This is a genomic window from Pseudomonas sp. MBLB4136, from assembly GCF_051904765.1.
Classification (GTDB): Bacteria; Pseudomonadota; Gammaproteobacteria; order Pseudomonadales; family Pseudomonadaceae; genus Aquipseudomonas.
Window position 1 is genome coordinate 388,059 of the sequence record NZ_CP196713.1, and the last position, 55,804, is coordinate 443,862.

Consider the following 55,804-nt stretch of genomic DNA (forward strand, 5'->3'; position numbering starts at 1 on the left):
CTGGCCGAGTTGGCGCGCGCCGGCAGGACGCCCGCACTGCCCTTGCAGCTGGAGCTGGAAGATGCCGCCGGGCCGGCCGTGCTGACCCTGAGCAGCCTGCTTCGCGTGCTGCCGGGCCAGCGCTACGTCGGCTTGGCCGAATGGCGCGGGCGCAAGGTGCTGGCCAAGCTGCTGGTCGGCGCCAGGGCGGCGCGACACTTCCGCCGCGAGCTGGACGGTGCGCGTCTGCTCGCCGGGCAGGGGCTGGCGACGCCGCTGCTGCTGGCCGACGGCCTGCGCGAGGGTGAGGGCGGCTGGCTGCTGTTCGACTACCTGGAGGGCGCCGAAAGCCTGTGGGACGCCTGGCGTCGGGTCGAGCCGCAGCCATTGCTCAGCGCCGCTCAGCAGGCGGTGCTGGGCGCGGCCCTGGCGACGGTGGCGCAGCTGCATGCCAAGGGGCTGTGGCAGGCCGACCTGCACCTGGACAATCTGCTGCGCCATCAGGGGCGGCTGCTGGTCATCGATGGCGGCGGGGTGCAGGCGCAGGTCCCGGGGCAACCCCTGTCGCGGGAGTTGGTGCTGGAGAATCTCGGGATACTGTTCGCCCAGCTTCCGGTCGAGCTGGAACCCTTTATCGAAGAGTTGCTGGTGCACTATCTGCTGGTCAACGGCGAGCATGCCCTGCCGCTGGAGGCGCTGCTCGAGGAGACCGCCAAGGTGCGCCGCTGGCGCCTGCGCGACTACCTGCGCAAGGTCGCCCGCGACTGCAGTCTGTTCAGTGCCAAGGTCGGCGCCTTCGGTCTGTGCGTGGTGCGCCGGGAGCAGGAAGCGGCGCTGCAGCCGCTGCTGGCCGACCTCGACCGCCTCACCGAGCAGGGCCATGTCTACAAGACCGGCGGCGCCGCCACCGTGGCGCGGGTCGAGCTGGACGGCCGTGCGCTGGTGGTCAAGCGCTACAACATCAAGCACTTCGGCCACTGGCTGAAGCGCTTCTGGCGGCCGAGCCGGGCCTGGCACAGCTGGGTCGAGGGCAATCGCCTGGAGCTGCTCGGCATCGCCACGCCGCGCCCGCTGGCGGTGCTGGAGCGGCGCTGGTGCTGGTTGCGCGGTCGTGCCTACCTGATTACCGAATACTGCGGCGGGCAGGATATAATCGCGCGTTTTCGGCCGTACTTGGATACAGAAGGGCGCAGTTCGCCCCCTGAGCACGAACTCCTGGCGCTGGATCGCTTGTTCGCCGCCTTGGTGCGCGAGCGCATCAGCCACGGCGATTTCAAGGGGCACAATCTGTTCTGGGATGGCCATGAGCAGGGTGGCAGATGGGCCTTGATCGACCTCGATGCCATGCGCCAGCACCACAGCATGCGCAGTTTCGCCCGGGCCTATGCCCGCGATCGCGCGCGATTCCTGCGCAACTGGCCGGCCGACTCGGCACTTCACCAGTTGCTCGACCAACGTTTACCGCAGGTGCCCGGCACCTGCCCTGAATAGAGGCAAAACCAGTGGCACTGACCATTCTCGGCCTTTCCGGCGCCCTCAGTCATGACCCGTCGGCGGCCCTGTATATCGACGGCGAGCTGATCGCGGCCGCCGAAGAAGAGCGTTTCGTGCGCGACAAGCACGCCAAGAACCGCATGCCCTACGAGTCGGCCAAGTTCTGCCTGGAGCAGGCCGGGGTCAAGCCCGCGGATGTCGACGTGGTGGCGATTCCCTTCGCCCCCATCAGCCTGTTCGGCGAGGCCCGCTGGCATTACGCCAAGCGCTACTGGTACGCCCCGGACCGCGCCCTCGACGCGATCCTGATGGGTAACCGGCGCTACAAGCGCTACCGCAAGAAGATCGTCTGGTGCCTGGAGCAGCTGGGCTTCGATGCGAAGAAGATCAAGATCGAGCCGGTCGAGCACCACCTGGCCCATGCTTCCAGCGCCTACCACTGCTCGGGTTTCAAGGAGAAGACGGCGATCCTCGGCATCGACGGCAAGGGCGAGTACGCCACCACCTTCTTCGGCTATGGCGAGAACGGCAGGATCCACAAGATCAAGGAGTTCTACGATCCGGATTCGCTCGGCGGCCTGTACGGCGCGATCACCGAGTTCCTCGGCTTCGAGATGCTCGACGGCGAGTTTAAGGTCATGGGCATGGCGCCCTACGGTGATGCCAGCAAGTACGATTTCTCCCGTCTGGCGACCTTCGAGAACGGCCAGCTGGTGATCAACACCGACTACGCCAACGTCATCGGCCTACGCCGCTACAAGGAGAAGGGCAAGGGCTTCTACTTCTCCAAGAAGCTGATCGAGTGGCTGGGGCCCAAGCGCGAAGGCGATATCGCCGACGACCCCTACATCCACTACGCCGCCAGCATGCAGGCGCTGTTCGAGAAGCTGGCGCTGCAGATGATGGACCACTACCTCGGCGACATCATCAAGGAGACCGGCAAGATCGCCTTCGCCGGCGGCTGCGCGCTGAACGTCAAGCTCAATCAGAAGATCATCGCGCGCCCCGAGGTCAAGGAGCTGTTCGTCCAGCCGGCCTCCGGCGACGCCGGTACCGCGGTCGGCGCCGCCGCCTATGTGTCGCACCAGCGCGGCGTCCCGGTGGAGAAGATGGAGCACGTCTACCTCGGCCCGTCCTACTCCAACGAAGACGTCATCGCCGCCTGCGCGCGCCACCCGAGCAAGCCCAAGTTCAAGCAGATCGCCGACATGCCCCAGCGCATCGCCAGGATCATGGTCGACGGCAACCCGGTGGCCTGGTTCCAGGGGCGCATGGAGTTCGGCCCGCGGGCCCTCGGCGGCCGCTCGATCATCGGTTGCCCGAGCATTCCGGGTGTGGCCGACCGGATCAACGAACAGATCAAGTTCCGCGAGCGCTGGCGCCCCTTCTGCCCGTCGATGCTCGACACCGTCGGCCCGCAGATGCTCAAGGTCGACCACCCGAGCCCGTTCATGACTTTCACCTTCGAGGTCAACGAGGAGTGGAAGGCCCGCGTCGGCGAAGTGGTGCACGAGGACGGTACCTCCCGTGCCCAGGTGCTCAAGCGCGAGTACAACCCGCGCTACTACGACATGATGCTGGAGCTGGAGAAGCTCACCGGCAACGGCGTGTCGCTCAACACCTCGCTGAACCGCCGCGGCGAACCGATGATCTGCTCGCCGACCGACGCTCTGAACATGTTCCACGGCTCCGACCTGCAGTACCTGATCATGGAGGACATCCTCGTGGTCAAGGACGGCAAGGATTGGTATGAGCAGGCCTGAGCCGCGCATCCTGCAGTTCTGTCACGGTTATGACGGGCCGTTCCTCGACTGTGCCCGTCAGTACGCTGCGCTGTTTGCCGGTACCCGTTACAAGGTCACCACGGTGTACCTGACCGGCAAGCCCAGTGCCGAGGTGGAGGCCGGCTCGGCCTCCGACGAGGTGATCTTCCTCGATTACTCGAGCCGCGAGGTGCGTGGCCTCAAGCTCAAGGCGATTCGCGATATCCGGCGGATCGCCGCCAGCGGCGACTTCAAGCTGTGCATTGCCCATCGCTTCAAGCCGGTGTATGTCGCCCTGCTCGGTACAAGGCTGCCGGTGATCGGTGTGCACCACGCCTTCGGCGACTACCGGCGGCTGTCGCGCCGGCTGTTCGCCGGCCTGTTCAGACGGCGCCTGTCGCTGCTCGGGGTGTCCAACGCGGTACGTGACGACATGCGCGAGAGCTTGCCGGCCTGGCCGGCCGAGCGTATCGAGACCCTGTACAACCGCATCGATATCCAGGCCCTGCAGGCCGAGCTGCTCGATCGTGATGCCGCGCGTGAGGCCCTGGGCTTGCCGCGTGACGCCTGGGTGGTCGGCAACGTCGGTCGCCTGCACCCGGACAAGGACCAGGCCACGCTGATTCGCGGCTTCGCCCAGGCCCTGCCGCAGCTACCGGCCGGCAGCAGGCTGGCGATCATGGGCAGCGGGCGCCTGGAGGCGTCCCTGAAGAACCTGGCGCGCGAGCTGAACGTCGCCGAGTCGGTGCTGTTCCTCGGCCAGGTGCCCGGCGGTCGGCGTTATTTCCGCGCCTTCGACGTGTTCGCCCTGACCTCCGATCACGAGCCGTTCGGCATGGTCCTGCTGGAGGCGATGGCGGCGGGGGTGCCGGTAGTCGGCAGCGACTGTGGCGGAGGGCGCGAGGTGCTGGAGGGCGTCGGCGTGCTGTTCCCGCTGGCCGATGCGGCTGCGCTGGCGGCCGCCCTGCGTCACATGGCCGAACTCGACGACGAGCAGCGCGCGCTCTGCGCCAGCCTCATGTTGCAGCGGCTCGAGACACACTTCTCCGACCGCGCCGTACGCGAAGCCTTCTGGGGGCTCGACGCGATCACCGCCGAGCGAGCACTCAGATGAATCGTCGGATTCAGCAGATGGTAGGTGCGCCATGACCACTCAGCCGAGTATCTGTTTTGTCATCCCGTATTTCGGGCGCTGGCCGTTCTGGATGCCGTTCTTTCTGGAAAGCTGCCGGCGCAATCCCGATGTCGATTGGCTGCTGTTCAGCGATTGCGGGGTTCCGGCGGACCTGCCGGAGAACGTGCGAATCGAGAGCATCAGTTATGCCGACTACTGCGCCCTGGTCGCGCGCCGCCTGAACATTCCGTTTGCGCCGGAAAACGCCTACAAGCTTTGCGACATCAAACCGGCTCTGGGCTTTATTCATGCCGACCGCCTGGCGGGCTACGACTTCTGGGCGTTCGGCGATATCGATCTGGTGTTCGGCAGGCTGCGTGACTACTTCACTGCCGAACGTCTGGCGCGTCGCGACCTGTTCTCCACCCACGAGCGGCGCGTGTCCGGCCATCTGTGCCTGGTGCGCAATACGCAGCGGATGCGCGAGGCCTTCATGCGCATGCCGAACTGGCAGGCGCGCTTTTGCGATCAGCAGCATCATGCCTTGGACGAGGGGGCGTTCAGCCGGATATTTCTCTGGCGCAAGAACTTCCCTCGGCCGCTGTTCAAGCTGGTCGGGCTGTTCAATCCCTGGCGCCGCCGCAGCGAATTCGTCGAGGCCTTCAGCACCCCAAGCGGCTGTATTCCCTGGATCGACGGCAGCTTCGTATTCCCCACCCGCTGGTTCTGGCGTGAAGGCCGCCTGAGCAACGATCTGGACACGGGGCGGGAGTTTCCCTACTTCCATTTCGTGGTGTGGAAGCGCGACGCCTGGCCGAAGCTCGAGCAGCCCTCTGCCGAGGTTCTCGAGCACCTGGCGCGCGAGCCGCAATGGCAAATCAGTGCCGAGGGATTTCAGCAGGGGACGCAATGAGCGGTCGAATCAAGGTGCTGCAGTTGCAGCCGGACTACAACGTCAAGGCCCATGACTTCGCCGACCTGGCCGAGCAGATCGTCAAGGCATTGCCCAAGGCGCGTTATGAAGTGGTAGCCGCGTTCCTGCGCGGCGAACCGGCACCTGGGGAGCCGGTGAGTCGGGCCGATCGCTCGGTGTACTTCAAATTCTCCGACAAGCAGCTCAAGGGTTTGCGCCTGCGCGCCATGTGGCAGCTCTATCGCTTCTGCAAGCAAGAGCGCTTCGATGTGGTGATCTGCAACCGCTTCAAGCCGGTCAACATGCTGCTGCAGCTGAATCGCTGGCTGAAGGTGCCGCTGTGCATCGGCATTTCCCATGGCTTTGGCGAATACGATCGATTCTACCGGCGGCGCCAGGCCCGCGGTTTGATCAGTGCGGCCTGGCGCTTCGTCGGGGTTTCGCCTGCGGTGAAGCAATACCTACTGGATTGCAATTGCGGCTTCACGGCCGAAAACACGGTGGCGATCACCAATGCCATCGATATCGAGCAGGCCGAAGCCTTGCAGCTGCCTCGCGAAGAGGCGCGGCGCCAGCTGGGGCTCGACCCCGATGCCAGGCTGGTTGGCGCCTTGGGCCGACTGGTGCCCGTCAAGGGGCACATCTACCTGTTGCGTGCCTTCGCGCGAATCAAGGACAAGTACCCCCAGGTGCAGCTCGCCATCATCGGCAAGGGCCGCGAGGAGGCGCGGCTCAAGGCCGAGGCCGACAAGCTCGGGCTCGAGGGGCGCGTCCATCTCCTGGGTTTCCGTGAGAACGCCTTGCAATACGTGCGCGCCTTCGACCTCTGGACCATGCCGTCGCTGGCCGAAGGCTTGGGCTTGGCCCTGCTAGAGGGCATGAGCGGGCATCTGCCGGTCATTGCCTCGAACGTGCCAGCCATGTTGCCGCTGATCGAAGGGGCTGGTGGCCTGGCTGTGCCGCCCGCCGATGTCGACAGTCTGAGCGCGGCGCTGGACAATTATCTGGCACTGGATGATGAGCAGTTGCAGGCCAAGGGCGAGCAGGCTTATCAGTATCTGCAGTCCCATCACGATATCGATTCCTTCCGTCAGCAGTACTTGCGTCTCATCGACGAGTCGCTGAATCAGGTGAGACCAGCATCATGAGTGAAAATCAGCCGTTGGTTACGGTCATCATTGCCTCCTACAACCATGCGCCCTATATCGAGGCCTGCATCCAGAGCGTGCTGCGCCAGACCTATCCGAATGTCGAGCTGCTGGTCATCGACGATGGCTCCAAGGATGACAGCGTCGAGCGCATCCGCCGCCTGCAGGCCGAGCACGACTTCGATTTCCAGGTGCAGCAGAATCAGGGCCTGACCCATACGCTCAACGCGGCGATCAAGCGCGCCAAGGGCAGCCTGATCGTGCCGTTCGGCTCCGACGACATCATGCTCGAGGAGCGCCTGGCTAAGCAGGTCTCCTACATGGAGGGCAAGCCGGAGGTCGGCATCTGTGCGGGCAATATCGAGTTGATCGATGCCCAGGGCGAGCTCTTTCCCGAGAAGCGCCAGCGCCGCGATGTGCCCTTTCGCCGCCTGGATTTCGACGACGTGTTCATGGAGCGCAAGCCCTATCCACCGGCACCGACCCTGATGTTTCGCAAGGAGGCATTGGAGAAGGTCGGTGGCTTCGATCCGGAGATACGTCTGGAAGACCTGCTGATCGAACTGAAGATCACCCATGCCGGTTACTACATCGACTGCCTGGGCGAGGTCCTGGCGCGCTATCGCAAGCATGCCAGCAACTCCTACAAGAACCACCGTTTCATGATCGACAGCATCCTGCGCACCTACGCGCTGTTCAGCGATCATCCACAGTATGAGTTCGTGCGCACGCGCTTTCTCAGCTCGATGTTCCTCAAGTGCTCGAACCGCGATCGTGCCCTGGCCCGTGAGCTGCTAGCGCAGATTCCCTTCAAGAACTGGTCGAAGAAGACCTGGCGCGGCCTGATGCGCCTGTACTTCTCGCCCCTGGAAAAGAGCTGATTCGCCGTGGGTTTCTGGGCTCGTTACCGGGAGAAGCGTGCCAAGAAGCGGATCCGCGCCTTGCCTAAGCTGCACCAGGGGCAGGCCAAGTTCTTGCGCCGCTATCCGCAGTACCAGATGGGGGTGGGCAGCTACGGCCTGCCCATCGTGCATGACTGGCAGGAGGGCGCGACCCTGAGGATTGGCAGCTACTGCTCCATAGCCGAGCAGGTGGAGATCTTCCTCGGGGGGCATCATCGGGCCGACTGGGTCAGCACCTATCCGTTTCCGGCGATGATCGCCGAAGCTGCGCATATCCCGGATTATGCGGTCAGTCGTGGGGATGTCGTCATTGGCAGCGATGTCTGGCTCTGTACCCACTCGATCATCCTTTCGGGGGTCACGGTGGGGCACGGCGCGGTGGTCGCGGCGGGGGCGGTGGTGAGTCGGGATGTGGCGCCCTATTCGGTGGTCGCCGGTAATCCGGCCAGGCACATCCGCTGGCGCTTCCCCGAGGATACCCGTGCCGCCCTGCTGGCAAGCGCTTGGTGGGAGTGGCCGGAGCAGGAGGTGCGCGGTGTGGCCGGGCTGCTGTGCAGCGATCGGCTCGATGAGTTCCTCGAATACGCCCGGCAGCGAGAGGCGGGGGCGGCGCCCGGCCGGCAGCCAGGAAGAGCCTAGTCAGTCGGGGAAGAGTTGCTGCGCCTTCTTGGCGGCCAGTCTGGCGTATCCGTCGCGCAATGCGCCGCGGTGTTCCTCGAACAGCCAGTGACTGTCCTCGGCATAGCGGCGCATGTGTTTCAGGTTACGCCGTCGCTTGCCCAGGCTGAGGGCGAAACGACCGATGCGCATGTCCGCCAGGTCGATCAAGCCGAGTTGGCCGTCGGGCAGCACCAGCACGTTGCCCAGGTGCACCGAGCGGAAATAGACCCCGGTTTCGTGCAGCTTCGCCAGCAGTTCGCCGAACTGCTTGACCAGCGCGCGGCGTTGCTCGGTTGAGCCCTCGCCGAGCGTCTGGCGCAGGGTTTCGCCGGGCAGCGGTCGATAGTGCACGGCCGTCGCATTGACCGGGCCGGGCAGGGCATAGACCCGAATGATCTCCGGGCTGATGAAGCCGAGGTGCTTCAGGGTGCTGGCATTATCGGCGAAGCGCCTGGCATAGGGGCGCAGGGTCTCGCTGGAGAGACGCGGGCGCTTGCGAAAGAGCTTGAGAAAGCTGCCGTCAGCCAGCTTCAGGACCTTTGGGCCCAGCCCGTCACTTTCCAGCACCGTGGCGTTTGCTGAGAGCCCTTCGAGCTCGCGCTGCGACAGTCGCTGCATCAGGTCCGCGCCTCAGAGGTTCGTTGCGTGAAACTGAGGGCGGCGATCAGCGCCAGCGGTATCCAGGTCAGGAACCAGTGTTCCTTGGGCCTGGCCAGGATACCGCCACCTTCGGTCAGTCCGCCGCCTATGCCATAGACCATGAGAGCCCCAGCAACAATGAACAGGTAGTTGCCCCTGTTTACCCAGCATTGCCGCAGCGCCGCCAGGTGCATGGCGAGCCACAGGCACAACCCGACTATTCCGGTGTAATAGAGCACGCTGATGGCGAAGCCGTGGGGCTCGCTGAGTGGCACGGAAAGTCCGGGAAGCTGAATCTCCAGAGATGCATCGAGGCCGAATCCCAGCCAGGGACGCTGGCTGATTTTGCCGAATGCATCCTGCCAGAGCTCGAGTCGGTAGGAGGTGCCTCGGCTGAGCAGGGCCTCGGGATAAAGCAGCAGCAATGCCAGTAGGGCCACAAGGCCGAACAGGGTCAGCGCGATAGAACGCTTGTTCCAGTAGGCCAGGACCAGCCAGGCACCAGCCAGCGTGGCCGCCAGGATGGGCGTGCGCGAGCCAGTGGCCAAGAGCATCGCCGCCAGTACCAGCACTGGAAGCACCGCGAGCCAGCCCTGCTGACGCGGCAGGCTCATGGCAAGACCTAGCCACAGAGTGCAGAAAAAGCCGAACAGATGGGAGCTCAGCAGCGGATTGTCCAAGGCTCCTGTTCCAACCAGTCTTGCGCCTGGCCCCCAGTCGGTGACGAAGTCACCAAGGGAGTAGAGGCTGATGGGCAGGATCACCACGGCGGCGATGAGTATGCTGCGGGCGAAGCGCTGTTGGCTCTGCTGGGCGAGCATGCAACAGCCCGCCAGCAGCATGAGGATATAAAGCGGGCGTTTGAGCAGGCTGCCAATAGAGGCGTCGGTATCGGACCAGGCGATGCTCAGTAGGGCCCAGGCCGCGTAGGCGAGGAACACACCGATTATGGGCTCTCGCAGCAATTGCCCCAGCTCCCTAGGCCTGACGCACAAAGCCACCAGGGTCGGTGCCGCAATCAGTGCGTAGAACAGCTTGTGATAGACGCTGCGGTCGGGCAGCAGTGGCAGGCCAATCAGCAGGCTCAGCAGCCCCACCGGCAGAAGCCAGTTGCAGATGAACATGAAAGTGCGTTGGGACCAATGGTGTTCGCCTGAAGACATCTGCCTCTGTTTCCGAGCGGGCTACGAGGCGGCGATTCTACTGGATCAGGCGGCGAATTTCTTGCGAATTGGGGCACTTGCCGACTGAATCACAGGCTTTGGGGCTGTGATAATATCTCGCCTTTATTCGAAGCAAGGCCCCGCCCGATGAGCGAAAAAGCTGCAAGCCAGGACTCCGCATCGAGTCTGAAGATCTATCTGCGCTTGCTCTCGTATGTCCGCCCTTATGTCGGGCTGTTCATGCTGAGTATCCTCGGTTTCCTGATTTTCGCCTCCACCCAGCCGATGTTCGGCTATGTGCTCAAGTACTTCGTCGATGGCCTGTCCAATCCCGACGCCAGCCTGTTTCCCAATGTGCCTTACCTGCAGGACTTGCAACTGGTCGAGGCGGTGCCGCTGCTGATCGTGCTGATCGCGCTGTGGCAGGGCATTGGGTCCTATCTGGGCAACTACTTTCTCGCCAAGGTTTCCCTGGGCCTGGTGCACGACCTGCGGGTGGCCCTGTTCAACAACCTGCTGGTGCTGCCCAACCGCTACTTCGACAACCACAACTCGGGACATCTGATCTCGCGCATCACCTTTAACGTGACCATGGTCACCGGGGCGGCAACCGACGCGATCAAGGTGGTCATCCGCGAAGGCATGACGGTGATCTTCCTGTTCGCCACCCTGCTGTGGATGAACTGGAAGCTGACCCTGGTAATGGTCGCCATCCTGCCGCTGATCGGCGTGATGGTGTCCAGCGCGAGCAAGAAATTTCGCAAGCAGAGCAAGAAGATCCAGGTGGCCATGGGCGATGTCACCCATGTCGCCTCCGAGACCATCCAGGGCTACCGGGTGGTGCGCAGCTTCGGCGGCGAGACCTACGAGCAGGAGCGCTTCCTCAACTCCAGCCTGAGCAACACGGAAAAGCAGCTGCGCATGACCAAGACTGGCGCGGTGTATACGCCCATGCTGCAGCTGGTGATCTACAGCGCCATGGCGGTGCTGATGTTCCTGGTGCTGTTCATGCGCGGCGATGCCTCGGCGGGGGACCTTGTGGCCTACATCACCCTGGCCGGTCTGTTGCCCAAGCCGATCCGCCAGCTGTCGGAAGTGAGCTCGACCATCCAGAAAGGCGTGGCCGGCGCGGAAAGCATCTTCGAGCAACTGGACGAGGCGCCGGAGGTCGATCACGGCACCCAGGAGCGCGAGCGCGTCAGTGGTCGCCTCGAGGTGCGTGACCTGAGCTTCGTCTACCCGGGGGCGGAGAAGCCGGTGCTGAACGACATCTCCTTCAGCGTCGAGCCGGGGCAGATGGTCGCCCTGGTCGGGCGTTCCGGCAGCGGCAAGTCGACCCTGGCCAGCCTGATTCCGCGCTTCTACCACCACGATCAGGGGCAGATCCTGCTCGATGGCGTGGATGTCGAGGAGTACACCCTGCGCAACCTGCGCCGGCACATCGCCCTGGTCACCCAGCACGTCACCCTGTTCAACGACAGCGTGGCCAACAACATCGCCTATGGCGACGTCGCTGGCGCGCCGCTGGAGCAGATTCGCCAGGCGGCCGAGGCGGCCTATGCCGACGAGTTCATCAGCGCCATGCCCGAGGGCTACGACACCCTGGTGGGCGAGAACGGCGTGCTGCTGTCCGGCGGTCAGCGCCAGCGTCTGGCGATCGCCCGGGCGTTGCTCAAGGACTCGCCGCTGCTGGTGCTCGACGAAGCCACCTCGGCGCTGGACACCGAGTCCGAGCGGCATATCCAGGCCGCCCTGGACGAGGTGATGAAGGGCCGCACCACCCTGGTCATCGCCCATCGCCTGAGCACCATCGAGAAGGCCGACCTGATCCTGGTGATGGACCAGGGGCGCATCGTCGAGCGCGGCACCCACCGCGAGTTGCTGGAGCAGAACGGTTATTACGCGCGCCTGCATGCAAAGCAGTTCGAGGTCGGTGGCGAGACCGTGGTGGAGCAGGACGTTTGATGCTGAGTCATCTGCGCCTCTGGCGCGAGCAGGGCTGGACCCCGATCGAGGCCGCCACCTATGCCGGGCTCTGGCAGCGCTTCGGTGGCAGCGTGGCCACCCATCCGCTGGTGATCGAGCGCCTGGCCGACCTGGCCGGCATTGCGGTGCGCTATCTGGGCTGGCCGCAGCAGGGCGAATTGAAGGCGGCTGTGGCGACCTGGGGCCGCCATCTGGCGTTGTCCAAGGACGTGCTGAAACAGCGAGGGCGGCGTGGGCTGTTCGACCTGGGCAATGCCGAGATCATCCTGCCGCTGGCCCCTGATGCACGGGTGCAGTTGCGGCACAAGGCGCGCTACGTCTCCGATCTGCACGGCGAGCGCATCACTTCGCTGCGCGAGCAGGCCGAGGGCCTGGCCCTGGCGCGTGAGCCGGAGCAGTACAGCAAGAAGTTCCGCTACAACCAGCGCCGCGAGCAGCGTCTGCTGGAAGAGGCGGGCGGGGTGATCCGGCCGATGCTGGAGCTCAGCGCCGCCGAGCAGGCGGCGATCTACGCCGATCTGTTCCAGCGCCGCTGGGGCTTCGAGGCCACCGGCAAGGCGCACCTGGCAGAGGTCTTCGCGCTGATGCGCGAGTTCATGACCGGTTCACTGATCTACCTCAACGACGAACCGGTGGCCATCCAGGTGCTCTACCGGGTCGAGGCCCCGCAGTGGGTCAGCCTGGAGTACATCAACGGCGGGGTCGACCCGCAGAACCGCGACTTCAGCCCCGGCAGCGTGCTCAGCTTCGTCAATACCCAGACCGCCTGGACCGAGGCCCGCGCCCTGGGCAAGCCGCTGCGCTACTCCTTCGGTCGCGCCGACCGCGAATACAAGGACCGCTGGTGCAATCGCGTGCCGGTCTATCAGGTGTGAGCATGGCCGGTCGCAAGCAGCAGCTCCTCAAGCGTCACCGTCGCCACAAGCGCATCGCCGTGCTGGTGTCCCTGCTGTTGCTGGCGCTGTTCGGCGTGCTGCTGGCCTGGTGGCTGGTGCCGCTGCTGCTGGTGCTGGGTTGGATCGGCCACGAGGCCTGGTTCGCCGATCACCTGTTCTACTCGCCAGCCGATGACTACCGCTACGATTTCCCGCCGGGTACGCGGCAGCTGCCGGGGCGCGTGGCCGATGGGGTGCTCGAGGTGGAGGGAGACTTCGCCGGCGCCGACACCCTGATCCTGCAACTGGAACTCCGGGCCGGCTGGCTGGGGCGCTGGCTCGACCCCCATGTGCTGGTCGGCGAGGATCGCCAGGATTTCGAGCGTGGCGTCAGTGGGCGGCGCTACCTCAACCTGTCCGGCCAGGGCGAGGTGCTGGCCGCCGGCGGCCTGCCGATCCGTGGGCGCTTCTGTCGCCTGGGCGCCAGTGCCACGCTTTATGCCCTGAGTAATCCGGACTACGCCCGCCAGCGGCTGATGGTCATCGCCCCCCACGCCGACGATGCCGAGCTGGCCGCATTCGGCCTGTACAGCCGCGCCGCCGAGGCGAGCATCGTCACCCTGACCCAGGGCGAGATCGAGGCCGATGCCTACCGGCGCCTGGGGCTGGACCAGGCCGCGGCGGCGCGCCTCAAGGGCCGCCTGCGCAGCTGGGACAGCCTGGCGGTGCCGCTGTGGGGCGGCGTCACCCCGGAGCGTTGCGTGCAGCTCGGCTACTACTGCCTGCAGCTGCCAGCCATGGCCGAGCAGCCCTCCCAGGCCTTCGGCTCCCGCGAATCCGGGGAAAACGACATCCGCAGCGCCCGTCGCCACAACCCGCTGCAATTGCCCGGGGATGCCGATGGTGTGCCCAGCTGGCACAACCTGGTGGCGGACCTGGCGGCGCTGCTGGAGCATTTCCGTCCCGAGGTGCTGGTCACCCCGCATCCGGAGCTGGACCCGCACAGCGACCATGTCGCCGCGACCCGCGCCCTGCAGGAGGCAATCCAGCGCAGCAGCTGGAAGCCCGCGACCCTGCTGCTCTACGCCAACCACCTGCACGACAACGATCGCTGGCCCATGGGCCCTGCCGGCCAGGGCATCGCCCTGCCGCCGGCCATCGAGCCCTTGCCGGCCGATGGCCTGTGGAGCCCGGGCCTGAGCGCCGAGGTGCAGGTGGACAAGGCCATGGCCCTGGCCATGCAGCACGACCTGCAAGGGCCGCTGCCGACCAAGAAACGCCTGCGCCGGCTGATCCAGCGCCTGCTGGCCGGGCGCCGCTGGCCGGCCAGTGGCGAGGACGAGTTTTTCCGCAAGGCGGTGCGCCGCCACGAGCTGTTCTGGGTGCGTCCTCTATAGGAGGGCACCGCACCTGGCGCGCGCCTGGCCGGCATCGGCCGATATTCCCGACATGCTATGATCTGCGGCGATTTTGCCGCCCCGGAGTCCCCATGAAGTTGTCCATGCCCCGTTTCGACCAAGCCCCCGTTCTGGTGGTGGGCGATGTCATGCTCGACCGCTACTGGCATGGCGGCACCTCGCGGATCTCCCCGGAGGCGCCGGTGCCGGTGGTCAAGGTCGAGCAGATCGAGGACCGCCCCGGTGGCGCCGCCAACGTCGCGCTGAACATCGCCGCGCTGGGGGCTCCGGCCGTGCTGGTCGGGGTCACCGGCGCCGACGAGGCCGCCGACAGCCTGAGTAACAGCCTGCAGGCGGTGGGGGTCAAGACCCGCTTCCAGCGCATCGCCGACCAGCCGACCATCGTCAAGCTGCGGGTGCTGAGCCGTCACCAGCAGCTGCTGCGCATGGACTTCGAGGAGGCCTTCAGCACCGATGCGGGCGCCATCGCCCGGGAAGTCGAGGGGCTGCTCGAGGGGGTCAAGGTGCTGGTGCTGTCCGACTACGGCAAGGGCGCGCTGAAGAATCACCAGGTGCTGGTGCAGGCCGCGCGCGCCCGCGGCATCCCGGTGCTGGCCGACCCCAAGGGCAAGGACTTCTCCATCTACCGCGGCGCCAGCCTGATCACCCCCAACCTCAGCGAGTTCGAGACCATAGTCGGTCGCTGCGCCGACGAGGCCGAGCTGGTGGCCAAGGGCGCGGCGCTGATGCGCGAGCTGGACCTCGGCGCGCTGCTGGTGACCCGCGGCGAGCACGGCATGACCCTGCTGCGCCCTGAACATGCACCGCTGCACCTGCCGGCCCGTGCCCGCGAGGTGTTCGATGTCACCGGTGCCGGCGACACGGTTATCTCCACCCTGGCCGCCAGCCTGGCCGCCGGCGAGGAGTTGCCGCAGGCGGTGGCCCTGGCCAACCTAGCCGCCGGTATCGTGGTCGGCAAGCTCGGCACCGCGGCGATCAGCGCCCCCGAGTTGCGCCGCGCGGTGCAGCGCGAGCAGGGCTCCGAGCGCGGCGTGCTGAGCCTGGACCAGCTGCTGCTGGCCATCGAGGACGCCCGCGCCCATGGCGAGAAGATCGTCTTCACCAACGGTTGTTTCGACATCCTCCACGCCGGTCACGTGACCTACCTGGAACAGGCCCGTGCCCAGGGCGACCGCCTGGTCCTGGCGGTCAACGACGACGCCTCGGTCAGCCGCCTGAAGGGGCCAGGCCGGCCGATCAACTCGGTGGACCGGCGCATGGCCGTGCTCGCCGGACTCGGCGCGGTGGACTGGGTGGTGAGCTTCGCCGAGGACACCCCCGAGCGCCTGCTCGAGCAGGTGCGGCCGGACGTGCTGGTCAAGGGTGGTGACTACGGCATCGACCAGGTGGTCGGTGCCGAGATCGTCACGGCCTATGGCGGTGAAGTGCGGGTGCTCGGCCTGGTGGAGAACAGCTCGACCACCGCCATCGTCGAGAAGATCCGCAGCAAGTAGTCGCCGCGGCGATCCGATCAGCCCCTCAGCGGCGTCGCTGCGCCCGTCGCGCCGCCGGGGCTGGACGGTTTCAGCCCGTGCAGGCTCAGCCAATCCTTCCAGCGAATGCGTTCGTCGCGCACCAGCCAGCCGTCCTGGGGCGCGAAACTTTCCGCCAGCCACAGGCCGCGCGTGCTGGCCGGGGTCAGCAGGCCGTTTTCCAGGGTCAGCAGTTCGGCGGTCGGCTTGCCGCCCTGTAGCGGGATCAGGTACAGGTCGGGGCGCGAGCGGTCGAGGCGGGCGACCAGCTGGTCGTCCTCCAGGTGCTCGTCGACGTGGAACAGGCTGGGCTGCCTGGCCTCCTTCGGCAGCTCCAGGCACAGGTCGTAGACCAGCTGAAGCGAGGCCGTCGGCAGGTGCACGTAGGCGCGCGGGCGCTCCAGCAGGGTCAGGTTGCCGCACTGCACCGGCCGCGCCGCGCCGGACAGCGGACTCAGGCGAAAGTGCGCGGCCTCGCGGTAATGCAGCGCGCCCTGGTAGGGCGCCGGCAGCCAGGTGTCGCCGAAGCGGCCGTACAGCCAGCCTTCCGGGGTCTCCACCAGGCACTCCTCGGCGACCTCCTGGATCGCCGTGTGCAGCGGCAGGTTCAGTTCATGGGTGGGGACGTAGCCAGAGATCAGCTTGAGCACCACGTCGCCGCGATCCAGGCGCCGCTGGCGCACCAGCAGCCAGTATTCGCGGCCCTGCCAGCTCAGGGTCAGGCGTACCGAGACCCCGAGGTTGGCCAGTTCCACGGCGAAGTGCTGGCTGTCGCCGATGGCGATCGCCTGGCGTCGCGCCAGCACCTGGCTGAAATTCAATGGCTGGCCGATGCCCTGGTAGCTCAGGCGGTCCGCGCCCGCCTCGACGAACAGCGGCAGGGTCTTGAAGACGCTGGGATTCTTGCGGATCAGCGCGCGCGCCATCTCGGCTCCTTTCGCGGGGTGGCCTGGCCGCGAGCGCGGGCTCAGGCGATGTCCTGGATCACCGCCGCGGCTGTCGCCACGTTGTCGGCCAGGTGCTGCGGGTTGATGGTGCCGATGATCGCACTGCTCACCGCGGGGTGGCCGAAGATCAGCTCGAAGCTGGCGCGCAGCGGGTCTTCGCCCGGTTGCAGGCAGGCATGGCCGCTGGCCAGGGCCTTCTTCACCAGGATGCCTTTGCCGTGCAGCTCGGCGTAGTCCAGCACCGGCACCTCGCCCTGCTCGTTGAGATTGTAGGTGACCATCGCGCAGTCACCTTGCTCGAGGGCCAGCAGGCCGCCGGCGACGGTCTTGCCGGACAAGCCGAAGGCGCGGATCTTGCCTTCGCGCTTGAGCTCGGCGAGGGTCTCGTAGAGGCCGCTGTCCTGCAGGATGGTCACATCGTTGCCGTCCGAGTGCACCAGCAGCAGGTCGATGACATCGGTCTCCAGGCGCTTGAGGCTGCGCTCCACGGAGAGGCGCGCGTGGGCCGGGGAAAAGTCGAAGCGCGACTGGCCGTTCTCGAACTCCTCGCCGACCTTGCTGACGATCACCCACCGCTCGCGCTGGCCGCGCAGCAGCGGGCCGAGGCGCGCCTCGCTGGTGCCGTAGGCGGGGGCCGTGTCGATCAGGTTGATGCCCAGCTCATGGGCCTGGGCCAGCAGCGCGCGCGCCGCCGCGTCATCCGGGATGCGGAAGCCGCTGGGGTACTTCACCCCCTGGTCGCGGCCCAGTTTGACGGTGCCCAGGCCCAACGGGGAGACCAGCAGCCCGGTCGCGCCGAGCGGGCGATGGAGGTTGTGCAGGGTGTGCATCAGAACAGTTCCTCCCAGGCGGGATGGGCGATGGCCGGGCGCGGCAGCTCGGGCAGCGGCGGATGGCCGGCGGGCCGGATGCCGTCGCGCGCCAGCGTCTGTAGGACGCGGTCGGCGAAGTCCGGGGCCAGGGCAAGTTTAGTCGGCCAGCCGACCAGCAGGCGGCCCTGTTCGGCGAGAAAGGCGTTGTCGGGGCGCACCAGGCCGGATTGCGCCGGTTCGGCGCGCTCGACCCGCAGGGTGGCCCATTGCGCGCTGCCGAAATCGACCCAGGGCAGCAGCTCGCCCAGCTCCTTCTGCGCCGCCCTGACCTGGGCCGTCGGTTCGCGGGCCACGCCATCGGCCTCGGCCAGGTCGCCGCCCAGGTACCAGACCCACTGGCCGTCGGCCGCGGGGTGGCTGGTGACGGTCACCCGCGGTTTGGGGCCGCCGCCCAGGCAGTGGGCGTACAGCGGCTTCAGGGCCGGGCCCTTGACCAGCACCATGTGCAACGGGCGCAGCTGCTGGGCCGGTTGCTGCAGGCCGAGTGCGGCGAGCAGCTCGGCGTTGCCGCGGCCGGCGCTGAGGACGATGCGTTGCGCGCGAATCTCGCGGCTGTCGACGCGCAGGCCGACCAGCTCGTCCTGCTCGCGCAGCGGTTCGATACGTTCGGCCGCCAGCAGTCCGTCACCGGCCAGTTCGGCGAGGCGGGCGATCAGGCTGGGCACGTCGAGCACCAGTTCGGCCAGGCGGTAGACCTTGCCCTTGAACCTGGGGTGTTGCAGCGCCGGCGGCAGCTGTTCGCCCTTGACCTGGTCGACCCGGCCGCGCACCGCCTTGCTGGCGAAAAAACTGGTCAGGTTGCCGGCCAGGCTGCCGGGTGACCACAGGTAGTGGGCCTCGGACAGCAGACGCACGCCGGACAGGTCCAGCTCGCCGCTGCCGGCCAGCGCCTCGCGCCAGCGTCGTGGCATGTCGGCGATGGCTTCCGAGGCGCCGCTCAGCGCGCCATGCAGGGCGTACTTGGCGCCGCCGTGGATGATGCCCTGGGACTTGACGCTCTGCCCGCCGCCGAGGCTGGCGTTTTCCACCAGCACGGTGGCGAAGCCCTGGCGGCGCAGGCGCGCATTCAGCCAGAGGCCGGCGATACCGCCGCCGACGATCAGGACGTCAGTGCTCAGAGCTTGGGACATGGGCGCGCCTCGATAGGAAAACAGGCGCGCAGTATAACCCGCGAGGTCGTGGTGGCTGCCTCGCTCAGTGGCCGACGCTTTGCGAGAACAACTGGATCACCACCACGCCGGCGACGATCAGGCCCATGCCGAGCAGGGCCGGCAGGTCCAGGCGCTGCTGGTAGAGCACGGCGGCGGCGACGCTCACCAGCACGATGCCCAGCCCGGCCCACACCGCGTAGGCGACGCCGACCGGGATGGTCTTGACCACCAGGCTGAGCATCCAGAACGACAGCACGTAGCCGCCCACCACCAGCAGCAGCGGCAGGGGGCGGTTGAAACCGTCCAGGGCCTTCATCGAGGCGGTGGCGACGACTTCCGCGGAAATGGCGATGGCGAGGTAGAGATAGCCGGTCATTGATGGAACTCCTGTGGGTGCTGTGGCCATTCTAGGGAGATTTCTGATGGGATAAACTTATTACCTATCTGAGATGGAGATGGGTTATGCAGTGGAATCTCGAGCAGATTCGCCTGTTCATCAGCGTTGCCGAGGGCCGCTCATTCTCCGCCGTGGCGCGGCAGATGAATCGCGCGCAGTCGGCCGTCAGCACGGCGATTGCCCAGTTGGAGGCAGACCTCGGCGTGCAGTTGTTCGCGCGCAGCAGCGGCCGCCAGCCGCAGCTGACGGAAGCCGGCGCCAGCCTGCTCGAGGAGGCGCGCGAAGTGCTGCGCCAGTGCGAGCGCCTGGACGGCCGGGCCCTCGGCCTGGCCCGCGGCGAGGAGGCGCGGCTGCGCCTGGCCCAGGACGAGGCGATGCCCTATCCGCCGGTGCTCAACAGTCTGGAGGCGCTGGCCCGGCAGTTTCCGCACCTGGAGGTACAGGTCGCCAGCGCCGCCCAGGGAGATGTCGCGCGCAAGCTGCTGGAGCGCCGCGCCGACCTGGGCCTGCTGTTCCACCACGAACAGATGCCCGAGGCCCTGGAGCGCCAGCGCCTCGGCGCCATCGGCATGGTCACGGTGTGCGGCGCCGGCCACCCGCTGGCTGCGCACGGTTATGTCGACCGCCGCGAACTGGCCCGGCATCGGCAGTTGCTGATGGCGCCCCAGGACAGCCGCTACCCCGGCGGCGAGCAGATCAGTCCCCAGGTCTGGCGCGCCGACAGTTTCTACGTCATGGCCGAACTGCTGATGCGCAACCTCGGCTGGGCCTGGTTGCCGCGCCATGTGGCGCAGTACCCGACCTACCTGGGGCAGCTGGTGGAATTGCGCAGCGACTGGACGCCGCCGCCCCTGGTGGTGGAACTGGTCTGCCGGCGCGACGAGGCCCTGGGACCGGCGGCCTTGTGGCTGGCCGACTGCCTGGCCGAGCACCTACAGGCCATTGGCTGATCGGCGGGCGCGGCTCTGCTAAGCTGCGCGCCCATGAATCGGACCCTCTATACCCTGCTGTTCCATGTCGGCCTGCCCCTGGTCGCCCTGCGCCTGGCCTACCGCGCCTGGCGGGCGCCGGCCTACACCAGACGCATCGGCGAACGCTTCGCCTTCGGCCTGCCGGCGCTCGCGCCCGGCGGCATCTGGGTGCATGCGGTCTCGGTGGGCGAGAGCATCGCCGCCGCCCCGCTGATCCGCGAGCTGCTGGCGCGCTACCCACAGTTGCCGATCACCGTCACCTGCATGACCCCGACCGGCTCGGAGCGCATCCGCGCGCTGTTCGCCGCGCCGGAGTACGCCGGGCGCGTGCAGCACTGCTACCTGCCCTATGACCTGCCCTGGGCGGCCGCGCGTTTTCTCGAGCGACTGCGCCCGCGTCTGGCATTGATCATGGAAACCGAGTTGTGGCCCAACCACATCCACCAGTGCGCCCGCCGCGGCATTCCCGTGGTCCTGGCCAATGCGCGCCTGTCCGAGCGCTCGGCACGCGGTTACGGGCGCTTCGCCAAATTGACTGCACCGATGCTCGCCGAACTGAGCCTGATCGCCGCGCAGACGGCCGCCGAGGCCGAGCGCTTTCGCGTGTTGGGCGCCCGCGACGCATGCGTCGAGGTGACCGGCTCGATCAAGTACGACCTGCACGTCGACCCGGCCCTGCTCGATCGCGCCGCCGAACTGCGGGCGCAATGGGGCGCCGAGCGGCGACCGCTGTGGATCGCCGCCAGCACCCACGCCGGCGAGGACGAGATCATCCTCGCCGCCCACCGTCAGCTGCTGGCCCAGCACCCGGACGTACTGCTGATCCTGGTGCCGCGTCATCCGGAACGCTTCTCCGGCGTGTTCGAGTTGTGCCGGCGGCAGGGGTTCGCCACCCGTCGTCGCTCCACCGGCGAGGCGGTGAGCGACGCCGACCAGGTGCTGCTCGGCGACACCATGGGGGAGCTGCTGTTTCTCTATGCCCTGGCCGACTGCGCCTTCGTCGGGGGCAGCCTGGTGGCCAACGGCGGGCACAACCTGCTGGAGCCGGCGGCGCTGGGCAAGCCGGTGCTCAGCGGTCCGCACCTGTTCAACTTTCTCGAGATCGCCGCGCAACTGCGCGAGGCCGGGGCGTTGGGGGAGGTGGTCGATGCGCCGCAGCTCGCCGCCAGGGTGGCCGAGCTGTGGCAGCAGCCGCAGCAGGCACAGCGCATGCGTGAGGCCGGCCTGGCGGTGATGAGGGCCAACCAGGGCGCGCTGCAGCGCCTGCTCGCCGGCGTGGGGCGCCTGCTCGATTAGTCGCCGCGCCGGCTCTGCGGCCTGATCGAACAGCCATGAAAAAGCCGGCCTCCTGGGCCGGCTTTCTCATGTTCGTTTTTCAGTAGTCCGGGTTGCCTTGCAGCTGCGCTTCGGCGGCCTTGGCCAGGTCCGGCGGGAGGAAGTCCTGGTCCGGGTCGTAGTCCGGCTTGAGGAAGCTGCCCAGGGCCTCCAGATCGGCCGGGCTGAGGGTGCCGGCGGCCTGCTTGAGGCGCAGGTTGTTGAGGATGTAGTCGTAGCGTGCGTCGTTGTAGGTGCGCACCGAGCTGTACAGCTGACGCTGGGCGTTGAGCACGTCGACGATGTTGCGCGTACCGACCTGGTAGCCGATCTCGGTGGCTTCCACGGCGCTCTGGTTGGAGATGATCGACTGCTTGCGCGCCTGCACGGTCTCCACGTCGGTGTTCACCGCTCGGTGCAGGTTGCGGGTGTTCTGCACCACCTGACGGCGCAGGCTCTCGCGCAGCTGCTCGCTCTGGCTCAGGCGCTGGTAGGCCTCGCGCACCTGGGAGCTGGTCAGGCCGCCGCTGTACAGCGGGATGTTCAGCTGCAGGCCGATCGAGCGCTGCTCGACGTCGCCGCTGAAGCGCGCGGCGCTGGCGCCGCTGTTGCTGAAGCCGAGGCCGTCGTTGTCGCCCTTCTGGTAGCTGGCGACCGCATCCAGGCTCGGCGCATGGCCGGACTTGCGCTGGCGCAGGGTTTCCTCGGCGGCGCTGACCGCGTAATTGCTGGCCAGCAGGTTGAGGTTCTGTGCGGCGGCGGTGTCGACCCAGGCCTTGGCGTCGTTGGGCGTCGGCGCCAGGATCGGCAGGCTGTGGTCGATGCCCTCGAGGGCGCCGTGTTCGCGATTGGTCAGGGTGATCAGGGCCTGGAAGGCGTCTTCCACCTGGCGCTCGGCGATGATCCGGTTGGCCCGCGCGGTGTCGAAGCCGGCCTGGGCCTCGAGCACGTCGGTCTTGTCCGACAGGCCGACGTCGAAGCGCTCGTTGGCCTGGTCGAGCTGGCGCTTGAAGGCGGCTTCCTCGGCCCGGGTCGAGGCCAGGGCGTCCTGGGCGCGCAGCACCGCGAAGTAGGTCTCGGCGCTCTGCAGGATCAGGCTCTGCTCGGTGGCGGACAGCTCCAGGGCCGCCTGTTCGCTGCTGGCCTCGGCGGCCTGCAGCTGGAACCAGCGGTCGGCGCGGAACAGCGGCTGGCTGAGGTTGGCCTGGTACACCGTGCCGCTGCGCGTGCTGGTGCTGGCCGGCGAGTCGACCTCGGTGCGGGTGTTGCTCAGGTTGGCGCCCGCCGACAGGTTCGGCAGCAGACCGGCGCGGGCCTGGGGCACCACTTCGCGGCGGGCCTGGTAGTCGGCGCGCGCCGCCGCCAGGTCGGCGTTGTTGCTGGCGGCTTCCTGATAGACGGTGATCAGGTCGGTCTTGGTGGACAGCGGAGCCTGTTCGGCCCAGGCCAATCCGGCGGAGGCGGCGGCCACGGCAAGCGCCAGGGAGAGTCTGCGCAGCATTCGGGGAATCCTAGATTTGGCGGTAATCGGCAAGGCTAAGCGGGTCCGCCGGGAGGGGTCAAGCCGTGCCGAGGGCGCCGAGAGTGTAGTTTGCGACAAGCTATGTTGCCTGCTTGCAACAATCGGCGGCGCCCGTCCTTGGCGTCATTATCCGACGTATGGGTCAGGCGTTTTTGACTCGCCGGTTGGTTTTATCGCCGGCGGTTGATTAGACTGGGCGGGTTCTTGTCGGGGTGCCCCATATGCGGGGCTGAGATTGGCAGCTGCCGGATCCCGTTGAACCTGATCAGGTTAAGGCCTGCGTAGGGAACAAGATGTCCTCGCCCATCCCTCGGCGAGTCCTCTCGGCGCCGTCACTGGTGCTCCCCGCACACCTCGCCCATCCCAGGTTCGCTCCGACATTCATCCAGGAGAGCACCAGCCGATGAGCGCACAAGAAAAGAAGAACCTGAGCGAGTCCGCCCAGGTTGACCAGCAGTCGATCCAGCCCTTCCCTCGCTCGCAGAAGATCTATGTGCAGGGTTCGCGTCCCGACATCCGCGTACCGATGCGCGAGATCAGCCTGGACGTCACCCCCACTGACTTCGGCGGCGAGATCAACGCGCCGGTGCTGGTCTATGACACGTCCGGCCCCTACACCGACCCGAACGTCAGCATCGATGTGCGCCAGGGTCTGGCCGATGTGCGCAGCGCCTGGATCGAAGACCGCGGCGACACCGAGTTGCTCGACGGCCTGAGCTCCAACTTCGGCCAGGAGCGTCTGGCCAACCCCGAGCTGACCGCCATGCGCTTCGCCCACGTGCGCAATCCGCGCCGCGCCAAGCCCGGCAAGAACGTCAGCCAGATGCACTACGCGCGCCAGGGCATCATCACCCCGGAGATGGAATACGTCGCCATCCGCGAGAACATGAAGCTTCAGGAGGCCCGCGCCGCCGGCCTGCTGGAGCAGCAGCACGCCGGCCACAGTTTCGGCGCCAGCATCCCGAAGGAGATCACCCCGGAGTTCGTCCGCGAGGAGATCGCCCGCGGACGCGCCATCATCCCGGCCAACATCAACCACGTGGAACTGGAGCCGATGATCATCGGCCGCAACTTCCTGGTGAAGATCAACGGCAACATCGGCAACTCGGCGCTGGGCTCCTCGATCGAGGAAGAAGTGGCCAAGCTGACCTGGGGCATCCGCTGGGGTTCGGACACGGTGATGGACCTGTCCACCGGCAAGCACATCCACGAGACCCGCGAGTGGATCATCCGCAACTCGCCGGTACCGATCGGCACGGTGCCGATCTACCAGGCCCTGGAGAAGGTCGGCGGCGTGGCCGAGGACCTGACCTGGGAGCTGTTCCGCGACACCCTGATCGAGCAGGCCGAGCAGGGCGTGGACTACTTCACCATCCACGCCGGGGTGCTGCTGCGCTACGTGCCGATGACCGCCAAACGGGTCACCGGCATCGTCTCGCGTGGCGGCTCGATCATGGCCAAGTGGTGCCTGGCGCACCACAAGGAGAATTTCCTCTACACCCACTTCGAGGAAATCTGCGAGATCATGAAGGCCTACGACGTCAGCTTCTCGCTGGGCGACGGCCTGCGTCCGGGTTCGATTGCCGACGCCAACGACGAAGCGCAGTTCGGTGAGCTGGAAACCCTCGGCGAGCTGACCAAGATCGCCTGGAAGCACGACGTGCAGGTGATGATCGAAGGCCCCGGCCACGTGCCGATGCAGCTGATCAAGGAGAACATGGACAAGCAGCTGGAATGCTGCGACGAGGCGCCGTTCTACACCCTCGGCCCGCTGACCACCGACATCGCCCCGGGCTACGACCACATCACCTCGGGCATCGGCGCGGCGATGATCGGCTGGTTCGGTTGCGCCATGCTCTGCTACGTTACCCCCAAGGAGCACCTGGGGCTGCCGAACAAGGATGACGTGAAGACCGGCATCATCACCTACAAGATCGCCGCCCATGCCGCGGATCTTGCCAAAGGCCATCCGGGAGCGCAGATTCGCGATAATGCCTTGAGCAAGGCGCGCTTCGAGTTCCGCTGGGAAGACCAGTTCAACCTGGGCCTGGACCCGGACACGGCGCGCAGCTACCACGACGAGACCCTGCCCAAGGACTCGGCCAAGGTGGCGCACTTCTGCTCCATGTGCGGGCCGAAGTTCTGCTCGATGAAGATCACCCAGGAGGTGCGGGTCTATGCTGAAGAGCAACGCATCGCCGCCCTGGAGCTGGATCAGGAGGTCGAGCAGGGCATGCAGGCCAAGGCCGAGGAGTTCAAGGCACAAGGCGCGCAGCTCTATCACAAGGTGTGATGGAGGGATGCAGCCACCGACGCATTGCCGCGCCGGTGGCAAGAAGCTGATCTAGGACGGGCCTTCGGGCCCGTTCCTGTTAATAGGGGGTGCTTATGCAGCGGGACGATGTAGAAATAATCGAGCGGGAGGCCTGCTTTCGCGGCTTCTACCAGCTCGACCGCGTGCGCCTGCGTCATCGCCAGTTCGCCGGGGGCATGGGGCCTGAGCTCAGTCGCGAGCTGTTCGTGCGCCACGATGCGGTCTGCGTGCTGCCCTACGACCCGCAGCGCGACGTGGTGGTGCTGATCGAGCAGTTCCGCGTCGGTGCCCTGGACAAGAGCGCCAATCCCTGGCTGCTGGAGCTGGTCGCCGGGCTGATCGACAAGGACGAGGAGCCGGAGCAGGTGGCGCGCCGCGAGGCAGAGGAGGAGGCCGGCCTGACGCTGAGCTCGCTGTGGCCGATCAGCCAGTACTACCCGTCGCCGGGTGGTTCCGATGAGCGGGTGCACCTGTTCATCGGCCGCTGCGACAGCGAGGGCGCCGGAGGTGTGCACGGCCTGGCCGAGGAGGGCGAGGACATTCGCGTGCATGTCTGGCCGCTGGAGGACGCCCTGGATGCGATGAAGGATGGCCGCATCGACAACGCGGCGAGCATCATTGCCCTGCAATGGCTGGCGCTGAACCGCGCCGAGGTCAGGGGGTTGTGGTCGTGAACCTGTTGCGCGAGCGCTACCGGGTCGACCTGGTCGAGCTGCAGGCGGCCTGCGAGGCCAACTACGCCCGGCTGATGCGTCTGTTGCCGGAGATGCGCAGCGAGCAGAAGATTCGCCGGGTTGCCCTCAGTCAGGGCGACCGCGTGCTGGGCGTGCTGGTGCTGGAGGTGCTGGAGGCCTGCCCCTACACCACCACCCTGCTGGTGCGTCAGGAACACAGCCTGCCCTGGTTGCCGGTGCCGCAGTTGCAAGTGCGGGTGTACCACGATGCGCGCATGGCCGAGGTGATCAGCGCCGAGAATGCCCGGCGCTTCCGCAGCATCTATCCGTACCCGAACGCGGCCATGCACCAGCCGGACGAAAAGAGCCAGCTCAACCTGTTCCTCGGCGAGTGGCTGAGCCACTGCCTGGCTTGCGGCCACGAGCCGGCGCCGGTGTTCTAGGGGGCGCCCGGGGCGTTGTCGCGTTTACGCCCGATTACGACGGTTTTTCTGTGACCCAAGCCCGCTTCGCGGGTTTACCATCGCCGGCGCTAGCTAGCATAATCCAAGCACCCTGCTCGAGGAGACGGCCTTGCCGAGCGTGCCCACTTCCGCTGTTGAGTCTTCGGTGCTGCTGGTGCAGCTATCCGACAGCCATCTGTTCGCCGAGGCGGGTGGTAAGCTGTTGGGCATGGATACCCAGGACAGCCTGCAACGGGTCATCGAGCTGGTGCTGCAGGAGCAGCCACAGATCGACCTGATGCTGGCCAGTGGCGACCTGTCGCAGGACGGCAGCGAGGCGTCCTACGCCCACTTCCGCCAGCTGACCGCGGCCATTCCGGCGCCGGCCCGCTGGTTTCCCGGCAACCACGACGAGCTGCCGGCGATGCACAGCGCCTGTGCCGGCAGCGACCTGCTGGAGCCGGTGGTCGACCTGGGCAACTGGCGCATCATCCTGCTCGACTCATCGATTCCCGGCGCGGTGCCCGGCTACCTTGCCGACCAGCAGCTGGAGCTGCTCGAGCGCGCACTGAGCGAAGCCCCGGAGCGCCATCACCTGATCTGCCTGCACCACCACCCGGTGTCCATCGGTTGCGCCTGGATGGAGCCGATCGGCGTGCGCAACCCCGAGGCGCTGTTCGCCGTGTTAGAGCGCCACAGCCAGGCACGGGCGCTGCTCTGGGGGCACATCCACCAGGAGTTCGACCAGCAGCGTGGCGACCTGCGCCTGCTGGCCTCGCCCTCGACCTGCGTGCAATTCACCCCGCGCAGCGAGGATTTCCAGGTCGACAGCTGCGCGCCGGGCTACCGCTGGCTGCGCCTGCATGACGACGGCCGCCTGGAAACCGGCGTGTCGCGGGTCACCGGTATCCAGTTCGAGGTGGACTACAGCGTCAAGGGCTATTGATAGCCACGGGCTGGAGGCGGCGGCGGTAAAACTGCTACCGTTCGGCTTCCCGTACCTTGCCGCAAGCCTCGTCACCCATGTCCGCAGTCAGTCCCAGCATCCTCTATATCCACGGCCTCAACAGCTCGCCCGACTCGCTGAAAGCCAGCCTGCTGCGCCAGGCCATGGCGCGCCTGGGCCTGGCCGCGCAGCTGCGCGTACCGGCCCTGCATCACCATCCGCGCCGGGCCATCGCCCAGCTCGAGGCGCTGATCGCCGAGCTCGGTCGGCCCGTGCTGGTCGGCAGCTCCCTGGGCGGCTACTATGCGACCCACTTGGCCGAACGGCATGGTTTGCGCGCGCTGTTGATCAATCCGGCGGTGCGTCCGCACCTGCTGTTCGATGGCTACCTGGGACCGCAAAAGAACTACTACAGCGATGAAACCTGGGAGCTGACCGCGGAGCACGTGACGGCTCTGGGTGAGCTGCAAGTGCCGCCGCCGCAGGACCCCGCGCGCTATCAGGTGTGGCTGCAGACCGCCGACGAAACCCTCGACTACCGCCAGGCCGAGGCCTATTACCGGGCCTGCGCGCTGCGCATCCAGGCCGGTGGCGACCATGGTTTCCAGGGCTTCGCCGCACGCCTGCCGATGCTTTTCGCGTTTGCCGGTGTGCCCGCCAACCTGTGGCGCGACACCGACTTCTCCGACCTTTAACACGATTCGAGACCCCATGGCCCAGCAGAACGCCTATAACGCAGACGCCATCGAAGTCCTTTCCGGCCTCGACCCGGTGCGCAAGCGCCCGGGCATGTACACCGACACCAGCCGGCCCAACCACCTGGCCCAGGAAGTGATCGACAACAGCGTCGACGAAGCCCTGGCCGGCCATGCCAAGTCGATCCAGGTGATCCTCCACGAGGACAACTCCCTGGAAGTGCTCGACGACGGGCGTGGCATGCCGGTGGACATCCACCCCGAGGAAGGGGTGCCGGGTGTCGAGCTGATCCTCACCAAGCTGCACGCCGGCGGCAAGTTCTCCAACAAGAACTACCAGTTCTCCGGCGGCCTGCATGGCGTCGGCATCTCGGTGGTCAACGCCCTGTCGACCCGGGTCGAGGTGCGCGTCAAGCGTGACGGCAGCGAATACCGCATGGCCTTCGCCGACGGCTTCAAGGCCAGCGATCTGGAGGTGATGGGCTCGGTCGGCAAGCGCAACACCGGCACCAGCGTGCATTTCTGGCCGGACGCCAAGTACTTCGACTCGTACAAGTTCTCGGTCAGCCGCCTCAAGCATGTGCTCAAGGCCAAGGCCGTGCTCTGCCCGGGGCTGGCGGTCAGTTTCGAGGACAAGGCCAGCGGCGAGCGCGTCGAGTGGCTCTATGAGGATGGCCTGCGCTCCTATCTGGTGGATGCGGTCAGCGAGTACCCGCGCCTGCCCGAGGAGCCGTTCTGCGGCAGCCTCAGCGGCAACAAGGAGGCGGTGGACTGGGCCCTGCTGTGGCTGCCGGAGGGCGGCGAGGGCGTGCAGGAGAGCTACGTCAACCTGATTCCCACCGCCCAGGGCGGCACCCACGTCAACGGCCTGCGCCAGGGCCTGCTGGACGCCATGCGCGAGTTCTGCGAGTTCCGCAACCTGCTGCCGCGCGGGGTCAAGCTGGCGCCCGAGGACATCTGGGAGCGCATCGCCTTCGTCCTGTCGATGAAGATGCAGGATGCCCAGTTCTCCGGGCAGACCAAGGAACGCCTGTCCTCGCGCGAGGCCGCGGCCTTCGTATCCGGGGTGGTCAAGGACGCCTTCAGCCTGTGGCTCAATGCCCATCCCGAGTTCGGCCAGCAGCTCGCCGAGCTGGCGATCAGCAACGCCAACCGGCGCCTGAAGGCCGGCAAGAAGGTCGAGCGCAAGCGCATCACCCAGGGCCCGGCACTGCCCGGCAAGCTCGCCGACTGCGCCGGGCAGGAGCCGATGCGCGCCGAGCTGTTCCTGGTCGAGGGCGATTCGGCCGGAGGCAGCGCCAAGCAGGCGCGCGACAAGGAGTTCCAGGCGATCATGCCGCTGCGCGGCAAGATCCTGAATACCTGGGAGGTCGACGGCGGCGAGGTGCTCGCCAGCCAGGAGGTGCATGACATCGCCGTGGCCATCGGTATCGACCCGGGCTCCAACGACCTCTCCCAACTGCGTTACGGCAAGATCTGCATCCTCGCCGACGCCGACTCCGACGGCCTGCACATCGCCACCCTGCTGTGCGCGCTGTTCGTCCGCCATTTCCGTCCCCTGGTGGATGCCGGCCACGTTTATGTGGCCATGCCGCCGCTGTATCGCATCGACCTGGGCAAGGAGGTGTTCTACGCCCTGGACGACGCCGAGCGCGACGGCATCCTCGACCGCCTGGTGGCCGAGAAGCGCCGCGGCAAGCCCCAGGTCACCCGCTTCAAGGGCCTCGGCGAGATGAACCCGCCGCAGCTGCGCGAGACCACCATGGACCCCAATACCCGGCGCCTGGTGCAACTGACCCTGGACGACTTCGAGGGCACCCGGGAAATCATGGACATGTTGCTGGCGAAGAAGCGCGCCGGCGACCGCAAGTCCTGGCTGGAGTCCAAGGGCAACCTGGCCGAGGTGCTGCTCTGATGCGTAGCCTGGCTGTCGCGCTGCTGCTGGTCTCGGCGGCGGCATCGGCGGATGCACCGCCCCTCGAGGAGTTGAGCCTGCTTGGCGAGTACCCGGTCGAGGGCCTGGCCGGCGGCAACCTGTCCGGCCTGGCCCAGTGCGAGGATACGCTGTGGGCGGTTTCGGACCGCGAGGATGACCGGCTGTACCGTCTGCAGACCGGCGCCGAGGTCTGGCAGGCCGAGGCCGAGCCCTTCGCGGCGCCGCCGCCACCGGCCATGCCGCTGCCCTGGGGGCTGCGCATGAGCACCTGGGTCGCCGGCCAGGTGCGCGGCGGTGGCCTGGACTTCGAGGGACTGTCCTGCGATCGGCAGGGCAATCGCTACCTGGTCAGCGAGTCGCAGGCCGCCGTGCTGCGGCTTACGCCCCTGGGCGAGGCGCGCTGGCTGGCCTTGCCGGAAGCCGTGGTGCGCCAGGCGCGGGCCAGCGGCATGTTGCTGCAGTTCAATGCACTGCTGGAGGGCATCGCCGTCGATCCGGCCGGCGAGCGCCTGTGGCTGGCCGGCGAGCGCAATCGTCGCGGCCTGCTGGTGTTGCACGGCAACGGCCTGTCCTGGCGCTGCAGCGGTGGCTGTGTGCTGATCAGCGAAGGTGGCAGCGAGCCGGCGCCGGCGCAGTTGGGCGGCGAGGTGCGGCCCCTGGACTTTTCCGGCCTGGCCTTCCATCAGGAGAAGCTCTTCACCCTGGAGCGCCAGGCCCACCGTATCTGCCGCCGCCAGCTGAGCGATGGCGCGGTCGAACGCTGTTGGTCCTTCGCCGCCGAGGCGCTCACCGACGCTCGCCGCTATCCGCCGAGTCAAGGCCAGGCCGAGGCCTTGTGGGTCGATGCCGAAGGCGCCTGGATCGGCCTGGACAACCAGGGCCTGGCCCGCGCCGATGGCGAGCAGCGGCCGATCGTCTGGCGCGTCGCCGCGCCGAAGCACGGTTGGGGCGGCCGCCGGTGAGCGCGCCAGCGCCGGGGCGCCGGGCGGGGCGGGTGATGCTGGTGCTCGCCTGGCTCGCCGCGCTGCTGTTGGCCACGCGCTTCTTCGCCGACTGGGAGGAGTCCCAGCGCAATCCCAATCGTCAGCCCGAGTCGCTGCATGGCAGCGATTACGTGGAGGTACGCCTGGCCAGCAGTCGCCAGGGGCATTACCGCGCCACCGGGCAGATCAACGGCGAGCCGGTGACCTTCCTCCTCGACACCGGCGCCACCCAGGTGGCGGTGCCCGTCGAGGCGGCCCGGCGCCTGGGTCTGCGTGCCGGCGCGGCGATTACCATCAGCACCGCCAATGGCCGCGCCACGGCCCATCGCACGCAACTGGCCAGCCTGCGGCTGGGCGACATCGTGCTGCATGACGTCGAGGCGCTGATCGCCCCCGGCATGGATGGCGAGGAAGTGCTGCTGGGCATGAGCGCCCTCAAACAACTCGAATTCACCCAGCGCGACGGCACCCTGATGCTTCGCCAATCAACCTTGCGATGAGACTTTCATGAGCGAATCCCTCGATCTGAGCCTGGATGGCGTTGAGCGCCGCTCGCTTGCCGACTTCACCGAGCAGGCCTATCTCAACTACTCGATGTACGTGATCATGGATCGCGCCCTGCCGCATATCGGCGATGGCCTCAAGCCCGTGCAGCGGCGCATCGTCTATGCCATGAGCGAGCTGGGCCTGGATGCCGACGCCAAGCACAAGAAGTCGGCGCGCACCGTCGGCGACGTGCTCGGCAAGTTCCACCCCCATGGCGACTCGGCCTGCTACGAGGCCATGGTGCTGATGGCCCAGCCGTTCAGCTACCGCTACACCCTGGTCGACGGCCAGGGCAACTGGGGCGCACCGGACGATCCCAAGTCCTTCGCCGCCATGCGCTACACCGAGGCGCGCCTGTCGCGCTACTCCGAGGTGCTGCTGACCGAACTGGGCCAGGGCACGGTGGACTGGGTGCCGAACTTCGATGGCACCCTCAACGAGCCGGCGACCCTGCCGGCGCGCCTGCCCAACCTGTTGCTCAACGGCACCACCGGCATCGCCGTGGGCATGGCCACCGACGTGCCGCCGCACAACCTGCGTGAGGTCGCCGCCGCCTGCGTGCGCCTGCTCGATCAGCCGGACGCCACGGTCGAGCAGCTCTGCGAGCACGTGCTGGGCCCGGACTTCCCCACCGAGGCTGAGGTGATCACCCCGCGCAGCGATCTGTTGAAGATATACGAGACCGGCCGCGGTTCGGTGCGCATGCGCGCGGTGTACCGCATCGAGGACGGCGACATCGTCGTCACCGCGCTGCCGCATCAGGTCTCCGGGGCCAAGGTGCTGGAGCAGATCGCCGGGCAGATGCAGGCCAAGAAGCTGCCGATGGTCGCCGACCTGCGCGACGAGTCGGACCACGAACACCCCTGCCGCATCGTCATCATCCCGCGCTCCAACCGGGTCGATGCCGACGAACTGATGACCCATCTGTTCGCCACCACCGACCTGGAGTCCAGCTACCGGGTCAACACCAACGTCATCGGCCTGGACGGCAAGCCCCAGGTGAAGAACCTGCGCCAGCTGCTGCGCGAGTGGCTGGAGTACCGGGTGAACACCGTGCGCCGGCGCCTGCAGTTCCGCCTGGACAAGGTGGAGAAGCGCCTGCACCTGTTGGAAGGTTTGCTCATCGCCTTCCTCAATCTCGACGAGGTGATCCACATCATCCGTACCGAGGACCAGCCCAAGCCGGTGCTGATGGCCCGTTTCGGCCTGACCGAGGTGCAGGCCGACTACATCCTCGACACCCGCCTGCGCCAGCTGGCGCGCCTGGAGGAAATGAAGATCCGCGGCGAGCAGGACGAGCTGGCCAAGGAGCGCGCCAAGCTGCTGGCCCTGCTCGGCAGCGAGGCCAAGCTGAAGAAGCTGGTGCGCGACGAGATCATCAAGGACGCCGAGACCTATGGCGACGCGCGACGCTCGCCGATCGTCGAGCGCGCCGAGGCCCGCGCCCTGTCGGAAACCGAGCTGTTGCCGACCGAGCCGATCACCGTGGTGATGTCCGAGAAGGGCTGGGTGCGCTGCGCCAAGGGCCACGACATCGACGCCACCGGCCTGTCCTACAAGGCCGGCGACGGCTTCAAGGCGGCCGCGGCGGGACGCTCCAACCAATATGCGGTGTTTATCGACTCCACCGGGCGCAGCTACTCGCTGGCGGCGCACTCGTTGCCGTCGGCGCGCGGTCAGGGCGAGCCGCTGACCGGGCGCCTGGCGCCGCCGCCGGGGGCGAGTTTCGAGTGCGTGCTGCTGCCGGACGACAACGCGCTCTACGTGATCGCCTCCGACGCCGGCTACGGCTTCGTGGTCAAGGGCGAGGACCTGCAGGCCAAGAACAAGGCCGGCAAGGCCCTGCTCAGCCTGCCGGCGGGGGCCAAGGTGATCGCGCCCAAGCCCCTGGCCAATCGCGAGGAGGACTGGCTGGCGGCGGTGACCACCGAGGGTCGCCTGCTGCTGTTCAAGATCGCCGACCTGCCGCAACTGGGCAAGGGCAAGGGCAACAAGATCATCGGCATTCCCGGTGAGCGGGTCGCCAGTCGTGAGGAATACCTCAGCGATCTGGCGGTGCTGCCGGCCGGTAGCACCCTGGTGCTGCAGGCGGGCAAGCGCACCCTGTCGCTCAAGGCCGATGACCTGGAGCACTACAAGGGCGAGCGCGGGCGCCGTGGCAACAAGCTGCCGCGCGGCTTCCAGCGGGTCGACGGGCTGCTGGTGGAACAGGCAGGATGAGCCGAAGCGGCGCACGAGGCTGGAGTCGTGCGCCGCTTTGGCGGATGATGGTTGGCCGCAGGATGCTTCAGGTCGGCTGAATGCATTCGCCAACCCAGATTTGACTGCCGGTAGTGCCTGCCGGCCGGATGAGAGCAATGACTGTAGTGCGCCTTCCCTTGATCCTGCTGCTGACCGGCCTTCTTGGCCTGGTCGGCTGCACGACCTACCAACCGGTTCCGCTGTATCAGCTCGACGGCGGCAATGCCCCGTTACCCACCGACAAGGGGGGGGTGGCGGTACTCCTGGGGCCGGTGTCGATTGCCGATTACCTGCAGCGCGAGGCCCTGCTGCAGCGTCAGCCCGATGGCAGCCTGACCGCGTCCCGTGAGGGGCGCTGGGCCGGCAGTCTGGCCGCGGACATCGATCGCCAGCTGCTGCGCCAACTGGCGGCGCGGCTGAACAGTCAGCGCCTGGTGATGGCGCCGGCGACGCCCGGCTTCACCCCCCAGGTCCAAGTGTTGCTGGCCATCAGCCGCCTCGACTCCGGGCCGCAGCGCCCGGCCGTGCTGGAGGCTCACTGGCGTCTGCTGAGCGGCGAGGGGAAGTTGCTCGACGGTCGGCTGGTGCGCCTGGAGGAGGCCCATGAGGGCTCCATCGCCGATCAGGTTCGCGCCCAGAGCCTGGTGATGCGCCAGCTGGTCGAGCAGGTGGCGCTGGCAGTGCAGGAGTACGGCGAGCTGCCGCCGGAGGTGGCCAAGGAGCCGCGCAAGAAGGCTCCGGTCACGCCGGCGGCGAAGCCGGCCAAGCCGAAGATTCCGGTGGCCGAACCGCTCAGGAACGAGGGCGAGGTGTTTCGCTTCTGACGCCTGCTCCGGTCGGGCCGGCGGCTCGCCCACAAAAAAGCCCCGCGCTCGGCACGGGGCTTTTTTGTGGGGGCCCTTTACTGGGGCTCAGTGGCTCTCGTGCATGCGCGCCAGTTGCCGCTCCAGCAGTGACGGGTAAGGTTCCAGCAGGCGCTCCACGCAGCTGGCGCCGTCCGGGCTGGCGATGGCGCGAATGCGACTGCGCTGACGAACCAGTGGGTCTTCGGCGATGCGCCGCTCCAGCAGCAGCAGATTGCGGCTGTGCTGGGACAGGGCCAGGGCGTCCTGGGCGGTTGCGCTGAGCAGCAGGTCGCCCTGGCTGAGGTCGATCAGCTCGCTACCCTGGGTCAGGCCCAGTTGCAGTTGCAGGGTGATGCCGCTGTCGGCTACCTCGATCTGCAGGGCATGGCCGAGCGCGCGCATCAGCTCGCCACAGCAGATGGCGTGGGTCAGGTAGTCGTCGCCGCTGTCCCTGCTGTGGAACAGCATCAGGCTGCTGCCATCGCTGAGGGTGTGCAGTTCGCCCTGGTAGAGCTCGGCCGCCTGGTTCAGGCAGTCGCGGTAACGCTGCAGCAGATCGAGCAGGCGCGGCCGCGGCAGGCGCCGCAGTTGCTCCTGGGCGCCCAGCTGGATGGCCAGTACGGCGCTGGGTTGCGGCGCCGCGGGCAGCGCGGCCGGCTGTTGCGCGGGGACATCGCGCAGATCGGCGAAGGGATCGAGGTGCTCGTTATCGTCGGCGTCGAGCTCGTCGACGCGCTCGTTGCCCAGGATCGGTACGGCGAAGCCGGGTGCGTCGTCGAGCCTGTCGTCCAGGTACTGCCCGTCGTCCTCGAACCCCTGGTCTTCTTCGTCGAGCCCCTCCACCTCCGGCTTCTCCGGCACCAGGCGGGCCTGCAGCTGGCGCGCCAGGTCGCCGATCTCGTCCTGGCGGCCGGCGCCGGGCGCCGGGTCGTCCGGGTCGCGCAGCCAGACCCGCAGTTGCAGCAGCGGCGTGGAGATGTGCCGCCCCAGGCGCAGGCTCAGGCTCAGGGTCAGCGCCAGCAGGATCAGGCTGAGGATGCCCATGCTCTGCAGGCTGATGGTCATCGGCTGCTGGAACTGGCGCATGTCGAGGCTGATGCGCAGCTGGCCGGCGATGACCTCCTGGAAGGTGATGGGGGTCGAGTACAGGCCCTCGGTTTCGCCGAGCATGTTCTTGCTGGGGCGTGCGCCGGCTTCGGCGAGGATGCGATTGTCCACGCTGTAGATCGCGGCGTGGGCCACCAGCGGGTTCTTCACCAGGTTGTTCAGCAGCACGTTGAGGCTGAGGATGTCGTTGGACACCAGCAGCTCGGTGGCCGAGGCGGCGGTCTGGGTGATCAGGCTGGTGCCCAGGGCCTCGGCCTGCTGTTGCATGGCCTGCTTGAACTGCATGCCGATGACCCAGGCATAGATCACCAGCGCCAGGGCCACCAGCAGCAGGCTGTGGCTGGCGATGCGCAGGGCCAGCGGCACGCGGCGTTGGCGCAGGGCCTGAAACAGCAGGAGGAAGAAGTTGTCGGGCTTTACGGGGGCGGGCCGGTTCACAGAGCTCGGCTCTCGTCGACTGGAGTTGCCGCGCAGTATAGCGACCGCCCTGCAGCGGGCAAAGCGTCGTGCATGCCCGTACGGCCGCGAAAATGGGTAGAATGTGCGGCTTTTCTCCGGCCTGCTCCATGTTTGGCCGGTAGTCCTTTTTTCAACCGAGCCTTGGGGGTGCGCCGTGCGCGAAATCGTCCTGATCAATATCACCGGCGAGGACCGCCCCGGTCTCACCGCCGCCATCACCGGCGTGCTGGCCCAGGGTGGGGTGAATATCCTCGACATCGGCCAGGCGGTGATCCATGACACCCTGTCGTTCGGCATCCTGGTCGAGATCCCGGATACCGAGCAGGCCTCCTCGGTACTCAAGGATGTGCTGTTCACCGCCTACAAGCTGGACCAGCAGGTGCGCTTCACCCCGGTCTCCGAGGCGGACTACCAGCAGTGGGTAGGCGGTCAGGGCAAGGCCCGGCACATCGTCACCCTGCTGACTCGCAAGGTCACCGCCGAGCAGCTGCAGCGGGTCAGCGCGATCACCGCCCGCTACGGTCTGAATATCGACCATATCGACCGTCTGTCCGGGCGCATGCCGTTGGATACCCCGGCCGAGCAGAGCAAGGGTTGCATCGAGTTCTCCGTGCGCGGCGAGCCGGCCGATCCGGCGGCGCTGCGCGCCGAGTTCCTCAGTGTCGCTCAGGAGCTGAACGTCGACATCGCCTTCCAGCGCGACTCGCTGTTTCGCCGCAACCGCCGCCTGGCGGTGTTCGACATGGATTCGACGCTGATCGAGGCGGAGGTGATCGATGAGCTGGCCAAGGCGGCCGGGGTTGGCGAGCAGGTGGCGGCGATCACCGAGCGGGCCATGCGCGGCGAGCTGGACTTCGCCGCCAGCTTCAGGGAGCGCATGGCGCTGCTCAAGGGGCTGCCGGAAACCGTGCTGGCCGATATCGGCGCCTCGCTGCGCCTGACCGAGGGCGCCGAAACGCTGTTCGCCGAGTTGCGCCGGCTAGGCTACAAGACCGCCATCCTCTCGGGTGGCTTCACCTATTTCGCCAAGCAGTTGCAGGCCAAGCTGGGCATCGACTATGTGTTCGCCAACGAACTGCAGATCGTCGACGGTCGGGTCACCGGCGTGGCGGTCGAGCCTATCGTCGACGCCCAGCGCAAGGCCGACCTGTTGCGCCAGCTGGCGGACAAGGAAGGCCTGCGCCTGGAGCAGACCATCGCCGTGGGCGATGGCGCGAACGACCTGCCGATGCTGGCGATCGCCGGCCTGGGTGTGGCGTTCCGCGCCAAGCCGCTGGTCAAGCAGTCGGCCAAGCAGGCCATCTCCACCCTGGGGCTGGACGGCATCCTCTATCTGCTTGGGTTTCGCGACCGCGACGGGTTGACTTGAAACCGACATGAAAAAGCCGCCCACGGGCGGCTTTTTCATGTCGGCGGGCGGCATCACTCGTCGTCGGAGGAGAAGTCGTAATTCATCGACTGGCTCGGGGCCTGCAGGTAGTAGCCCTGGATGTAGTTGACCCCGGCCTGCCAGAGCGTGGCCAGGACGCTGGCGCTCTCGACGAAGGGCACTATGGTCAGCTTGGCCTGGGCATGCAGGCTGGCCAGCAGGGTCTTCAGGGCTTCCTGGCTGTCCGCCGTGTTGAGGTCCTGGGAGTAGGAGCCGTCGATCTTGATGAAGTCCAACTGCAGGTGCTTGAGCGTGTTGAACGGGTTGAGGGCGCAGCCGAACTGGCTCAGGGCTACCTTGCAATGCAGCTCGCGCAGACCCTGGGTCAGGGCCTTGGCCTGTTTCAGGTAGGCGATGGCGTCCGGCTCGTTGAGCTGGAAGACCAGCGAGTCAGAAGGCAGGCGTGCGGCCTTCAGGGCGACGCTGAGCCAGGGCAGCAGGGTCTGGTCCTGCAGGCTGGCGCTCGACAGGTGCACGAACAGGCGGGTGTTGTGACCCTTGCTGCGGTGGTCGGCGAGCAGCTTGATCGAGTTGAGGATCACCCAGCGGTCGATCTTCTCGCCGAGGCCGGCTTCCTTGGCGGCGTTGAGGAAGTCCGGTGGCGGCACCTCCTGCCCCTGGGGGTTGAGCAGGCGCAGAAGCACTTCGTAGTGTTCGTGACTGTCGCCGCGCAGGCTGATGATCGGCTGGAACAGCAGGCGGAAGCTGTTGTGCTCCAACGCCTGCTGGACCATCGCCACGATGCTGCCGCGATTGGCAGCGGCGGCCAGCTCGGCGGACGGGTCGAACAGCTTCAGGGCGTTGCCTTCGCTCAGATCGTCGGCGCAGCGTTGCGCGCGGTTGACCACGTCCTGGGCTTTCGTGGTCTTTTCGTTGAGGCCGGCGACACCGATCGACAGGGTCGTCTGGGCGGTGCGGCCGCTGATGTCGAACAGATGGCTTTCGACCTTCTTCAGCACGGCCGTCAGGCTTTCCTGCGACTGCTCCGGGGTCAGGCCGGGTTGCAGCACGGTGAATACGTCGTCGCCGAAGCGGGCCAGTTGCGCCTCGCCGGCGAAGTGTGCGCGCAGCAGGTTGGCCAGGTCGGTCAGCAGCAGGTCGATGCCGGCCAGGCCGACTTCGGCGAGCAGGCTGGCGTACTGGTCGACGCGGATGTAGGCCAGGCTGGCCGGCTGGCCGATGTTCACCGCGCGCTCGGCGGCAGCGTCCATCAGTTCCAGGAAGTAATTGCGGTTGTACAGGCCGGTGACCAGGTCCTGGCTGCTGATTTCCCGCAGCTTTTCCTCCAGATCGGCGTTGCCGACTTCGCCGCGAATCACCACCTGGATGCACGGCTCGCCGTCATAGCTGGCCGGCGAGAAGCTCATCCGTACCTTGAAGCTGTCGCCGCTGGCCTTGACGCCGGTGCAGCCCAGCTCGGCGTTGCCGTCGGCGCCTTGGTAGCCTTTAAGGAAGTCCTTGAAGCCCGCCTGGTCGGCGGCGGCGATCAGGTCGATCATCGGCATGCCTTCCAGCTCCTCGGCGTCCTGGTAACCGAACAGCTCGAGGTAGGCGCGGTTGGCGTAGATGTGCATGCCGTCGTGCACGTAGGCGATCGCGTCGACCGAGCTTTCGAGAAGCAGTTGGCAGCGCTTCTCCGCTTCGCGCAGGGCCACTTCGGCGGCCCGTCGCGCGCGGCGTTCCTCCAGGTTAGCCAGTTCGCGCTGGGCCACCAGGATCAGGCGCTCGTCCTCGCCTTGCGGCAGGGCGTCCTGGGCGCCCAGGGTCAGGGCCTCGGTGATGCTGTCGGAGTCGTTATCGGCAAGCAGCTGGATGACCGGAATGTCCTTGGCCTGGCGGCGGATGGCGCTGATGGCCTCGCCGGGAGCGAGGTGCTCGCTGCTGGGCGCGGCGATCAGCAGATCCCAGCTCTGCTGCAGGGCGTCGGCCAGATCCTCGCTCGAGCTCAGGCGGTGCACCCGGGTCGCGCGGCCGGCGTTGCGGAACAGGCTAACAAGGCGTTCTGCCTCATTCTGCGAGTCTTCCAGGATCAGCAGTCGAATAGTCTTTTTTTCGATGGCCATGGTGGGGGGTCAGGTCTGCGCCGAACGGGCGCGAAAAGGCGACAAAAGGTGAAGATTCGGCAATCTACAGCGACTTCCAGAGCGAGTCAAAGTCTTCCTCCCCGCCTGCGCCGCGGCTTTCCGGGGGTGTGACGGGCTTCCCCGAGGGGGGGGCCGGCTGGTCGAGGCTGCGGTACTCGAACTGGCTGAAGCTGCCGGTGCTGGTCTGCCGGCGGCTGAGCACGGCGCGGCGCTCCGTGCCGTTGAGGTTGATCATGACCTTGTTGCCTTCCTGAAAAGGCAGCCGGGGCGTGACCAGCGTCGCCGGACGGGAGATCGCACTGATAGCCGGCAGCAGCAAGGCGCGCAGGTACTGGCTGCTCTGGTCGGCCTTGCGCACCAGTTGCAGGCCGCAGGCCTGGGCATGGGGGGCGATCAGCTCGATGCCCATCTGGGTGCCGCCGCCGCGAACCTGACGTATCCAGCGCACCACCGCGACGCTCCAGCCCTGCCCGGGGTTGTCCTGCACGCCGAGCAGCTCGCCGGCCTGCAGCTGGCTGGGCACCTCCTTCGGCCAGGACAGGCAGTAGCCGCCCGGGCTGTGGTTGATGATGGGCAGCGCGTAGCTCGGGTAGCTCTCCTTGCTCTCGGCGGCTGGCGGCTGGCCGCCCTGGGCCGTCGGCGATGGGGGTTTGCTGTACTCGATCTCCTCGAGCGGCAGGCCCTGCTCCCAGTCGGTCGTCTGCTGGGCGTCGAAGGCCTTGGCCCAGACATCGGGAGCACCGCTGCGTGGCTTGAACTCGACCGAGTTGCTGGTGGGCAGTTGCAGCGTCTTGCTGAAGGCGCGCTGGCTGGACAGGAAGAAATGCAGTGCGCTCATGCCGATGCATAGGGTCAGCGAGCCCTGCCCGGGGGTGCGTTGAAAGGTGCGCTCGGCGATGTCGCCCCAGGCCGCGCTGAGATGTTGCAGCATGTCCTGGCTGAGTCCCTCGGGAACCAGCAGGCGCGCGCTGGCGCGGTCTTCTGCAGGCAGCAGCAGGTATTCCTTGATCGCCTCGACCAGCGGGCCCGGATCGATGCCGAGGGCCTGGTGCCGTTCGCTGGGCTGGAACAGCGAGCTGTAGCGCGGCGGGCCGTCCTGTTGCGGGGCCACGGCAAACAGGCTGGAGGGGGCGTCGCCCGCCTGCAGGCGTACCAGGGTGCTCCAGGGTTCGAGGACCTCGGCCAGGCGCGCGATGCTGTTCTGGCGCATCTGGTTGCAACGGGCAGAGCCGAGCATCAGGGCAACCAGGTAGTTCTGTTCGATGCTCAGCCCCTGGGTGTGGGTGCCCAGCGGGTCGCGGATCGCCACTTGTTGCAGGTTGCGCTGCCGGGCGATCTGGTAGAGCTGGTGCAGCTCAAGCCAGAGACCTTCCGGCACTGGGCAATACAGCTGGCTGGTGCGGATCAGTGGGGCGCACAGGCTGTGGATCGCGCGCTGCAGGGCGAGGGTCAGGGCTTGGATCTGCTCGCGGCTGGTTTGGGTGGCGAGGCGGACGATGATCAGCTTGTAGCCGACCGCCAGGTGATTCTGCAGGGCCTGGCACAGGTTGGCGACTTTACGCGGGCGCTCGTCGAGCACGATGGACTGGTTGAGGAAGTGTCGCTCCAGGTGCTTGCACACGAAGTACACCTCGGGGCGCAGCAACTCAAGCAGCTGCAGGCGCATTTCCGAGGGGGCCTGCAGCTGGTTGAGCTCGACCAGGGCCTGATAGAGTTGTCGGGCCGTTTCGCCGATGTTGGCCTTGGGCAGGCCGGCGATCCAGTGCTTGAGGTCGCGCGGGTGCGCTTGGCAGAAGGACAGGCTCTGCTTGTTCGGTGTGGGGACGCGGAGCAGCAGGTGAGGACTCTGTCTATCCATCTAAATCGGAGACTCCAACGCCAGCGGCTGAGGCGGGTCGATCTAATAATAATGTTGCAGACTCTAGCAGCATCCGCGCGGGGGTGCAGCCATCGCTGGAACCCTCAGTTCAGACTGTGACCGGATGCAGATCCGCACGCGGGGAGAGCGACGGGCAGGCAGTTGGAGCGGCGGGCGCCGCTGGGGTCGGCGCAAGGGGGAGTCGCGAAGCTTTCTTGCGTTTTGCCGCCAGGGCTGGCGTTGCGCCAGCCCTGGCGGCAGGTGGGCGAGTCTCAGGCCTGGCGGCTGCTGCCGAGTCTTTCGCCCATCCGTACCTGGCTGTCGGCGCCGAGCTGCTCGGCCCACTGCACCTGGTCCGGGCCGAACAGGACGATGGCGGTGGAGCCGAGCTTGAAACGGCCCAGCTCCGCGCCCTTGTCCAGGCTGATCGGCGCGCGCGCCGCCTCGTCATAGCGCACGCTCTTGAGGCTGCGCTTGGGCGGGGTCACCAGGCCGGCCCAGACGGTCTCGATCGAGGCGACGATCATCGCCCCGACCAGCACCACCGCCATCGGTCCGCGCTCGGTGTCGAACAGGCAGACCACCCGCTCGTTGCGGGCGAACAGTTCGGGGACGTTCTGCGCGGTGGTCTGGTTGACCGAGAACAGCCGCCCCGGCACGTAGACCATTTCCCGCAACGTGCCGGCCAGGGGCATGTGCACCCTGTGGTAGTCCTTCGGCGACAGATAGATGGTGGCGAACGCGCCGCCCATAAACGGCGCGGCGCGTTCGGCATCGCCGCCGAGCAGCTCGACCGCGCTGAAGCTGTGGCCCTTGGCCTGGAAGATTCGCCCGTGTTCGATGGGGCCCAGCTGGCTGACGGCGCCGTCGGCCGGGCAGAGCACCGCCTCCGGGCTGTCGTCCAGCGGGCGGGCGCCATCCTTCAGCGCCCGGGTGAAGAAGGCGTTGAAGTGTTCGAAGGCGCTCGGCTGCTCGCACTGGGCCTCGCTCATGTCGACCTGGTAGCGCTTGATGAACCAGTCGATCAGGCGGTTCTTGAACCAAGGCGCGCGGCACTCTGCGGCGTGGCCGATCAGGCGTGACAGCAGGTGATGGGGCAGCAAGTACTGGCTGAGGATAAATAGACGCTGTTTCATCGGGTTTCCTTAAGGGCCGGCCGAGGCGCGGCGATTCAACGTTCGACCGGGGTGTCCGGGTGGTTGCCCCACTCGCCCCAGGACCCCGCATAGGCCCTGACGCGCGGGTAGCCGAGGGCCTTGGCCACCAAGTAGGTCAGGCCGGAGCGGTGATGGGTCTGGCAGTGGGTGATCACTTCCTTGTCCGGGGTGATGCCCAGGTCGGCGAGCAGCTCTGGCAGGTCCTGGCGCAGGCGCAGGGCTCGGGCCTGATCCATGCACGCGGTCCATTCCAGGTTCGCCGCGCCGGGGATATGCCCGGCCTTGGCCGCCAGGGCCTTCTCACCGCGGTACTCGGCCGGGGAGCGGGCGTCCCAGATCGCCAGGTCGCTGGCCCCCAGGCGGCTCTGCAGGTACTCGCGTGTGGCGCTGGGCGCCGTGCTGAAACTCAGCGACGCTGCCCCGGACTGCGGGGCTGGCTGATCGTCGCTGAGCGGGCGCTCCTCGGCCAGCCAGGCCACCAGGCCGCCGTCGAGGTAGTGGTAGCGGCCATGGCCGATCACATCCAGCAACCAGATGAAGCGTCCGGCCCAGCCGCCACCCTCGTCGTCGTACACCACGTATACGGCGTCCGGGTTGTGCCCCAGCTCGCCGAACAGCTGTTGCAGTTGTGCCTGTTCCGGCAGCAGGCCGGGTGCCGGCGGCAGGCCCAGCTGGGTGCGTTTCGGCTCGACGAAGCGGGCGCCGGGAATGTGTCCGGCGGCATAGCGCCCTGCACTGGTCAGGTCGACCAGGATCAGCTCGGGGGCGCTCAGGCGGCTGGCCAGATCGGCCGGCTGGATAACCAACGGCAACTCGGCGAAGGCAGTCATGCTGGACCTCTTAGTCGGAGAAGGGGCGAATTGTAGCGGAAAGCCTAGGGCGCGCGTCTGGCAAAGCTGCTCAGGGCACGCTCGATGCATTGCGCCGTCTTGCCGAAGGCCTGCAGATGGGTGTCGCTGAAGGCGCCGCCGTTGCGGTCGACGACCAGCAGCAGGGCGACTCGGCCGTTGCAGGCCAGCGAACGGAGCATCAGGTGCTCGCTGGGAAACAGCGCCTTGAGCGCGCCGGGTAGCAGGGCGGAGAACTGGGCGATATTGCTGGGGGTCAGGCGCAACTGCCCGGGCTCCTTCAGCAGGCGGCGCAGCACCTGGCTGTGCTGGGGGTCGAGCGCCAGGCCACTCCCCGGCTGATCCAGGCCGGCGTGCTGCAGCGCGCGCAGGCGGCTGTGGCTGCGGTCGGCCAGCAGCAGCAGTACACGCGGCAGGCCGCAGGCCTGCAGGGCCTGGTTGGCGCTGCTGGCGAGCTGCTCGAGGTTGTTGAAGGCGCTGGGCTGGGCGAGCAGTTGCGTACACAGGCGTCGCCATTCATCGACTGCCGTGGCTTTCGCCGGTGCCGGTGCGGGCGCCTCTGGCACGGCGCTGCGCAGGTGGCAAGCAGTGGGAGGCCACAGCAGCGCCTCGGCCGGGTGCCAGAGGCCCCTGGCGGCATGCAGGCGCGCACTCTGGGCGGCCTGCTGGTGAATCTGCTGCTGCACCTCGACCAGCGGAAGTTGCAGGTAGAGTCCACTCAGGCGCTGCCAGCGCAGGCTGTGCGGACTGCTCCAGGCCTGGTGGGCCGACAGCGCCAGGCCGTTGGCCAGCACTATGGTGTTGGCCGGCTGGGTCAGCCAGCGGCGCAGCTGGGGGGCTGCATCGAGCATCTGCTGCTGGTGCAGCGGGTGCTCGTTATCGCGGGCGATATGCAGCGCCTTGATCAGCAGGCGGCGGTCCAGGGTCAGCAGGCGATAGCCCTGCACGATCCACTCCGGCAGGCGCCAGCGCTCGGCCAGGGCCAGGCAGAGTTCGAGCAGGGGCACGCCGAGCAGTTCCTGCTCGACCCGGCTGGCTGGCTCGCCCTTGACCAGAACCCGCTGCTCCCAGGCTTCGAGCAGCTCCGGCCGCGCGGCTAGTAGGGGCCAGAGCGGCGCGAGAAACAACAGGCTGCCCCAGTGGATTTCCTGCCAGAGCCGGGCCAGGCGCCCGGCGAACAGGCCGTTGGCCTGCTGGCTGGCGTGCTGGCTGATCAGCTGGATCTGCCGCAGCGCCGGGGGGATCTCCTCGGCTGGCAGGGTCGGCTGGCGCTGCACCAGTTCCTCGGTGCGCTGTAGGCCGAGGCGACCGATGGCGCTTTCCAGGCTTTCCGCCCGCTCGCCGAGACCGCCGCTCTGGCGATTGGCTTCGCGCAGTACGCGCAGTGACAGCGCCGGGCTGCCTTGCATCAGCTCGGCGATGTCGCGCAGCGAGCGCCGACTGTCCGTCAGGGCGCGACATACCCGCTGCTGGCTGTCGGCAGGCACTGGTAGAGGTTGTTTGTCCAGCTGTTTGAGCCAGGCGTCGAGGCTGCGGGGTAGGGGTGTCGGCATGGGGGAGCCAAACTGGCTTTTGAACTAAACAGGCTATAGTCTCGCGCATTCCTTCCGATAAATAGAAGGGTTGATTCAACAAACCCCAACTCCTGGTTCCTGCAAGTTTTCTCTAATATGGCAAAAATCATCGGCATCATCGTCGTGTTCGCCAGCGTAATCGGCGGCTTTACTCTTTCCGGCGGCCAATTCATGGCCCTGGTGCACCCCTTCGAGGTGATGATCATCGGCGGTGCGGCCCTGGGGGCGTTTCTCCAGGCCAACCCGGGCAGCACCTTCATGCACGTCTTCAAGAAGTCGTTGAAGATGTTCAGCTCGCGCTTCACCCATACCTTCTATCTGGAGGTGCTGAAGCTGCTCTACGAGATCCTCAACAAGAGCCGGCGCGAGGGCATGATGGCCATCGAGGCCGATCTCGAGGAGCCGGCCGCCAGCCCGATCTTCAGCAAGTATCCGGCGATCCTCAAGGATGAGCGGATGACCGCCTACATCTGCGATTACCTGCGCATCATGTCGTCCGGCAACATGGCGCCCCATGAGCTGGAGGGCCTGTTCGACATGGAGTTGGTCAGCCTTAAGGAGGAGCTCGAACATCCCGCCCATGCCGTGGCCAAGGTCGCCGACGGCATGCCGGCGATGGGGATCGTGGCGGCGGTGCTGGGGATCGTGATCACCATGTCGATTCTCGCCGAAGCCGATAACGCGCAGATCGGCGAGAAGGTCGGCACGGCCCTGGTCGGCACCTTCCTCGGCATCCTCGCCTCCTATGGCTTCTTCGGTCCGCTGTCGAATGCCCTGGAGCACGACGCCAAGGAGGAGCTCAACGTCTACGAATCGATCAAGGCCGCGCTGGTGGCCTCGGCGTCCGGCATGCCGCCGACGCTGGCCGTCGAGTTCGCACGCAAGACGCTGTTCCCGGCGCACCGGCCGAGCTTCTCCGAGCTGGAACAGGCGATGCGCGGAAACTGATGAGCCATGGAAAATAATCAGCCGATCATCGTCAAACGGGTCAAGAAGACCGCCGGCGGCCATCATGGCGGCGCCTGGAAGATCGCCTTCGCCGACTTCGCCACGGCGATGATGGCGTTCTTCCTGGTGATGTGGCTGATGTCCTCGGCCTCGCCGGAGCAGAAGAAGCTGATCTCTGGCTATTTCAAGGACCCGATCGGTTTCAGCGAGAGCGCCAGCCCCTATGTGATCGATCTCGGTGGTTCGCCCACGCCGTCACCGGATCGCACCCTGAACCCGGAGCTCCAGGAGCCGGCCGACAGCGAGCGTGTCGATGACGAGGCTGCCCAGGTCGACCCGGAGCAGGCCGAGGCGATGGCCGAAGAGCTGGAGCGCGAGCGTCTGGAGCTGCTGCTGCAGGAGCTGCAGAACAAGGTCGAGGAGAACCCGCAGCTGCAGCGCTTCAAGGACCAGATCCTGTTCGAGATCACCCAGGACGGCCTGCGCATCCAGATCGTCGATGCCGAGAACCGGCCGATGTTCGATCTCGGCAGTGCGCGCCTGCAGCCCTATTTCGAAGACATCCTGCTGGCCATGGTCGACACCATCAAGGCGGTGCCGAACAAGATCAGCATCAGTGGCCACACCGATGCCAAACCCTTCGCCGGGACCGGCGACTTCGGCAACTGGGAGCTGTCTGTCGATCGCGCCAATGCCGCCCGGCGCGTGCTGGTGGCCGGCGGCTACGAGGAGGAGCAGCTGGCCCGAGTGGTCGGCTATGCCTCGTCGGCCCTGTTCGATCGAAAGAACCCGCTGAGCCCGGTGAACCGGCGCATCGACATCACCGTTCTGACCAAGAAGGCGCAGCGGGCCATCGAAGGCTCGCCGCAGGGCGGCGAGCCGGCGCCGGCGAGCGATAGTGCCTCGGCCACGTCGTCAGCGGCCGAGTCATTGCCGCCGGCCTCGGCGGAGGAACTGCACAAGCGCTTGAATATCTTCGAAGACGGGGTGCTGCGGCTCGACCAGCCTGGTCAGTGAGTGGCACCTGCCGGGTCAAGGCCGCGGGTGATCGCGGCCTTGTCGTTTCAGTAGTCCGCTTCCGGCAGGCTGGCGAGGATGTGCCGGTAGCTGGCCATGCGCTGCGGGTGGATGCGCCCGTCCTCCAGGGCCTTGAGCAGGGCGCAGCCGGGCTCGCGGTCGTGCTTGCAGTCGCGGAAGCGGCAGTGGCCGAGCAGCTCGTGGAACTCGATGAAGCCCGCCTCGACGTCATCGCGACTGACGTGCACCAGGCCGAATTCGCGAATGCCGGGGGAGTCGACCAGCTCGCCGCCGCCGGGAAAGTGGAACAGCCGCGCGGTGGTGGTGGTGTGGGTGCCCTTGCCGGTCAGCTCCGACAGCGCGCCGACCCGGGTGTCCACGCCCGGTAGCAGGCTGTTGACCAGCGACGACTTGCCCACCCCGGATTGACCGACGAAGACGCTGACATGGCCGTCCAGCTGCTGCTTGAGCTTCTCCATGCCGTCGCCCTGGTGGGCCGAGACTTCCAGCAGCGGGTAGCCGAGCTGGCGATAGACCGCGAGCAGGGCTTCGAGCGCCGGGCCGTTCTGCGCGTCGATCAGGTCGGCCTTGTTCAGCAGCAGCAGCGGGCGGATGCCGGCATGCTCGGCGGCCACCAGGTAGCGGTCGATCAGGTTGGCGTGGGGCTCGGGCAGCGGCGCGAAGACGATGACGATCAGGTCGACGTTGGCCGCCACCGGCTTCAGCTGGCCGCGGCTGTCCGGGCGGCACAGCTCGCTGTCGCGCGGCAGCTGCGCGACGATCACGCCGATGCCCTGGTTGCCGGCGCGCCACACCACGCGGTCGCCGGTGACCAGGGTCGGCAGGTTGGCGCGCAGGTGGCAGCGGAACACCTGGCCGCGCTGCTCGCCGTCCTGTGCCTCGACCTCGACCTGCACGCCGAAGTGGGCGATCACCAGGCCCACCTGTTCCGGGCCGAGGTCGCCGCCTTCCAAAATCTGCACGGCTTGTGACTCGCGCTTGGCGGCGCGGGCGGCACGCTCGCCCTGGATCTTGTCGATGCGCCAGCTTTGCCGGCGGTTGAGTTGGCGTTTGGCCATGGGGGTCTCGAGGGTTGAGTCGCGGGGAAAACCGGCCGCGAGTTTAGCACGCGCCGGAGGCCGCCTCGCTTGCTGCAGTCGGCCGAGGCGCTCGGTACACTGCGGGGCATCTTGGGACGGCTGGACGAGGGCATGGGTGCGAGTGTGAGAGGGATCAACCCGGCGTTGCGCGCCTTGCTGGCGCAGCTGCTGGCGACCCTGCTGGTCGGCGGCGGGATCTATCTGGCGGCGCAGCTGTCCGACTGGCGAGCGCCTTGGCTGCTGGCCGGATTGGTCCAGGGGCTGTTGGCCGCCTGCCTGGGCAGCTGGCTGGGTCTGGCGCGCTGGTGGTGGTGGCTGAATCTGCTGTTCGTCCCGGCGCTGTTGCTCAGCAGTGGCGTGCCGCTGCCGCCCTGGGTGTTCTTCCTCGCCTTCCTGCTGGTGCTGCTACTCAACTGGAACAGCCTGATCGAGCGCGTGCCGCTGTACCTGAGTGGTGCGCGCTGCCAGGCGCAACTGGTGGCGCTGCTCGCCACGCGCCCGGCGGGTTTTCGTTTCGTCGACCTCGGTTGCGGCCCGGCCGGCACCCTGCTGCACCTGGCCCGGCGCTTTCCCGCTGCGCAGTTCGTCGGCGTCGAGACCGCGCCCCTGACCTTCGCCATCGCCTGGCTGCGTTGCCTGCCCCAACGCAACTGCCGGGTGCGCTACGCCAGCCTCTGGCGCACCGACCTGGCGAGCTTCGAGGTGGTCTACTGCTTTCTCTCCCCGGCGCCCATGGCGGCCCTATGGGCCAAGGCGCGAGCGCAGATGGCGCCGGGCGCCTGGTTGATCAGCAACAGCTTCGAGGTGCCCGGGGTGGCGGCGGACCGCTCGATCGAGTTGCAGGACTGGCGCCAGTCGCGCCTGTTGCTGTGGTGTATGGGCGGCCAGTCAGGCGCATCGTCTGTCGAATAATTCGCTAAACTGGCGATCCAAGCCGAGGAGCGCAGCATGCAGAACCCACAGAACCTGATCTGGATCGACCTGGAGATGACCGGTCTGGATCCGGAGAAAGACCTCATCATCGAGATGGCCACCATCGTCACCGACAGCGAGCTCAACGTGCTGGCCGAGGGGCCGGTGATCGCGGTGCACCAGAACGATGATGCGCTCGCCGGCATGGACGAGTGGAACACCCGCACCCATGGCGAGAGTGGCCTGACCCAGCGCGTGCGCGACAGCAAGGTCGGCCCGGCCGAGGCCGAGGCCCAGACCCTGGCCTTCCTCGAGCAGTGGGTGCCCAAGGGCAGCTCGCCGATCTGCGGCAACAGCATCGCCCAGGACCGGCGCTTCCTCTACCGCTACATGCCGGAGCTGGAAGCCTATTTCCACTACCGCTATCTGGATGTCACCACCCTGAAGATCCTCGCCGATCGCTGGGCCCCGCAGCTCAAGGCCGGGTTCCAGAAGAAGGCCAGCCATCAGGCGCTGGACGACATCCGCGAATCGATCGCCGAGCTCAAGTACTACCGCGAGCACTTCCTCAAGGTCTAAGCGCCGCGCACCGGGGCGCCGCGCGCGGCGTGCCGGGCCAGCGCCCATTCGACATGCTCGCGCACCAGTGTCGAAGAATGCTCGCGGCGCGCCTCCAGCGCCTCGAGCACCGGGATGGTCGAGGGCGCGTTGCCCAGGCCGACCGCCAGGTTGCGCAGCCAGCGCTCATAGCCGGCGCGGCGCAGTGGCGAGCCTTCGGTGCGGCTGAGGAACTCCTCCTCGCTCCAGCGGAACAGTTCGGCCAGCTCGGCGTTGTCCAGGCCGTGGCGGGGCTGGAAGTCGCCCTGCGTGGTAGGACGGGCGAAGCGGTTCCACGGGCAGACCATCTGGCAATCGTCGCAGCCGAACACGCGGTTGCCGATCGGCGCGCGCAGCTCCTCGGGGATAGGGCCCTTCAGCTCGATGGTCAGGTAGGAGATGCAGCGCCGGGCATCCAGCTGGTAGGGACTGACGAAGGCGTCGGTCGGGCAGATGTCCAGGCAGGCCGTGCAGCGCCCGCAGTGTTCGCTGGCGTGGGGTGCATCGACCGGCAGGGGAATGTCGACGAACAGTTCGCCCAGGAAGAAATAGCTGCCGGCCTTGCGGTTGAGCACCAGGGTGTTCTTGCCGATCCAGCCCAGGCCCGCTTGCTCGGCGATGGCCTTCTCCAGCACCGGGGCGCTGTCGACGAAGGCGCGGTAGCCGAACGGGCCGATCACCTGCTGGATGCGTTCGGCCAGCTGCTGCAGGCGCTTGCGGATCAGCTTGTGGTAGTCGCGGCCCAGGGCGTAGCGCGACACGTAGGCCTTCTCCGGCCGGCCCAGGCACTCGGCCATGCGGGTGTCGCCGGGCAGGTAGTCCATGCGCAGCGACACCACACGCAGGGTGCCGGGCACCAGTTGCTCGGGGTGCGAGCGCTTGCTGCCGTGGGCGGCCATGTAGTCCATCTCGCCCTGGTAGCCGGCGTCCAGCCAGCGCTGCAGGTGCGCCTCGTGCTCGCCGAGCTCCAGGCCGGCGATACCGACCTGCTGGAAGCCCAGCTCGCGGCCCCAGTCCTTGATCGACTGGGCGAGGGTGGCGAGATCGGCGCTGGAGACGGACATGCTGGGCGGGAAACCTGAGTGGAGGTGGGTATAATTCTGCCAGACATCGGAGCCGACGCATGCCGCATTCGCCAGACAATCTTCCCCTCAGCCTCTACAGCGCCGCTCAGGTGCGCGCGCTCGACGCCCGGCTGATCGCCGCCGGCACCACCGGCTTCGAGCTGATGAGTCGCGCCGCCCATGGCCTGTGGCGGGCCTTGCGCCGTCGCTGGCCGGACGCCGGGGTGGTCACCGTGCTCGCCGGGCGCGGCAACAACGCCGGCGATGGCTATCTGCTCGCCGCCCTGGCCCAGCGTGCCGGCTGGCGCGTGCGGGTGCTGGCGCTCGGCGATCCGGGGCAACTGCAGGGCGACGCGGCGCGCGCGCGCGACGAGGCGCAGGGCGCCGGCGTAACGGTGCAAGCCTGGAGTGAGTGCGCGGCGCTGGAGGGGGTGGTGGTCGATGCGCTGCTCGGCACCGGTCTGCGCGGCGCGGTACGCGAGCCCTACGCCCAGGCCATTCGCCAGCTCAATGCCAGTGGCGCGCCGGTGCTGGCGGTGGATATCCCCTCGGGGCTGTGCGCCGACAGCGGCCAGGTGCTGGGCGTGGCGGTGCGCGCCCAGCTGACGGTGACCCTGATCGGCCTGAAGATCGGCCTGTTCACCGGGGCGGCGCTGGACTGGGTCGGCGAGCTGGCCTATGACGACCTGCAGGCCGACCCGCAGCTGGTCGCGAGCCAGGCCTGGGTCGCCCAGCGCCTGGCTCCGGGCAATCTGCCGTGCTTGCCGGCGCGGCGGCGCACGGTGCACAAGGGCCAGCTCGGCCATGTGCTGGTGGTGGGCGGTGAGCGTGGTTATGCCGGGGCGGCCCTGCTGGCGGCGCAGAGCGCCTTGCGCGGCGGCGCCGGGATGGTGTCCCTGGCCAGCCGCGGCGAACACCTGGCGGCGGCGCAGGCGCGCCTGCCCGAGGTGATGAGTGCGGCGGTGGCCTCGGCCAACCAGCTGCTGGCGCTCGGTTCGGCCGCCAGCGTCTGGGTGGTCGGCCCGGGCCTGGGCCAGGGCGCCTGGGGCCGCAGCCTGCTGTCGGCCGCCGCCGCCGCGACGGTGCCCCAGGTGTGGGATGCCGATGCGCTCAACCTGCTGGCCGCCGGCGCGGTCGGCCTGCCGAGCGGCTGCGTGATCACCCCGCATCCCGGCGAGGCGGCGCGCCTGCTCGGCGTCAGCACCGCCGAGGTGCAGGTCGACCGCCCCGCGGCCGCGATGCAGCTGGCGCGACGTTATCGGGCGGTGTGCGTCTTGAAGGGCGCCGGCACCCTGGTCGCCGACCCGGACGGCAGCCTGCTGCTGTGCGATCGCGGCCATCCGGCGATGGCCGGGGCCGGCCTGGGCGATGTGCTCGCCGGGCTGATCGGCGCCCTGTTGGGCCAGGGGCTGGCGCCGCTGGCGGCGGCCAGCCTGGCGGTCTGGCTGCATGCGCGGGCCGGCGAAATGCTGGCCGATAAGGGGTGTGGGTTGGCGGCGAGCGATTTGTGCGACGCCATTCGTCAGTTAATGCAGGAGCAGTGCGCGTGACCGAAATACAACGCTACGCCGCCGATGAGCCGGCCATGTACGCCCTGGGGGCGGCCATCGCCCAGGCCAGCAAGGGGGTGGGTGTGATCTACCTGCACGGCGACCTGGGCGCCGGCAAGACCACCCTGGCGCGCGGCATCATCCGCGGCCTGGGCCATGTCGGCGCGGTGAAGAGCCCGACCTTCACCCTGGTCGAACCCTATGAAATCGATGGGGCCCGGGCCTATCACTTCGACCTGTATCGCCTGGTCGATCCGGAAGAACTGGAGTTTCTCGGCATCCGCGACTACTTCGCCGGGGATGCTTTGTGTCTGGTGGAGTGGCCGCAGTGTGGTGCGGGCATTTTGCCAAAGGCCGACCTGGACATTACCATTAGCCCGCAAGCGGCCGGCCGTTCGCTGCGCCTGCAGGCGCACAGCGCGCGCGGCGAAGCCTGGTGTGCCGCCCTGGCCATCGGAGCATGATTAGAACGTATGGGGTTGGCTATGCGCATAGGCGCGCGTTTCATCGCGGTAGGGGTGGTAATGGCGGCGTTCGCCGCCGAGGTTTTTGCCGCTTCGGATGTACGCAGCGTCCGGCTGTGGCGGGCCCCGGATAACACCCGCCTGGTCTTCGACCTGTCCGGGCCGGTGCAGCACAGCGTATTCACCCTCAGCGCCCCGGAGCGCATCGTCATCGATGTCAGCGGTGCCAAACTGGCCACCCAGTTCGACCAGCTGGCCCTGAGCAATACGCCGATCACCGGCGTGCGCTCGGCCCAGCGCACCGCCGATGACCTGCGCGTGGTGATCGACCTGGCGGCGCCGGTCACGCCGAAGAGCTTCACCCTGGCGCCGAACCAGCAATACGGCCATCGCCTGGTCGTCGACCTGTACGACCAGGAATCCGGCGCAGCGCCCAGCCTGCCCTCGACTGCGACCGCCAGCAGCGCGCCGGTGCCGGTCACGCCGACCCAGGCGCCGCCTAAGCCCACCCCAGTGCCCGGGGGAAAGCGCGACATTGTCATCGCCATCGACGCCGGCCACGGTGGTGAAGATCCGGGCGCCTTGTCGCCGGTCAAAGGCCAGTACGAGAAGCATGTAACCCTGGCCATCGCCAAGGAACTGCAACGGCAGATCAATGCCGAGAAGGGGTTCCGCGCCGAGCTGGTGCGCACCGGCGACTACTTCATCCCCCTGCGCCGGCGCACCGAGATCGCCCGCAAGAAGGGCGCCGACCTGTTCGTCTCCATCCATGCCGACGCCGCGCCGCGTGCCTCGGCCTCCGGCGCGTCGGTTTATGCCCTTTCGGACCGCGGCGCTACTTCGGAGACGGCGCGTTGGCTGGCCGACTCGGAGAACCAGTCGGACTTGATCGGCGGTGCCGGCAACGTCAGTCTCGACGACAAGGACAAGATGCTCGCCAGCGTGCTGCTGGATTTGTCGATGACCGCCTCGCTGTCTTCGAGCCTCAACGTCGGGCAGAAGGTGCTGAGCAACATGGGGCAGATCACCCATCTGCACAAGCGTCGGGTCGAACAGGCCGGCTTCATGGTGCTGAAGTCGCCGGATATTCCGTCGATCCTGGTTGAGACCGGCTTCATCTCCAATCCCGGCGAGGCACGCAAGCTGGCCACCTCGAGCTATCAGCAGGCTATGTCGCGCTCGATCCTCACCGGGGTGCGGCAGTTCTTCCAGCAGAATCCGCCGCCGGGCACCTACATCGCTTGGCTGCGTGACAACGGCAAGATCGCCCAGGGGCCGCGCGAGCACGTGGTCAGCTCCGGCGAGAGCCTGGCGCTGATCGCCCAGCGCTACCAGATCAGCCTGGCCGCCCTGCGCAGTGCCAATGCCCTGCGTTCCGACCTGATCCAGGCCGGGCAAACCCTGCAGATTCCGGCCACCGCGCTGGCGGCCCAGCCATGAGTAGCGCGGCGCGCATCCAGCTGCTCAGTCCGCGGCTGGCCAACCAGATCGCCGCCGGCGAGGTGGTCGAGCGGCCGGCCTCGGTGATCAAGGAGTTGCTGGAGAACAGCCTGGACTCCGGCGCCCGGCGTATCGAGGTGGACGTCGAGCAGGGTGGTATCAAGCTGCTGCGGGTTCGCGACGACGGCAGCGGCATCGCCCCGGATGACCTGCCCTTGGCGCTGGCGCGCCACGCCACCAGCAAGATTCGCGAGCTGGAGGACCTCGAGCAGGTCATGAGCCTGGGCTTTCGTGGCGAGGCCTTGGCCTCGATCAGCTCGGTCGCCCGCCTGACCCTGACCTCGCGCACCGCCGGCGCCGAGCAGGCCTGGCAGGTGGAGACCGAGGGCCGCGACATGCAACCGCGGGTGCAGCCGGCGGCGCATCCGGTTGGCACCACGGTGGAGGTGCGCGACCTGTTCTTCAATACCCCGGCGCGGCGCAAGTTCCTGCGTACCGAGAAGACCGAATTCGATCACCTGCAGGAGGTCATCAAGCGCCTGGCCCTGGCGCGCTTCGACGTGGCCTTTCATCTGCGTCACAACGGCAAGGCGGTGCTGGCGCTGCATGAGGCCAATGACGAGGTCGGCCGCGCGCGCCGGGTCGCCACCGTCTGTGGGCCGGCCTTTCTCGAGCAGGCGCTGCCGATCGAGATCGAGCGCAACGGCCTGCACCTGTGGGGCTGGGTGGGGCTGCCGACCTTCTCGCGCAGCCAGGCCGACCTGCAGTATTTCTACGTCAACGGGCGGATGATCCGCGACAAACTGGTCGCCCACGCGGTGCGCCAGGCCTATCGCGACGTGCTGTTCAACGGTCGGCATCCGACCTTCGTGCTGTTCCTGGACATCGACCCGGCGGTGGTCGACGTCAACGTGCACCCGACCAAGCACGAGGTGCGCTTTCGCGACAGCCGCATGGTTCACGACTTCCTCTATGGCACCCTGCATCGCTCGCTGGGCGAGGTGAGGCCGGAGGATCAGCTGGCGGCGCCGGCGGCGGTCGACGCCGTGGTACGCCCGAGCGGCCAGGCGGCGGGCGAGTTCGGCCCGCAGGGGGAGATCGGCTTGGCCGCCAGCACGCTGGAGCGTCCGCAGGGGGCTTCCGTCTGGCAATCGCCGGGCGCCGGCTACCAGGCGCCACGGTCCGAGCCGGCATTGCCGGCGGCCGAGGCGCGCGGCGCCTATCGCGAGTATTTCGCGCCGCTGCCATCGTCTTCGGCGCCTGCCGGCCTGCCCGAGAGTCAGGGCGAGGTGCCGCCGCTCGGTTATGCGATTGCCCAGCTCAAGGGCGTGTACATCCTCGCCGAGAACGTCCAGGGCCTGGTGCTGGTCGACATGCATGCGGCCCATGAGCGCATCACCTACGAGCGGCTCAAGATCGCCATGGCCAGCGAGGGCTTGCGCAGCCAGCCGCTGCTGGTGCCCGAGTCGCTGGCCGTCAGTCAGCGCGAGGCCGACTGCGCCGAGGAGCACGCGGCCTGGTTCCAGCGCCTGGGCTTCGAGCTACAGCGCCTCGGCCCGGAGAGTCTGGCGATCCGACAGATCCCCGCATTGCTCAAGCAGGCCGAGGCGACCCAGCTAGTCCGCGATGTGCTGGCCGACCTGCTCGAGTACGGCAGCAGCGACCGCATTCAGGCGCACCTCAACGAGTTGCTCGGCACCATGGCCTGCCACGGTGCGGTGCGTGCCAACCGCCGCCTGAGCCTGCCGGAGATGAATGCGTTGCTGCGCGACATGGAGCACACCGAGCGCAGCGGCCAGTGCAATCACGGCCGGCCGACCTGGACGCAGCTGGG

The 55,804-nt window shown here is 67.4% G+C and carries 47 protein-coding genes and 1 riboswitch (2 of these 48 only partly in view); of the genes, 32 read left to right on the plus strand and 15 right to left on the minus strand.

The features are described from left to right. The 7 genes in view from ACSX1D_RS01770 to ACSX1D_RS01800 are tightly spaced (at most 31 nt apart) and all read left to right on the plus strand, a layout consistent with a single transcriptional unit that may run on beyond the window. On the plus strand, window positions 1-1,470 hold the 3' portion of the coding sequence (locus tag ACSX1D_RS01770) for a lipopolysaccharide kinase InaA family protein (RefSeq protein WP_439860719.1). It extends 6 nt beyond the left edge of the window; the window shows 1,470 of its 1,476 coding nt (coding positions 7-1,476); its start codon lies beyond the left edge, outside the window; the stop codon is at window positions 1,468-1,470. 11 nt (window positions 1,471-1,481) lie between these two features. Next, on the plus strand, window positions 1,482-3,236 hold the full coding sequence (locus ACSX1D_RS01775; RefSeq protein WP_439860720.1) for a carbamoyltransferase family protein: 1,755 nt from the start codon (window positions 1,482-1,484) through the stop codon (window positions 3,234-3,236). Further along, on the plus strand, window positions 3,223-4,350 hold the full coding sequence (locus ACSX1D_RS01780; protein ID WP_439860721.1) for a glycosyltransferase: 1,128 nt from the start codon (window positions 3,223-3,225) through the stop codon (window positions 4,348-4,350). The genes ACSX1D_RS01775 and ACSX1D_RS01780 overlap by 14 nt, the downstream gene beginning before the upstream one ends. Before the next feature lie 31 nt (window positions 4,351-4,381). Further along, window positions 4,382-5,263 (plus strand): DUF6625 family protein, encoded by an 882-nt coding sequence (locus ACSX1D_RS01785; RefSeq protein ID WP_439860722.1) that lies wholly within the window; start codon window positions 4,382-4,384, stop codon window positions 5,261-5,263. After that, entirely contained in the window at window positions 5,260-6,411 is a 1,152-nt protein-coding gene (locus tag ACSX1D_RS01790; protein ID WP_439860723.1) for a glycosyltransferase, read from the plus strand. The genes ACSX1D_RS01785 and ACSX1D_RS01790 overlap by 4 nt, the downstream gene beginning before the upstream one ends. Beyond that, the gene (locus tag ACSX1D_RS01795) at window positions 6,408-7,292 is read left to right on the plus strand and encodes a glycosyltransferase (protein WP_439860724.1); all 885 of its coding nucleotides are present in this window, start codon (window positions 6,408-6,410) and stop codon (window positions 7,290-7,292) included. Before ACSX1D_RS01790 ends, ACSX1D_RS01795 begins: the two co-directional genes overlap by 4 nt. A gap of 6 nt (window positions 7,293-7,298) precedes the next feature. Continuing rightward, window positions 7,299-7,952 carry a CatB-related O-acetyltransferase gene (locus ACSX1D_RS01800; protein ID WP_439860725.1) on the plus strand — a complete coding sequence of 218 codons (654 nt, stop codon included), beginning with the start codon at window positions 7,299-7,301 and terminating at the stop codon, window positions 7,950-7,952. Here the strand turns inward: ACSX1D_RS01800 and ACSX1D_RS01805 are convergent, their stop codons facing one another. Together ACSX1D_RS01805 and ACSX1D_RS01810 are read right to left on the minus strand one after the other, a co-directional pair. After that, complete coding sequence (locus ACSX1D_RS01805) at window positions 7,953-8,591, minus strand: lipopolysaccharide kinase InaA family protein (RefSeq protein ID WP_439860726.1); 639 nt, start codon at window positions 8,589-8,591, stop codon at window positions 7,953-7,955. Next, on the minus strand, window positions 8,591-9,736 hold the full coding sequence (locus ACSX1D_RS01810; protein WP_439860727.1) for an O-antigen ligase family protein: 1,146 nt from the start codon (window positions 9,734-9,736) through the stop codon (window positions 8,591-8,593). Before ACSX1D_RS01810 ends, ACSX1D_RS01805 begins: the two co-directional genes overlap by 1 nt. Window positions 9,737-9,922: 186 nt before the next feature. On the opposite strand from ACSX1D_RS01810, the gene msbA reads away from it, so the two are divergent. The 4 genes from msbA (at window position 9,923) to hldE (ending at window position 15,547) form a co-directional block, all read left to right on the plus strand. Beyond that, on the plus strand, window positions 9,923-11,740 hold the full coding sequence (gene msbA / locus ACSX1D_RS01815) for a lipid A export permease/ATP-binding protein MsbA (protein WP_439860728.1): 1,818 nt from the start codon (window positions 9,923-9,925) through the stop codon (window positions 11,738-11,740). Continuing rightward, on the plus strand, window positions 11,740-12,636 hold the full coding sequence (locus ACSX1D_RS01820; protein WP_439860729.1) for a GNAT family N-acetyltransferase: 897 nt from the start codon (window positions 11,740-11,742) through the stop codon (window positions 12,634-12,636). Before msbA ends, ACSX1D_RS01820 begins: the two co-directional genes overlap by 1 nt. Window positions 12,637-12,638: 2 nt before the next feature. After that, window positions 12,639-14,033, plus strand: a complete 1,395-nt coding sequence (locus ACSX1D_RS01825; RefSeq protein WP_439860730.1) for a PIG-L deacetylase family protein — start codon at window positions 12,639-12,641, stop codon at window positions 14,031-14,033. 92 nt (window positions 14,034-14,125) lie between these two features. Then, window positions 14,126-15,547, plus strand: a complete 1,422-nt coding sequence (gene hldE / locus ACSX1D_RS01830) for a bifunctional D-glycero-beta-D-manno-heptose-7-phosphate kinase/D-glycero-beta-D-manno-heptose 1-phosphate adenylyltransferase HldE (RefSeq protein ID WP_439860731.1) — start codon at window positions 14,126-14,128, stop codon at window positions 15,545-15,547. Window positions 15,548-15,564: 17 nt separating this feature from the next. On the opposite strand, the gene ACSX1D_RS01835 is transcribed toward hldE, so the two are convergent. From ACSX1D_RS01835 to ACSX1D_RS01850, 4 genes are all read right to left on the minus strand, one after another. Continuing rightward, a complete protein-coding gene (locus tag ACSX1D_RS01835) occupies window positions 15,565-16,491 on the minus strand; it encodes a metal ABC transporter ATPase (protein ID WP_439860732.1) in 927 nt (308 codons plus the stop codon). A 41-nt stretch (window positions 16,492-16,532) separates the two neighbouring features. Further along, the gene (locus tag ACSX1D_RS01840; protein ID WP_439862249.1) at window positions 16,533-17,345 is read right to left on the minus strand and encodes an aldo/keto reductase; all 813 of its coding nucleotides are present in this window, start codon (window positions 17,343-17,345) and stop codon (window positions 16,533-16,535) included. After that, complete coding sequence (locus ACSX1D_RS01845) at window positions 17,342-18,514, minus strand: NAD(P)/FAD-dependent oxidoreductase (protein ID WP_439860733.1); 1,173 nt, start codon at window positions 18,512-18,514, stop codon at window positions 17,342-17,344. Before ACSX1D_RS01845 ends, ACSX1D_RS01840 begins: the two co-directional genes overlap by 4 nt. A 64-nt stretch (window positions 18,515-18,578) precedes the next feature. Then, window positions 18,579-18,911, minus strand: coding sequence for a DMT family transporter (locus ACSX1D_RS01850; protein WP_208708116.1), 333 nt, complete (start codon window positions 18,909-18,911; stop codon window positions 18,579-18,581). An 86-nt stretch (window positions 18,912-18,997) separates the two neighbouring features. Between ACSX1D_RS01850 and ACSX1D_RS01855 the strand changes: the two genes are divergently transcribed. Beyond that, window positions 18,998-19,882: a LysR family transcriptional regulator gene (locus tag ACSX1D_RS01855; RefSeq protein WP_439860734.1), complete on the plus strand. Its 885-nt coding sequence runs from the start codon at window positions 18,998-19,000 to the stop codon at window positions 19,880-19,882. 33 nt (window positions 19,883-19,915) lie between these two features. After that, window positions 19,916-21,199 (plus strand): lipid IV(A) 3-deoxy-D-manno-octulosonic acid transferase, encoded by a 1,284-nt coding sequence (waaA, locus tag ACSX1D_RS01860; RefSeq protein ID WP_439860735.1) that lies wholly within the window; start codon window positions 19,916-19,918, stop codon window positions 21,197-21,199. A 79-nt stretch (window positions 21,200-21,278) separates the two neighbouring features. Here the strand turns inward: waaA and ACSX1D_RS01865 are convergent, their stop codons facing one another. Then, on the minus strand, window positions 21,279-22,718 hold the full coding sequence (locus ACSX1D_RS01865) for a TolC family outer membrane protein (RefSeq protein WP_439860736.1): 1,440 nt from the start codon (window positions 22,716-22,718) through the stop codon (window positions 21,279-21,281). Between the two features lie 219 nt (window positions 22,719-22,937). Further along, window positions 22,938-23,044, plus strand: a riboswitch (TPP riboswitch). Between the two features lie 98 nt (window positions 23,045-23,142). On the opposite strand from ACSX1D_RS01865, the gene thiC reads away from it, so the two are divergent. From thiC to ACSX1D_RS01915, 10 genes are all read left to right on the plus strand, one after another. Next, window positions 23,143-25,032, plus strand: a complete 1,890-nt coding sequence (gene thiC, locus ACSX1D_RS01870; RefSeq protein WP_439860737.1) for a phosphomethylpyrimidine synthase ThiC — start codon at window positions 23,143-23,145, stop codon at window positions 25,030-25,032. Between the two features lie 95 nt (window positions 25,033-25,127). Next, window positions 25,128-25,727, plus strand: a complete 600-nt coding sequence (gene nudF, locus ACSX1D_RS01875) for an ADP-ribose diphosphatase (RefSeq protein WP_439860738.1) — start codon at window positions 25,128-25,130, stop codon at window positions 25,725-25,727. After that, window positions 25,718-26,170: a DUF1249 domain-containing protein gene (locus tag ACSX1D_RS01880; RefSeq protein ID WP_439860739.1), complete on the plus strand. Its 453-nt coding sequence runs from the start codon at window positions 25,718-25,720 to the stop codon at window positions 26,168-26,170. Before nudF ends, ACSX1D_RS01880 begins: the two co-directional genes overlap by 10 nt. 130 nt (window positions 26,171-26,300) lie before the next feature. After that, window positions 26,301-27,116 carry a 3',5'-cyclic-AMP phosphodiesterase gene (gene cpdA / locus ACSX1D_RS01885; RefSeq protein WP_439860740.1) on the plus strand — a complete coding sequence of 272 codons (816 nt, stop codon included), beginning with the start codon at window positions 26,301-26,303 and terminating at the stop codon, window positions 27,114-27,116. Between the two features lie 77 nt (window positions 27,117-27,193). Continuing rightward, entirely contained in the window at window positions 27,194-27,811 is a 618-nt protein-coding gene (locus ACSX1D_RS01890) for a YqiA/YcfP family alpha/beta fold hydrolase (RefSeq protein WP_439860741.1), read from the plus strand. Window positions 27,812-27,827: 16 nt separating this feature from the next. Beyond that, entirely contained in the window at window positions 27,828-29,726 is a 1,899-nt protein-coding gene (gene parE / locus ACSX1D_RS01895; RefSeq protein WP_439860742.1) for a DNA topoisomerase IV subunit B, read from the plus strand. Further along, the gene (locus ACSX1D_RS01900; protein ID WP_439860743.1) at window positions 29,726-30,709 is read left to right on the plus strand and encodes an esterase-like activity of phytase family protein; all 984 of its coding nucleotides are present in this window, start codon (window positions 29,726-29,728) and stop codon (window positions 30,707-30,709) included. The genes parE and ACSX1D_RS01900 overlap by 1 nt, the downstream gene beginning before the upstream one ends. A gap of 35 nt (window positions 30,710-30,744) precedes the next feature. Beyond that, a complete protein-coding gene (locus tag ACSX1D_RS01905) occupies window positions 30,745-31,230 on the plus strand; it encodes a retropepsin-like aspartic protease family protein (protein ID WP_371926165.1) in 486 nt (161 codons plus the stop codon). A gap of 7 nt (window positions 31,231-31,237) precedes the next feature. Continuing rightward, a complete protein-coding gene (parC, locus tag ACSX1D_RS01910; RefSeq protein ID WP_439860744.1) occupies window positions 31,238-33,496 on the plus strand; it encodes a DNA topoisomerase IV subunit A in 2,259 nt (752 codons plus the stop codon). A gap of 137 nt (window positions 33,497-33,633) precedes the next feature. Beyond that, window positions 33,634-34,341, plus strand: coding sequence for a PqiC family protein (locus tag ACSX1D_RS01915; protein ID WP_439860745.1), 708 nt, complete (start codon window positions 33,634-33,636; stop codon window positions 34,339-34,341). 87 nt (window positions 34,342-34,428) lie between these two features. On the opposite strand, the gene ACSX1D_RS01920 is transcribed toward ACSX1D_RS01915, so the two are convergent. Beyond that, the gene (locus ACSX1D_RS01920) at window positions 34,429-35,907 is read right to left on the minus strand and encodes an AhpA/YtjB family protein (protein ID WP_439860746.1); all 1,479 of its coding nucleotides are present in this window, start codon (window positions 35,905-35,907) and stop codon (window positions 34,429-34,431) included. A gap of 175 nt (window positions 35,908-36,082) precedes the next feature. Between ACSX1D_RS01920 and serB the strand changes: the two genes are divergently transcribed. Beyond that, window positions 36,083-37,297 carry a phosphoserine phosphatase SerB gene (gene serB, locus ACSX1D_RS01925; protein ID WP_439860747.1) on the plus strand — a complete coding sequence of 405 codons (1,215 nt, stop codon included), beginning with the start codon at window positions 36,083-36,085 and terminating at the stop codon, window positions 37,295-37,297. 53 nt (window positions 37,298-37,350) lie between these two features. Here serB and ACSX1D_RS01930 read toward each other — a convergent pair whose 3' ends face one another. The 5 genes from ACSX1D_RS01930 to ACSX1D_RS01950 form a co-directional block, all read right to left on the minus strand. Continuing rightward, entirely contained in the window at window positions 37,351-39,420 is a 2,070-nt protein-coding gene (locus tag ACSX1D_RS01930; protein WP_439860748.1) for an EAL domain-containing response regulator, read from the minus strand. A 64-nt stretch (window positions 39,421-39,484) separates the two neighbouring features. After that, window positions 39,485-41,299 (minus strand): molecular chaperone, encoded by a 1,815-nt coding sequence (locus tag ACSX1D_RS01935; RefSeq protein ID WP_439860749.1) that lies wholly within the window; start codon window positions 41,297-41,299, stop codon window positions 39,485-39,487. Window positions 41,300-41,571: 272 nt separating this feature from the next. After that, window positions 41,572-42,435 carry an archaetidylserine decarboxylase gene (asd, locus tag ACSX1D_RS01940; RefSeq protein ID WP_439860750.1) on the minus strand — a complete coding sequence of 288 codons (864 nt, stop codon included), beginning with the start codon at window positions 42,433-42,435 and terminating at the stop codon, window positions 41,572-41,574. Window positions 42,436-42,470: 35 nt separating this feature from the next. Next, a complete protein-coding gene (locus ACSX1D_RS01945; RefSeq protein WP_439860751.1) occupies window positions 42,471-43,286 on the minus strand; it encodes a rhodanese-like domain-containing protein in 816 nt (271 codons plus the stop codon). A 44-nt stretch (window positions 43,287-43,330) separates the two neighbouring features. Then, entirely contained in the window at window positions 43,331-44,857 is a 1,527-nt protein-coding gene (locus ACSX1D_RS01950; RefSeq protein WP_439860752.1) for an HDOD domain-containing protein, read from the minus strand. A 117-nt stretch (window positions 44,858-44,974) separates the two neighbouring features. On the opposite strand from ACSX1D_RS01950, the gene motA reads away from it, so the two are divergent. Together motA and motB are read left to right on the plus strand one after the other, a co-directional pair. Beyond that, window positions 44,975-45,826 (plus strand): flagellar motor stator protein MotA, encoded by an 852-nt coding sequence (motA, locus tag ACSX1D_RS01955; RefSeq protein ID WP_439860753.1) that lies wholly within the window; start codon window positions 44,975-44,977, stop codon window positions 45,824-45,826. A gap of 6 nt (window positions 45,827-45,832) precedes the next feature. Then, window positions 45,833-46,843, plus strand: coding sequence for a flagellar motor protein MotB (motB, locus tag ACSX1D_RS01960; protein ID WP_439860754.1), 1,011 nt, complete (start codon window positions 45,833-45,835; stop codon window positions 46,841-46,843). Between the two features lie 47 nt (window positions 46,844-46,890). Here the strand turns inward: motB and rsgA are convergent, their stop codons facing one another. Then, window positions 46,891-47,922, minus strand: a complete 1,032-nt coding sequence (gene rsgA / locus ACSX1D_RS01965) for a small ribosomal subunit biogenesis GTPase RsgA (protein ID WP_439860755.1) — start codon at window positions 47,920-47,922, stop codon at window positions 46,891-46,893. 132 nt (window positions 47,923-48,054) lie between these two features. Here rsgA and ACSX1D_RS01970 point away from each other — a divergent pair, with 132 nt between their 5' ends. Both ACSX1D_RS01970 and orn read left to right on the plus strand, forming a co-directional pair. Further along, window positions 48,055-48,855: a class I SAM-dependent methyltransferase gene (locus ACSX1D_RS01970; RefSeq protein ID WP_439860756.1), complete on the plus strand. Its 801-nt coding sequence runs from the start codon at window positions 48,055-48,057 to the stop codon at window positions 48,853-48,855. Between the two features lie 36 nt (window positions 48,856-48,891). Beyond that, a complete protein-coding gene (gene orn / locus ACSX1D_RS01975) occupies window positions 48,892-49,434 on the plus strand; it encodes an oligoribonuclease (RefSeq protein WP_439860757.1) in 543 nt (180 codons plus the stop codon). Here the strand turns inward: orn and queG are convergent. After that, window positions 49,431-50,516 carry a tRNA epoxyqueuosine(34) reductase QueG gene (queG, locus tag ACSX1D_RS01980; RefSeq protein ID WP_439860758.1) on the minus strand — a complete coding sequence of 362 codons (1,086 nt, stop codon included), beginning with the start codon at window positions 50,514-50,516 and terminating at the stop codon, window positions 49,431-49,433. The genes orn and queG overlap by 4 nt on opposite strands. Window positions 50,517-50,575: 59 nt before the next feature. Between queG and ACSX1D_RS01985 the strand changes: the two genes are divergently transcribed. The 4 genes in view from ACSX1D_RS01985 to mutL are tightly spaced (at most 35 nt apart) and all read left to right on the plus strand, a layout consistent with a single transcriptional unit that may run on beyond the window. Beyond that, entirely contained in the window at window positions 50,576-52,066 is a 1,491-nt protein-coding gene (locus ACSX1D_RS01985; protein WP_439860759.1) for an NAD(P)H-hydrate dehydratase, read from the plus strand. Window positions 52,067-52,101: 35 nt separating this feature from the next. Continuing rightward, a complete protein-coding gene (tsaE, locus tag ACSX1D_RS01990) occupies window positions 52,102-52,530 on the plus strand; it encodes a tRNA (adenosine(37)-N6)-threonylcarbamoyltransferase complex ATPase subunit type 1 TsaE (RefSeq protein ID WP_439862250.1) in 429 nt (142 codons plus the stop codon). Between the two features lie 9 nt (window positions 52,531-52,539). Further along, window positions 52,540-53,970: an N-acetylmuramoyl-L-alanine amidase gene (locus ACSX1D_RS01995; protein ID WP_371926122.1), complete on the plus strand. Its 1,431-nt coding sequence runs from the start codon at window positions 52,540-52,542 to the stop codon at window positions 53,968-53,970. Beyond that, on the plus strand, window positions 53,967-55,804 hold the 5' portion of the coding sequence (gene mutL, locus ACSX1D_RS02000) for a DNA mismatch repair endonuclease MutL (RefSeq protein ID WP_439860760.1). It continues 40 nt past the right edge of the window; only the first 1,838 of its 1,878 coding nucleotides appear in the window; it begins with the start codon at window positions 53,967-53,969; its stop codon lies off the right edge, out of view. The genes ACSX1D_RS01995 and mutL overlap by 4 nt, the downstream gene beginning before the upstream one ends.

What these genes read in the sequence shown, in the direction of transcription:
- ACSX1D_RS01780 (WP_439860721.1), top strand. Translation starts at nt 3,223, where the DNA reads ATGAGCAGGCCTGAGCCGCGCATCCTGCAGTTCTGTCACGGTTATGAC.
- ACSX1D_RS01785 (WP_439860722.1), top strand. Translation starts at nt 4,382, where the DNA reads ATGACCACTCAGCCGAGTATCTGTTTTGTCATCCCGTATTTCGGGCGC.
- ACSX1D_RS01790 (WP_439860723.1), top strand. Translation starts at nt 5,260, where the DNA reads ATGAGCGGTCGAATCAAGGTGCTGCAGTTGCAGCCGGACTACAACGTC.
- ACSX1D_RS01795 (WP_439860724.1), top strand. Translation starts at nt 6,408, where the DNA reads ATGAGTGAAAATCAGCCGTTGGTTACGGTCATCATTGCCTCCTACAAC.
- ACSX1D_RS01805 (WP_439860726.1), bottom strand. Translation starts at nt 8,591, where the DNA reads ATGCAGCGACTGTCGCAGCGCGAGCTCGAAGGGCTCTCAGCAAACGCC.
- ACSX1D_RS01810 (WP_439860727.1), bottom strand. Translation starts at nt 9,736, where the DNA reads ATGTTCATCTGCAACTGGCTTCTGCCGGTGGGGCTGCTGAGCCTGCTG.
- msbA (WP_439860728.1), top strand. Translation starts at nt 9,923, where the DNA reads ATGAGCGAAAAAGCTGCAAGCCAGGACTCCGCATCGAGTCTGAAGATC.
- ACSX1D_RS01820 (WP_439860729.1), top strand. Translation starts at nt 11,740, where the DNA reads ATGCTGAGTCATCTGCGCCTCTGGCGCGAGCAGGGCTGGACCCCGATC.
- ACSX1D_RS01825 (WP_439860730.1), top strand. Translation starts at nt 12,639, where the DNA reads ATGGCCGGTCGCAAGCAGCAGCTCCTCAAGCGTCACCGTCGCCACAAG.
- hldE (WP_439860731.1), top strand. Translation starts at nt 14,126, where the DNA reads ATGAAGTTGTCCATGCCCCGTTTCGACCAAGCCCCCGTTCTGGTGGTG.
- ACSX1D_RS01835 (WP_439860732.1), bottom strand. Translation starts at nt 16,491, where the DNA reads ATGGCGCGCGCGCTGATCCGCAAGAATCCCAGCGTCTTCAAGACCCTG.
- ACSX1D_RS01845 (WP_439860733.1), bottom strand. Translation starts at nt 18,514, where the DNA reads ATGTCCCAAGCTCTGAGCACTGACGTCCTGATCGTCGGCGGCGGTATC.
- ACSX1D_RS01850 (WP_208708116.1), bottom strand. Translation starts at nt 18,911, where the DNA reads ATGACCGGCTATCTCTACCTCGCCATCGCCATTTCCGCGGAAGTCGTC.
- ACSX1D_RS01855 (WP_439860734.1), top strand. Translation starts at nt 18,998, where the DNA reads ATGCAGTGGAATCTCGAGCAGATTCGCCTGTTCATCAGCGTTGCCGAG.
- waaA (WP_439860735.1), top strand. Translation starts at nt 19,916, where the DNA reads ATGAATCGGACCCTCTATACCCTGCTGTTCCATGTCGGCCTGCCCCTG.
- ACSX1D_RS01865 (WP_439860736.1), bottom strand. Translation starts at nt 22,718, where the DNA reads ATGCTGCGCAGACTCTCCCTGGCGCTTGCCGTGGCCGCCGCCTCCGCC.
- thiC (WP_439860737.1), top strand. Translation starts at nt 23,143, where the DNA reads ATGAGCGCACAAGAAAAGAAGAACCTGAGCGAGTCCGCCCAGGTTGAC.
- nudF (WP_439860738.1), top strand. Translation starts at nt 25,128, where the DNA reads ATGCAGCGGGACGATGTAGAAATAATCGAGCGGGAGGCCTGCTTTCGC.
- ACSX1D_RS01890 (WP_439860741.1), top strand. Translation starts at nt 27,194, where the DNA reads ATGTCCGCAGTCAGTCCCAGCATCCTCTATATCCACGGCCTCAACAGC.
- parE (WP_439860742.1), top strand. Translation starts at nt 27,828, where the DNA reads ATGGCCCAGCAGAACGCCTATAACGCAGACGCCATCGAAGTCCTTTCC.
- ACSX1D_RS01900 (WP_439860743.1), top strand. Translation starts at nt 29,726, where the DNA reads ATGCGTAGCCTGGCTGTCGCGCTGCTGCTGGTCTCGGCGGCGGCATCG.
- ACSX1D_RS01905 (WP_371926165.1), top strand. Translation starts at nt 30,745, where the DNA reads ATGCTGGTGCTCGCCTGGCTCGCCGCGCTGCTGTTGGCCACGCGCTTC.
- parC (WP_439860744.1), top strand. Translation starts at nt 31,238, where the DNA reads ATGAGCGAATCCCTCGATCTGAGCCTGGATGGCGTTGAGCGCCGCTCG.
- ACSX1D_RS01915 (WP_439860745.1), top strand. Translation starts at nt 33,634, where the DNA reads ATGACTGTAGTGCGCCTTCCCTTGATCCTGCTGCTGACCGGCCTTCTT.
- ACSX1D_RS01930 (WP_439860748.1), bottom strand. Translation starts at nt 39,420, where the DNA reads ATGGCCATCGAAAAAAAGACTATTCGACTGCTGATCCTGGAAGACTCG.
- ACSX1D_RS01935 (WP_439860749.1), bottom strand. Translation starts at nt 41,299, where the DNA reads ATGGATAGACAGAGTCCTCACCTGCTGCTCCGCGTCCCCACACCGAAC.
- asd (WP_439860750.1), bottom strand. Translation starts at nt 42,435, where the DNA reads ATGAAACAGCGTCTATTTATCCTCAGCCAGTACTTGCTGCCCCATCAC.
- ACSX1D_RS01945 (WP_439860751.1), bottom strand. Translation starts at nt 43,286, where the DNA reads ATGACTGCCTTCGCCGAGTTGCCGTTGGTTATCCAGCCGGCCGATCTG.
- ACSX1D_RS01950 (WP_439860752.1), bottom strand. Translation starts at nt 44,857, where the DNA reads ATGCCGACACCCCTACCCCGCAGCCTCGACGCCTGGCTCAAACAGCTG.
- motA (WP_439860753.1), top strand. Translation starts at nt 44,975, where the DNA reads ATGGCAAAAATCATCGGCATCATCGTCGTGTTCGCCAGCGTAATCGGC.
- motB (WP_439860754.1), top strand. Translation starts at nt 45,833, where the DNA reads ATGGAAAATAATCAGCCGATCATCGTCAAACGGGTCAAGAAGACCGCC.
- rsgA (WP_439860755.1), bottom strand. Translation starts at nt 47,922, where the DNA reads ATGGCCAAACGCCAACTCAACCGCCGGCAAAGCTGGCGCATCGACAAG.
- ACSX1D_RS01970 (WP_439860756.1), top strand. Translation starts at nt 48,055, where the DNA reads ATGGGTGCGAGTGTGAGAGGGATCAACCCGGCGTTGCGCGCCTTGCTG.
- orn (WP_439860757.1), top strand. Translation starts at nt 48,892, where the DNA reads ATGCAGAACCCACAGAACCTGATCTGGATCGACCTGGAGATGACCGGT.
- queG (WP_439860758.1), bottom strand. Translation starts at nt 50,516, where the DNA reads ATGTCCGTCTCCAGCGCCGATCTCGCCACCCTCGCCCAGTCGATCAAG.
- ACSX1D_RS01985 (WP_439860759.1), top strand. Translation starts at nt 50,576, where the DNA reads ATGCCGCATTCGCCAGACAATCTTCCCCTCAGCCTCTACAGCGCCGCT.
- tsaE (WP_439862250.1), top strand. Translation starts at nt 52,102, where the DNA reads ATGTACGCCCTGGGGGCGGCCATCGCCCAGGCCAGCAAGGGGGTGGGT.
- ACSX1D_RS01995 (WP_371926122.1), top strand. Translation starts at nt 52,540, where the DNA reads ATGGGGTTGGCTATGCGCATAGGCGCGCGTTTCATCGCGGTAGGGGTG.